The 55,787-nt window shown below is 61.2% G+C and carries 53 protein-coding genes and 1 pseudogene; 29 read left to right on the top strand and 25 right to left on the bottom strand.

Annotation, left to right across the window (positions count from 1 at the left end; translation table 11 throughout):
- Positions 1-85: 85 nt before the first annotated feature.
- From NPS47_RS20780 to NPS47_RS20755, 6 genes are all read right to left on the bottom strand, one after another.
- Positions 86-838, bottom strand: coding sequence for a fimbrial biogenesis chaperone (locus tag NPS47_RS20780; RefSeq protein WP_274296650.1), 753 nt, complete (start codon positions 836-838; stop codon positions 86-88).
- 74 nt (positions 839-912) lie between these two features.
- Positions 913-1,512 (bottom strand): fimbrial protein, encoded by a 600-nt coding sequence (locus tag NPS47_RS20775; protein ID WP_274296649.1) that lies wholly within the window; start codon positions 1,510-1,512, stop codon positions 913-915.
- A gap of 127 nt (positions 1,513-1,639) precedes the next feature.
- The gene (locus tag NPS47_RS20770) at positions 1,640-2,287 is read right to left on the bottom strand and encodes a response regulator (RefSeq protein ID WP_274296648.1); all 648 of its coding nucleotides are present in this window, start codon (positions 2,285-2,287) and stop codon (positions 1,640-1,642) included.
- Positions 2,288-2,352: 65 nt separating this feature from the next.
- A complete protein-coding gene (locus NPS47_RS20765) occupies positions 2,353-5,565 on the bottom strand; it encodes a hybrid sensor histidine kinase/response regulator (protein WP_274296647.1) in 3,213 nt (1,070 codons plus the stop codon).
- A gap of 80 nt (positions 5,566-5,645) precedes the next feature.
- Positions 5,646-6,842: an EAL domain-containing response regulator gene (locus NPS47_RS20760; RefSeq protein WP_274296646.1), complete on the bottom strand. Its 1,197-nt coding sequence runs from the start codon at positions 6,840-6,842 to the stop codon at positions 5,646-5,648.
- Positions 6,839-9,661 (bottom strand): ATP-binding protein, encoded by a 2,823-nt coding sequence (locus tag NPS47_RS20755; protein WP_274296645.1) that lies wholly within the window; start codon positions 9,659-9,661, stop codon positions 6,839-6,841. Before NPS47_RS20755 ends, NPS47_RS20760 begins: the two co-directional genes overlap by 4 nt.
- A 208-nt stretch (positions 9,662-9,869) precedes the next feature.
- On the opposite strand from NPS47_RS20755, the gene NPS47_RS20750 reads away from it, so the two are divergent.
- Positions 9,870-10,247, top strand: coding sequence for a type 1 fimbrial protein (locus tag NPS47_RS20750; RefSeq protein WP_274296644.1), 378 nt, complete (start codon positions 9,870-9,872; stop codon positions 10,245-10,247).
- A gap of 37 nt (positions 10,248-10,284) precedes the next feature.
- Here NPS47_RS20750 and NPS47_RS20745 read toward each other — a convergent pair whose 3' ends face one another.
- Together NPS47_RS20745 and NPS47_RS20740 are read right to left on the bottom strand one after the other, a co-directional pair.
- Entirely contained in the window at positions 10,285-11,430 is a 1,146-nt protein-coding gene (locus tag NPS47_RS20745; protein ID WP_274296643.1) for an acyltransferase family protein, read from the bottom strand.
- A 55-nt stretch (positions 11,431-11,485) separates the two neighbouring features.
- Positions 11,486-12,541 carry an AraC family transcriptional regulator gene (locus tag NPS47_RS20740; protein ID WP_274296642.1) on the bottom strand — a complete coding sequence of 352 codons (1,056 nt, stop codon included), beginning with the start codon at positions 12,539-12,541 and terminating at the stop codon, positions 11,486-11,488.
- A gap of 212 nt (positions 12,542-12,753) precedes the next feature.
- On the opposite strand from NPS47_RS20740, the gene NPS47_RS20735 reads away from it, so the two are divergent.
- From NPS47_RS20735 to NPS47_RS20700, 8 genes are all read left to right on the top strand, one after another.
- Positions 12,754-14,349: an FAD-binding oxidoreductase gene (locus NPS47_RS20735; RefSeq protein ID WP_274296641.1), complete on the top strand. Its 1,596-nt coding sequence runs from the start codon at positions 12,754-12,756 to the stop codon at positions 14,347-14,349.
- A gap of 4 nt (positions 14,350-14,353) precedes the next feature.
- Positions 14,354-15,949 (top strand): glycerol-3-phosphate dehydrogenase/oxidase, encoded by a 1,596-nt coding sequence (locus NPS47_RS20730; protein WP_274296640.1) that lies wholly within the window; start codon positions 14,354-14,356, stop codon positions 15,947-15,949.
- A gap of 21 nt (positions 15,950-15,970) precedes the next feature.
- Positions 15,971-17,539, top strand: coding sequence for an FGGY-family carbohydrate kinase (locus NPS47_RS20725; RefSeq protein WP_274296639.1), 1,569 nt, complete (start codon positions 15,971-15,973; stop codon positions 17,537-17,539).
- A gap of 126 nt (positions 17,540-17,665) precedes the next feature.
- A complete protein-coding gene (locus NPS47_RS20720) occupies positions 17,666-18,982 on the top strand; it encodes a phospholipase (RefSeq protein ID WP_274296638.1) in 1,317 nt (438 codons plus the stop codon).
- A gap of 50 nt (positions 18,983-19,032) precedes the next feature.
- A complete protein-coding gene (locus tag NPS47_RS20715) occupies positions 19,033-20,988 on the top strand; it encodes a DUF1302 domain-containing protein (RefSeq protein ID WP_274296637.1) in 1,956 nt (651 codons plus the stop codon).
- A gap of 38 nt (positions 20,989-21,026) precedes the next feature.
- Positions 21,027-22,400 carry a DUF1329 domain-containing protein gene (locus NPS47_RS20710; protein WP_274296636.1) on the top strand — a complete coding sequence of 458 codons (1,374 nt, stop codon included), beginning with the start codon at positions 21,027-21,029 and terminating at the stop codon, positions 22,398-22,400.
- A 289-nt stretch (positions 22,401-22,689) separates the two neighbouring features.
- Positions 22,690-24,129 carry an alanine/glycine:cation symporter family protein gene (locus tag NPS47_RS20705; protein ID WP_274296635.1) on the top strand — a complete coding sequence of 480 codons (1,440 nt, stop codon included), beginning with the start codon at positions 22,690-22,692 and terminating at the stop codon, positions 24,127-24,129.
- A gap of 122 nt (positions 24,130-24,251) precedes the next feature.
- Positions 24,252-25,148 (top strand): LysR substrate-binding domain-containing protein, encoded by an 897-nt coding sequence (locus NPS47_RS20700; RefSeq protein ID WP_274296634.1) that lies wholly within the window; start codon positions 24,252-24,254, stop codon positions 25,146-25,148.
- A gap of 1 nt (position 25,149) precedes the next feature.
- Here NPS47_RS20700 and NPS47_RS20695 read toward each other — a convergent pair whose 3' ends face one another.
- Positions 25,150-26,550: an amino acid permease gene (locus tag NPS47_RS20695; RefSeq protein WP_274296633.1), complete on the bottom strand. Its 1,401-nt coding sequence runs from the start codon at positions 26,548-26,550 to the stop codon at positions 25,150-25,152.
- A 204-nt stretch (positions 26,551-26,754) separates the two neighbouring features.
- Between NPS47_RS20695 and NPS47_RS20690 the strand changes: the two genes are divergently transcribed.
- On the top strand, positions 26,755-27,558 hold the full coding sequence (locus NPS47_RS20690) for a phytanoyl-CoA dioxygenase family protein (protein ID WP_274296632.1): 804 nt from the start codon (positions 26,755-26,757) through the stop codon (positions 27,556-27,558).
- Between the two features lie 122 nt (positions 27,559-27,680).
- Here the strand turns inward: NPS47_RS20690 and NPS47_RS20685 are convergent, their stop codons facing one another.
- Positions 27,681-27,908 (bottom strand): YdcH family protein, encoded by a 228-nt coding sequence (locus NPS47_RS20685; RefSeq protein WP_274296631.1) that lies wholly within the window; start codon positions 27,906-27,908, stop codon positions 27,681-27,683.
- Positions 27,909-28,025: 117 nt separating this feature from the next.
- Between NPS47_RS20685 and NPS47_RS20680 the strand changes: the two genes are divergently transcribed.
- From NPS47_RS20680 to NPS47_RS20660, 5 genes are all read left to right on the top strand, one after another.
- Entirely contained in the window at positions 28,026-28,391 is a 366-nt protein-coding gene (locus NPS47_RS20680) for a 5-carboxymethyl-2-hydroxymuconate Delta-isomerase (protein ID WP_274296630.1), read from the top strand.
- Positions 28,392-28,554: 163 nt separating this feature from the next.
- Positions 28,555-30,192: a phosphoethanolamine transferase gene (locus tag NPS47_RS20675; RefSeq protein ID WP_274296629.1), complete on the top strand. Its 1,638-nt coding sequence runs from the start codon at positions 28,555-28,557 to the stop codon at positions 30,190-30,192.
- Positions 30,193-30,288: 96 nt separating this feature from the next.
- Entirely contained in the window at positions 30,289-31,422 is a 1,134-nt protein-coding gene (rnd, locus tag NPS47_RS20670) for a ribonuclease D (RefSeq protein ID WP_274296628.1), read from the top strand.
- Positions 31,419-31,712 carry a YcgL domain-containing protein gene (locus tag NPS47_RS20665; protein ID WP_274296627.1) on the top strand — a complete coding sequence of 98 codons (294 nt, stop codon included), beginning with the start codon at positions 31,419-31,421 and terminating at the stop codon, positions 31,710-31,712. The genes rnd and NPS47_RS20665 overlap by 4 nt, the downstream gene beginning before the upstream one ends.
- 77 nt (positions 31,713-31,789) lie before the next feature.
- Positions 31,790-32,722 (top strand): D-2-hydroxyacid dehydrogenase, encoded by a 933-nt coding sequence (locus NPS47_RS20660; RefSeq protein WP_274296626.1) that lies wholly within the window; start codon positions 31,790-31,792, stop codon positions 32,720-32,722.
- Between the two features lie 108 nt (positions 32,723-32,830).
- On the opposite strand, the gene NPS47_RS20655 is transcribed toward NPS47_RS20660, so the two are convergent.
- Positions 32,831-33,424, bottom strand: coding sequence for a nitroreductase family protein (locus NPS47_RS20655; protein WP_274296625.1), 594 nt, complete (start codon positions 33,422-33,424; stop codon positions 32,831-32,833).
- Between the two features lie 157 nt (positions 33,425-33,581).
- Between NPS47_RS20655 and NPS47_RS20650 the strand changes: the two genes are divergently transcribed.
- Both NPS47_RS20650 and NPS47_RS20645 read left to right on the top strand, forming a co-directional pair.
- Positions 33,582-34,031 carry a YcgN family cysteine cluster protein gene (locus NPS47_RS20650; RefSeq protein WP_274296624.1) on the top strand — a complete coding sequence of 150 codons (450 nt, stop codon included), beginning with the start codon at positions 33,582-33,584 and terminating at the stop codon, positions 34,029-34,031.
- 55 nt (positions 34,032-34,086) lie between these two features.
- On the top strand, positions 34,087-35,301 hold the full coding sequence (locus tag NPS47_RS20645) for a hypothetical protein (protein ID WP_274296657.1): 1,215 nt from the start codon (positions 34,087-34,089) through the stop codon (positions 35,299-35,301).
- On the opposite strand, the gene NPS47_RS20640 is transcribed toward NPS47_RS20645, so the two are convergent.
- The 3 genes from NPS47_RS20640 to NPS47_RS20630 all read right to left on the bottom strand — a co-directional run bounded on the left by NPS47_RS20640 (position 35,298) and on the right by NPS47_RS20630 (position 36,638).
- Entirely contained in the window at positions 35,298-35,657 is a 360-nt protein-coding gene (locus tag NPS47_RS20640) for a YgaP family membrane protein (protein WP_274296623.1), read from the bottom strand. The two genes, NPS47_RS20645 and NPS47_RS20640, sit on opposite strands and share 4 nt — an antisense overlap.
- A gap of 66 nt (positions 35,658-35,723) precedes the next feature.
- Positions 35,724-36,194, bottom strand: coding sequence for an RNA methyltransferase (locus NPS47_RS20635; RefSeq protein WP_274296622.1), 471 nt, complete (start codon positions 36,192-36,194; stop codon positions 35,724-35,726).
- A gap of 72 nt (positions 36,195-36,266) precedes the next feature.
- Positions 36,267-36,638, bottom strand: a complete 372-nt coding sequence (locus NPS47_RS20630; protein ID WP_038613732.1) for a YajD family HNH nuclease — start codon at positions 36,636-36,638, stop codon at positions 36,267-36,269.
- A gap of 125 nt (positions 36,639-36,763) precedes the next feature.
- Between NPS47_RS20630 and NPS47_RS20625 the strand changes: the two genes are divergently transcribed.
- Positions 36,764-37,042, top strand: coding sequence for a hypothetical protein (locus NPS47_RS20625; RefSeq protein ID WP_274296621.1), 279 nt, complete (start codon positions 36,764-36,766; stop codon positions 37,040-37,042).
- Here the strand turns inward: NPS47_RS20625 and NPS47_RS20620 are convergent.
- Both NPS47_RS20620 and NPS47_RS20615 read right to left on the bottom strand, forming a co-directional pair.
- The gene (locus NPS47_RS20620; RefSeq protein ID WP_274296620.1) at positions 37,039-37,509 is read right to left on the bottom strand and encodes a Crp/Fnr family transcriptional regulator; all 471 of its coding nucleotides are present in this window, start codon (positions 37,507-37,509) and stop codon (positions 37,039-37,041) included. The genes NPS47_RS20625 and NPS47_RS20620 overlap by 4 nt on opposite strands.
- 129 nt (positions 37,510-37,638) lie before the next feature.
- Positions 37,639-39,690 carry a S9 family peptidase gene (locus tag NPS47_RS20615; RefSeq protein WP_274296619.1) on the bottom strand — a complete coding sequence of 684 codons (2,052 nt, stop codon included), beginning with the start codon at positions 39,688-39,690 and terminating at the stop codon, positions 37,639-37,641.
- An 84-nt stretch (positions 39,691-39,774) separates the two neighbouring features.
- Here NPS47_RS20615 and NPS47_RS20610 point away from each other — a divergent pair, with 84 nt between their 5' ends.
- From NPS47_RS20610 to NPS47_RS20600, 3 genes are read left to right on the top strand one after another with little or no spacing between them, the layout of a single operon-like run.
- On the top strand, positions 39,775-40,263 hold the full coding sequence (locus NPS47_RS20610; RefSeq protein WP_274296618.1) for an MFS transporter: 489 nt from the start codon (positions 39,775-39,777) through the stop codon (positions 40,261-40,263).
- 22 nt (positions 40,264-40,285) lie between these two features.
- On the top strand, positions 40,286-41,059 hold the full coding sequence (locus NPS47_RS20605; protein WP_274296617.1) for a class II glutamine amidotransferase: 774 nt from the start codon (positions 40,286-40,288) through the stop codon (positions 41,057-41,059).
- Positions 41,060-41,069: 10 nt separating this feature from the next.
- The gene (locus tag NPS47_RS20600) at positions 41,070-41,591 is read left to right on the top strand and encodes a DUF2937 family protein (RefSeq protein WP_274296616.1); all 522 of its coding nucleotides are present in this window, start codon (positions 41,070-41,072) and stop codon (positions 41,589-41,591) included.
- On the opposite strand, the gene NPS47_RS20595 is transcribed toward NPS47_RS20600, so the two are convergent.
- Positions 41,588-42,499, bottom strand: coding sequence for a LysR family transcriptional regulator (locus NPS47_RS20595; protein ID WP_274296615.1), 912 nt, complete (start codon positions 42,497-42,499; stop codon positions 41,588-41,590). The two genes, NPS47_RS20600 and NPS47_RS20595, sit on opposite strands and share 4 nt — an antisense overlap.
- A 143-nt stretch (positions 42,500-42,642) precedes the next feature.
- Between NPS47_RS20595 and NPS47_RS20590 the strand changes: the two genes are divergently transcribed.
- The 4 genes from NPS47_RS20590 to NPS47_RS20575 are packed head-to-tail and all read left to right on the top strand — an operon-like array spanning position 42,643 to position 46,325.
- On the top strand, positions 42,643-43,929 hold the full coding sequence (locus NPS47_RS20590) for an MFS transporter (protein WP_274296614.1): 1,287 nt from the start codon (positions 42,643-42,645) through the stop codon (positions 43,927-43,929).
- Positions 43,930-43,954: 25 nt separating this feature from the next.
- On the top strand, positions 43,955-44,707 hold the full coding sequence (locus NPS47_RS20585; RefSeq protein ID WP_274296613.1) for a 5-oxoprolinase subunit PxpA: 753 nt from the start codon (positions 43,955-43,957) through the stop codon (positions 44,705-44,707).
- A complete protein-coding gene (pxpB, locus tag NPS47_RS20580; protein ID WP_274296612.1) occupies positions 44,704-45,408 on the top strand; it encodes a 5-oxoprolinase subunit PxpB in 705 nt (234 codons plus the stop codon). Before NPS47_RS20585 ends, pxpB begins: the two co-directional genes overlap by 4 nt.
- A complete protein-coding gene (locus NPS47_RS20575; protein WP_274296611.1) occupies positions 45,405-46,325 on the top strand; it encodes a biotin-dependent carboxyltransferase family protein in 921 nt (306 codons plus the stop codon). The genes pxpB and NPS47_RS20575 overlap by 4 nt, the downstream gene beginning before the upstream one ends.
- A gap of 93 nt (positions 46,326-46,418) precedes the next feature.
- On the opposite strand, the gene NPS47_RS20570 is transcribed toward NPS47_RS20575, so the two are convergent.
- From NPS47_RS20570 to NPS47_RS20560, 3 genes are all read right to left on the bottom strand, one after another.
- Entirely contained in the window at positions 46,419-47,597 is a 1,179-nt protein-coding gene (locus NPS47_RS20570) for a vWA domain-containing protein (RefSeq protein WP_274296610.1), read from the bottom strand.
- Positions 47,598-47,614: 17 nt separating this feature from the next.
- A complete protein-coding gene (locus tag NPS47_RS20565; RefSeq protein WP_274296609.1) occupies positions 47,615-48,460 on the bottom strand; it encodes an AAA family ATPase in 846 nt (281 codons plus the stop codon).
- 137 nt (positions 48,461-48,597) lie between these two features.
- Positions 48,598-49,671: a DUF748 domain-containing protein gene (locus NPS47_RS20560; RefSeq protein WP_274296608.1), complete on the bottom strand. Its 1,074-nt coding sequence runs from the start codon at positions 49,669-49,671 to the stop codon at positions 48,598-48,600.
- 131 nt (positions 49,672-49,802) lie between these two features.
- Here NPS47_RS20560 and cysK point away from each other — a divergent pair, with 131 nt between their 5' ends.
- From cysK to NPS47_RS20540, 4 genes are all read left to right on the top strand, one after another.
- Positions 49,803-50,777, top strand: coding sequence for a cysteine synthase A (gene cysK / locus NPS47_RS20555; protein ID WP_274296607.1), 975 nt, complete (start codon positions 49,803-49,805; stop codon positions 50,775-50,777).
- A 162-nt stretch (positions 50,778-50,939) separates the two neighbouring features.
- On the top strand, positions 50,940-51,875 hold the full coding sequence (locus NPS47_RS20550) for an aspartyl/asparaginyl beta-hydroxylase domain-containing protein (RefSeq protein ID WP_274296606.1): 936 nt from the start codon (positions 50,940-50,942) through the stop codon (positions 51,873-51,875).
- A 122-nt stretch (positions 51,876-51,997) separates the two neighbouring features.
- The gene (locus NPS47_RS20545) at positions 51,998-52,159 is read left to right on the top strand and encodes a hypothetical protein (protein ID WP_274296605.1); all 162 of its coding nucleotides are present in this window, start codon (positions 51,998-52,000) and stop codon (positions 52,157-52,159) included.
- Positions 52,160-52,266: 107 nt separating this feature from the next.
- Complete coding sequence (locus NPS47_RS20540) at positions 52,267-53,148, top strand: DMT family transporter (RefSeq protein ID WP_274296604.1); 882 nt, start codon at positions 52,267-52,269, stop codon at positions 53,146-53,148.
- A 4-nt stretch (positions 53,149-53,152) separates the two neighbouring features.
- On the opposite strand, the gene NPS47_RS20535 is transcribed toward NPS47_RS20540, so the two are convergent.
- The 5 genes and pseudogenes from NPS47_RS20535 to NPS47_RS20520 form a co-directional block, all read right to left on the bottom strand.
- Complete coding sequence (locus NPS47_RS20535) at positions 53,153-53,623, bottom strand: DUF4265 domain-containing protein (RefSeq protein WP_274296603.1); 471 nt, start codon at positions 53,621-53,623, stop codon at positions 53,153-53,155.
- Between the two features lie 113 nt (positions 53,624-53,736).
- Positions 53,737-54,639 carry a DMT family transporter gene (locus NPS47_RS20530; RefSeq protein ID WP_274296602.1) on the bottom strand — a complete coding sequence of 301 codons (903 nt, stop codon included), beginning with the start codon at positions 54,637-54,639 and terminating at the stop codon, positions 53,737-53,739.
- A gap of 162 nt (positions 54,640-54,801) precedes the next feature.
- Positions 54,802-55,035, bottom strand: a complete 234-nt coding sequence (locus NPS47_RS25820; protein ID WP_425313535.1) for a pyocin S6 family toxin immunity protein — start codon at positions 55,033-55,035, stop codon at positions 54,802-54,804.
- Between the two features lie 45 nt (positions 55,036-55,080).
- Entirely contained in the window at positions 55,081-55,320 is a 240-nt protein-coding gene (locus NPS47_RS20525) for a pyocin S6 family toxin immunity protein (protein WP_274296601.1), read from the bottom strand.
- 192 nt (positions 55,321-55,512) lie between these two features.
- Positions 55,513-55,787: pseudogene (locus tag NPS47_RS20520) on the bottom strand (IS110 family transposase); the annotation flags it as partial.

Raw genomic sequence — 55,787 nt, 5'->3', positions numbered from 1 at the left:
ATGAACCTTTATCATCTCCCGGGATTTAAGCCGGGCACGGCGAAGTCGCGCATGCGCTCGGCATGCGTGAGGTTTTTGATCGCGTTCAGGGTGTAGGAATGAAGTCGACGAGCTTGGCGCTGCTGGACCTGGTGCCGGTCAAGGTGGACCTGTACTGGTTCTGTGCGCCATAGTCATTGATGCTCTTGAACGTCAGCTGTAGCGGTTTAGTTGCCGATACGGCATTGAGCTCAAATGTTCTTACTTCACCCGGTGCAACCATGGTCGAATCGACGGCCAGTTCCTTGCGGGGTCCGTCCTGAACGGTTACATCGGCCATCGATACGTGATAAAGGCTTGGATTGTTCACGCTAAGTTCAGCTTTTCCACCGCGCTGAAATACGCTCCACTGTAGTTGTGACGGTGCCATTAATGCATCGCCGGGCAGCTTGGCCGGACGAAAGAAAATCTTGATGCGCTGGCGTACGGCCAATTGCAACGTGTTGGCATTGGTACTGGCCTGTGGGATTTCCTGGACATTGAGCCAGAGCACCGACTCCTTGTCCGTGGGCAATCCGGTACCCTCGTAGAGAATACGCAGGAGTTGCTGTTCCCTGGCCAGTATCCGGGTCAACGGTGGTGTCACTGCAAAGGGGACCGTGCCTGCTTTTTCGTCGCTATGGTCGACCCAGGATTGAATCAATACATCCTGGTTACCGTTGCGTACGGTGATATTGGCTTCTTTATGAGCACCATCGAATATCACCCGGGTAGTGCTCAATGAAATGCTGGCCGTGGCCTGGGCAGTTGCGAGCAGGCCCATCAAGCCCAGACAGGCGGGGAGAGTACGAAGCAACATGGTATTTACCCTTCGGCTCGATCTTGGAGGGCGAGGCTGGGACGCCTCGCGCGCGTAGAATCCTGACGTTCGAGTTATTCGTATTGCAGGATGAACGGCAGGGTGGCATCACCACGACCGGCAGTAGCTGTGCCAGCTTCACCGGTAGTGACGTAGGCGGCGGAGAAGCTCAGGATGGCGTCGCCACCAGCAGCACCGTCACCGTGCATGTCGCTCTGGATTTTGGCGGAGGCTTTCGAGCTCAGGTCGATCAGCTTGCCATCGCTGTCGAGCAGGGCGATACCGACGTTTTTGGCGGTGCCGGTACCTTTGGTCAGGGCCAGGACTTTCTTGCCGGTCACCAGGCCCGAGCCGCCGCTATTGGCGTCAAAAATCATCGAGACCTTGGTGCCGAGGTTGCAGTTGACGTTGAGGTCAATGCCTTTACCGGTGACACGGCCCGAGGCCGGGCTTTCGGCGGTGCCCATGTCCTTGACCGAAACGTTGCCCATGTCAATGGCGATCACGCGGTCGTTGTTGGCGCCATCAATGGAACAGGCATCGTTGTTGATCAGACCGGTAAAGCTGATCTTGCCGCTGCCACCTTTGACGGGACCGACGGGATCTTCTGCAAAGACGCTACCGGAGGCCGCGATCACGGAAAGGGCGAGGGCCGCCAGGGAAATGTTTTTCATGTTGATGTCCATTAGTGCTGGTTGGAAAAGTACTGCATGGAAATGCCCTGCCACGATAGTCGGCGAGGCAAGGCACGGACATCAGACGATTCTTAATAGAATTAATGAACTCGGTTTGTTTAGACGGTTAGTTGAAAATGCTGCGTTCCAGGCAATAGGCCAGCAGATCCTGGTCACTGGTGACTTCAAGTTTTCGCATGGCCGATATTTTTTGTGCGCTGATGGTTTTTGCACTTCTGTTCTGGCTGCGGGCAATATCGCTAACACTTTTTCCTGAAACAAACAGCCGCAGTATTTCAAATTCTTTCGGCGATAAACTGGCCATCCGTTCGTCCATGGCGGTATTGGAGTCAATCACCGATGTTTTTGCAGGCTCGAGGCTGCGATATATCCCTTGGCGGGCAATGGCATTGAGCGCCAGTTCGATCTCTGTGTGTAATTGGTTCTTCTGTATGACGCCGACAACTCCCAGTTCCTGCAGACGAGTGAGAATCAGTTGATTGGAGATCATGGTCAAGATCAGAATCTGTACATGGGGATAATGACGCTTGAGGTAATCGACCAGCTTGAGCCCGTCACCATAGGGTGAGTCAGCAGGCATGTTGTAGTCGGTGATAACAATGTCGACCGCTTGCTGCTCAAGCAATTCGATCAGACCCTTCGAGCACACGGCATCGCCAACTACACAAAAGCGTGGGTCGCGCTCGACCAGCTCGCGTACGCCGAGAAGGACGATGGGGTGATCGTCAGCGATGATGACCTTGAGTTTTTCCATAAATACGGCCCGTTATACCGGTGCGAAGGGGTGTCCATACGGTTGTACGTAGTGGTGTGTTGATTTTACGCGAGGGCGCTCAGGATTGTCGCAAGACGTTTCAATACCAGCTGTATTTGCTGCGTCAGGACTACATCAAGCCTTGCGATGCGCAACTGCTCTTCCAGATTGATACAGTGGTTGGCCAGGCTGCTAGCCTGGACCGCACCGAGCGCGCCGGCCATGCTGTGCAGGCGTTCAGCAAGGGTACTGGCGTCTTGCTGTTCGAGGGCGCGGCTGATCAGTTCGATGTCCTCTTGCATGGTACTGATGAACAGCGGTCGCATTGCCGGGGACAGTTTTATACTGTCACTGGGCGTTGCGCTGAGCGACGTGCTCAGGGTTTCGCCGTCGATAGGTGGCGGCCCGCTGTGTAGCGTGGGTTCACACAGCTTGATCAGGTGCGCCCTTAAGGATTGCAGGCTCAGGGGTTTGACGATCCAGGCATTCATACCCACTTCCATACAACGTAAGCCTTCTTCGCGCATCGCATTGGCAGTAACACCGATGATCGGCAACTGGCTGTCGTGAGCACGCAGTGCCTTGGTCAGTTCATAGCCGTTCATGACCGGCATGTTGACGTCGGTGAGCACCAGGTCGAAGACCTCCGGTTGCCACAGGTGCAAGGCCTGTTCGCCGTTGCTCACGACTACGGCACTGCACCCCAGTGCCTCGAGCTGCTCCTTGAGGATGGCCTGGTTGATCGGGTTGTCTTCGGCTACCAGGATATGCAATTGCAAGCCCACGCTTTGCGCGGCGCAGTTTTCACTGGCTTGCCTGGAAACACCTTGGCGGGCCAGCGCTACGGCCTGAGCTACCGCACGTACGTCGTGCATGTCGACTTCCCAGTGGTCATCAAGGTGCTCGGCGGGGTTACGTCCACCGCTGATGCAGTAGATCCGTGGCCCGTGCCAAGGCAATTCAGGGGTGTTGGCAAGCACTTCGACCAGCAGCGCCTCTGGGTTGCCAGATGCTTGTGGGGAGACTGTCGGGGTCGCTGCTAGGCCTAGACGCTGCAGCCAGTCGCAATAACTTTGCGCCAGTTCCGGTAGAGGGGCACGCACATACACTGGCGTCGGATTGCGCTCGATGGCGGGGCAGTCGGGCAGTTCGCCGGGCATCACCGACAAGGTCATCTTCAGGGAAAAGCTGCTGCCCAGCCCCGGCTCGCTGACCACTTTCAGCTGCCCGCCCATCAATTCACTAAGCCACCAGCAGATTGGCAAGCCTAACCCCGCACCGCCTTCACTGGACGCATCCTTGACCTGATAGAACAGCTCGAACAGCTTGGCCTGCTGCGCTTCGCTGATACCGATGCCGGTATCGGTGATCTGCCATTCGAGACTGACCTTACCCTGCGCATGCTCCAGCACGCGGGTACGCAACACCACCCGACCGGTGTCGGTGAACTTGATGGCATTGCTCAACAGGTTATTGAGGATCTGGCGAATCCGCATGGGATCGCCGAACACTTTGTTGGGCAGTTGGGCATCCGTGCAGGCGTAAAGCTGCAAACCCTTGTGCTCGGCAAAGGCTGCATAGGTATGCAAAGTGTCTTCGAGCATGTCCAGCAGGCAGAATTCGACTGGCTCGATGGCCATCTGCCCGGACTCGATCTTGGAGACATCCAGCACATCGCTGATCAATTGGAACAGGGTCGCGGAGGAGCGCTGGATGGTGTTCAGGTAGGCTTGCTGGCGTGGTTCCAGAGAAGTCAGGCCAAGCAGCTCCAGGGTCCCCAGCACCCCGTACAGCGGGGTGCGGATTTCATGACTCATGGTAGCCAGGAACAGGGTTTTGGCTTCGTTGGCGGCATCGGCGGCGCGCCGTGCTTGTTCCAGTGCTTGGGCATCTTCGATATGCCGGGTAACGTCATTGAAGGCGTACAGCCGTACGTCCTGGCCCTGATAACGGGTAGCGACGAAGCCGACCTGCAGGTGACGGCCGTCGATCTCCAGGTTGTGCTCCCCGACATTAGTGTTGTCTTGTTGCTGATTCAGGGTTTTGATTAGCGCGGTGGTGCCTCGCCATTGCTGGGCGCGCTGGTTTTCCACCAGTATCTGCTGGTCCGCGCGGCGTACCACGCACAATCCGGTCGGTGCGGTGTCGATCACCACGCGGCTGAACGCCTCGCTCTCGGCGATGCTTTCGTGCGCCTGGCGTGCAGGGAGGACCACCTGTTTCTTGTACCAGCGGCTGGCCAGCCAGCCCAGACCGATGATAGCCAGGAACGAAAGCAGCAAACTGGTCAGTGGCCAGAATGCATAGCGGAAGAAACTCTTGTAACTGATGGTGTAGATGGCTGCCCAGCCGGGACCGTGGTGATTGACCAGCTTGAACACCAGCCCTTCGGGCTTGAGGTTCACGCCCTCGTGCAAGGGCGACTCGGGGCGCACGATGCCAATCAGTGCTTCCCCGGTCGGTGCAATCAATGTGAAACGGTCATACACCAACCAGTCCATGATGCGTTCAAAGTCATTTATCCGGGACAGGTCAAGCAGTGAGGCCACTGTAAGACGGGATTCTTCTCCCTTTTCGTGCGGCTGATCAGGTGTGAGCTGGAGGCTGATATATGCCAGTACGCATGCGGGTGTCGAGCGGTCGGGCGTCTCGACATAACTTTGCCAAACGATCCCGTTGTTCAGTGGGGGCTGGCTGTCTGAAGGTATACGAGCATGGACGGTGCTGAGCACTTCGGTGAAATTTTTCATCGCCTTGCCGCGCCCGCGTCCGGCGGCGGGTACGGTAATGTCGTAGGCGTCGTTTGGACCGAATAGAAACACTTGCGGTGACGGGTAGGGGGAGGCGGCCCAGAATGTGCTGTAGAGGTCGGCCAGGTTAGCGCCTAGCTCAAGGACCTTCGAGGGGGCGGGATCAACAGCTTTGTGCTTATCGAGTTTGACGCTGAAGGGCATCGAGAACGAAAACGCCTGCCCTTGATAAATATTCGGCCCCTCATTCGGTAGAGGGGCAAGCGCATGCACTCGAGGGCCGCCATCATTGAGCAATGGGTTCTGCTCGATCAGCGTTTGCAGAAAAGCTTCCTGCTCCTGGATGTTCTCCAGCAAGCTGGCAAAATGAAAGCGTACGGTGTCATGGTTCTCTTCGATCAGGCGCTGGAACGACCAGAAACTGGTGCCGACCAGCAACAACGCCAGTCCCAGCAGAATCATCACCCCCGTGTTCAGGCGCAATGAACTGCGGGTGAGGTTTTCCAGTGGGGCGTTGTCGTTGTTCATGAACAGTGTCCGCAGAGCCGCAAAATATCGATATCTGACGAATTTTACCCCTGATTGCGGTCGAGGGTTGCTGGGATGGATCAATAAAGGCTTGCCGCCCCATCAAGGTTCAAGAGTTGCTGGAACTGATCCGACGACACCGCATGGGATATCAGGAAGCCCTGGGCTTGATCGCAGTCGATCTTGCGTAAAAGGGCAAGCTCCTGGGAGGTTTCCACGCCTTCGGCCACCACGATCAGGCCGAGCTTGCGGCCCAGGGCGACAATACTCGTCAGGGCCGAGGTCATGTTTTCGTTTTCATGGCAACCCTGAACCAGTGCGCGGTCTATCTTCAGTTCAGTGAACGGCGCTGACACCAGGTTCATGTAAGAGCTGTAACCCTGGCCGAAATCATCCTGAGACAGGCCGAACCCCTTGATGCGCAAGCGACAGGCCCCGGCGTAGAAGTTGCTGATGTCTTCTGGAGTGGAGCACTCCATCAATTCGAAGCAGAGCTTTGCGGGGATCCCCTTATGATGGAGGACAAACTCCAGCAGGCGGTCTGCCAGGTCGTGGCTGTTGAGCAGGTGGGTGGGTAAATTGATCGACACCGGAATGTCATAGCCCTGTTCGCGCCAGCGGGCCTGGGCGTCCATGGCCTGTTTGAGCATCAGCCACAACAAGCGCTCCTCCAAACCAAAAGCTTTCAGCGCAGGCAGGAACGAGCCGGGCAATAACACCCCCTGTTCAGGATGCATCCAGCGCACCAGGGCTTCGGCAGCGACGATACGACCGTTGTGCAACGACTTCTTGGGCTGGAACCAGGCCTGAAAAGCACGGTTGTTAAGGGCCTGCAATACGGTCTGGCGGTCAAACTCGGCGACCGGGGCGGCAGCGGCTTGCGCAGCGACCTGATGCTTGCGCCGCAGTTGCTCGGTCACGCTACGCAAAGCGCCAGGCGAGACTGGCTTGGAGATCAATCCGATCACCTCGACACCGAGGTTTTTCGCGACCAGGCTGGCTGCCATTAGCATACGCCGGGAGGCGGCGCTCATGATCGCCAGATCGGGCTTGCAGCGCAGCCCGGCCAGACGCTGGATGAACTGCACTCCGTCCATGCCGGGCATCAACAGGTCGGTCAGGACAAAGTCGAAGTCACGCTGTTGCAGGCGCTCAAGCGCCTCGTTGCCGTCCCGTGCGCATTCCAGATTGAAGTCACCCAGTTCGCTTAACAGGTGCTGCAGGTACATCCGCTGGAATGGGTGGTCTTCGACAATCAGAATGTTAAAGGGCTTCACGGGTGCTTCCTTTGATAAGGCGCCAGGCAGTTGAGCAGGGTTTGCAACGTAAAAGGTTTGACCAGGCAGCCGTTCATGCCAGCGGCCATGCACAGATCTTCTTCGCCGCGCATGGCATTGGCCGTCGCGCCAATAATTGGCACCGAGCACCCTTGCCGACGCAGTTCTCTGGTTAGCGCATAACCATTCATGCGGGGCATGTTCACATCGCTCAGGATCATGTCGAACTGGCCAGGCTCCCAGTGCTGCAAGGCTTCATCACCATCGCTGGCCAGCACGACGGTACAACCGAGCTCTTCAAGCTGATCCCTGAGAATCAGTTGGTTGATGATGTTGTCTTCAGCGACCAGTACGTGCAGGTCAAGCCGTCGCATCTCCTGCAGCTTTGTGTGCTCATCGCCTGTGGTAACCCTCAGCCCTTGGGCCTGGCTGACGGCCTGGTGAATGGCGTTCAGGTGGTTGAGATTGACGTACCAGATTCCGTCTTCGTGCCGGGGCTCGCTGCAACCATTGCTGCTGATCAGGATCCGTGGTCCTGGCCAGTCCGGCAGCAGGGGTTGCTCGACGCTGCCTGGGTGCAGCTCGAGCAATACCTGAGTACGGGGTGCGCAGGTCTCGGCAGGGCAACCGATCTGCGCTCGGGCACCCCAGCGCCGCAGCCAGCCGGCGATGGCCTCTGCCAGTTCGCGTATCGGTGAAACAACGTAGATGACTTCGGCCAGCAAGCTGTGCGGTACGGTGGTGTCACCTGTATCGCAGGCCACTTCCAGCGGCAGCGTCAAGGTGAAGCTGCTGCCCAGGCCAGGTTCACTGACCATGCGCATATGACCATTCATCAATTGCGTCAGACGTTGGCAGATGGGCAGACCCAATCCGGTCCCGGCGATGACATGGGTATTGCCTTCGGTCTGGTAGAAGGGGTCGAAAATGTACGGTTGATCCTCCTCGGCAATGCCTTTGCCGGTATCCGACACTTGCCACAGCAGCCCTGAGCGTTCGCCTTCGCGATGCAGCAAGCGGACCCTGAGCACCACTCGCCCGCAATCGGTGAACTTCACCGCATTGCTCAGCAGGTTGTTGAGGATCTGGCGGATCCGCGAGACATCGCCGATCAATCGTTCAGGCAGGTGAGGGTCGAGACAGGCATAGAGTTGCAGGCCCTTGCTGGTGGCAGCGGCGCTATAGCTCTGGACGACTTCGTGCACCAACTCCAGTGGTGAGAATTCACTCACCTCCAGCACCAACTGGCCAGCCTCGATCTTCGATACGTCCAGGACGTCGCAGATCAGTTGCAGGAGCGTTGCCGAAGAGCCTTCGATGGCATGCAGGTAGTCTTTCTGCTGGGCGTCGAGGCGGGTACGTGACAGCAGCTCGAGGGTGCCCAGGACACCATAGAGAGGGGTGCGAATTTCGTGGCTCATGGTGGCCAGGAACAGGGTCTTGGCCTCGTTGGCTGCATCGGCTGATTGCCGCGCGTCTTCCAGCGCAGCTTCCACTTGCTTGCGCGCGCTGATGTCGCTGAAGGCACAGAACAATACGTCTTCGCCTTTGTAGCGGGTAGGGACGCTGCTCAGGTACAGATGGCGACCATCGGCCGTCTCAACGTAATCGCTGCAGTCGGCGTCGACCGAGTCGAAGGCGTTGCGGATCCAGCCGGCACACAGCTCATCACGCTCAAGGCCTGCGCCAAGCCATTGTTGGGCTAGATGGTTTTCCAGTACCACCTTGCCGTCACTGCGACGCAGAACGCACAACGCAACCGGGGCGGTCTCGATGACGTCACGGCTGAACGCTTCGCTTTCTATCAAGGCCTCAATACGGTGGACTGCCGGGGCAATCAGGCGCTGTTCGAAACGGCGCATCAACAGCACGATCAGGGTGATGCTGAACAGGCAGAACAGCAGTGAGCCGAGCAGTTGCTTCCACAAACCGCCCAACACCGCCAGCAGGTCGATCGAATACACCAGTTGCCAGTCCGAAGATTTCAGGTGTTTGCGGATCACCAGGTGATCGGGCAACAAGCCGTTGCCGATAAAGCCAAAGAAGTTTTCACCCTGTGGGCTGAGCAGTGTCTGGCTCAGCCTCTCCTGCGGATTGTTGCTGAACACCTGCATGCCGTCGGCATTGAGCATCATGAATGCGCCGGCGCTCTGATCACTCAAGGCTCTGGACACCTCGCGCGTATCCATTTCCAGGCCCAGCCAGCCTGACTCGGGGGCGCGTTCGTCCAGGCGAATGAAGATGTACAGGTGCGAGCGTTGCTCACTGTGGTCGGTCAACCACAACTCGCTCAGTGGCGCGGCTGCACGGTTCTTGAGTACATGCAGTTGTTCAAGCATGGCTGCAGAGAGTTCGGGCACCTGAGCTGTCGCGTTAAAGAGCCGCCTGACCTGGGCCTGCGTACCGGTACCGACGTATAACAGGCTGACCTGCTTTTCTTGCATGTAGCTGCGCATGCGCTGGGTCAGCCAGATACTCCACTGGTTATTCGGGCTGCTACCCAGCTGCAGGTGGACTTCTTCGCTCGAAGGCAGGTAGACCAAGGGCTTGGCCTGTTGCTCCTTGCGCACGGCTGACAGGCTCAGGCTTTCCAGCAAGGCTTCGCGGTTGGTGAAGAATGCATGCGCTTCGGCAATCGCACTGCTCATGTAGCCGCGACGTTGGGAGATGTCGTTGTTGAACGTGAACAGCAGAAAGTTGTAGACGCCACTCAAGATACCGATCGACAAAACGATGGCGAACAGCCGCAGCAACCGCCGGGCTGCCTCGGGGTTGGACAATAAAGGGTTGATATGCAGCAGATAACGTTTTAATCGCATGCGCCGACTTTATGCGGCGCCTTTGCGATCGGGTATCAGACGATCCTTAATCGCTTGTCGAGGAGCGCTAGCAGATCCTGGCGAGCGTGCAGCTAAATTCTTCATTCTGCGACGCACTTGGCATTGCGCGTCATTGGCTATCAGGCCGCCCTGAAACTTCTTCCTCGCGTGTCGATACTCAAGGCAGGGTTTTTTGAGGCGTTTCAGCATGAACGGAAAGCTACAGATAGCCAGTGCCGCCATACTCTTCAGCCTTGGCGCCGTGAGTCAGGCGGCGCCCCCCGTGGCGCAGGGTGAGATCAGGTTTACCGGCAGTATCGTCGAGTCGTCCTGCTCGACATCCTTCGAATCGAGTGGGTGGCGAATGGAGGGTTGCCCCACACTGGCGCGGGGGACAGGTATTCACCTGCGTCAGATAAAGCCACAGGCTTCGCTCAGTGCCCTGGACAATACAGCGGTGCAGGTCAAGCTGGTCGCTGACAGTGGAGACCAGGGCCGCTACTACGATCAGCAGTACGCGCTGGTCGATAAGCTGGGCAGGCCGGTTACTAGCGGTCAATACCTGATTACCCTTACCACGCCGTAGCGCCAAGAGGGTCAGGGGCTTTTGATTGCCGATTGACTCATGTCCGGGTGAAAACCACGGCATTGGTACGTTTGAACTTGATCCGCCGGCTCCAGGCGATGGCGGGGCGTTCGAACAGCACATAGGCGATGGCTGCGGATGCGATACAGATCGTAATGATCAGCACCGTCGCCAGTAGGTCCGAGGCAATGCCGGTCGGCATGAAGTGCCGGTATACGCGCATGAAAGAGCCCGTCACCGGTGAATGGAACAGGTACAGGCTGTAGGAAATCAAGCCAATCTTCTGCACCGGGTAGCTGGACAGAAAACCCAGCGAGGCGGAACGATTGACTAGCAAGCAAAACCCGAGGCCTGTCAGCCCGGCTGCAAGGGTAAACGAGTTATTGCTGATAACGCCGATCAGCAGCACCAATGTGCAGTAGCCAATGGCGATATAGCGACTTTGCCTGGTGCCGGAAAGGGTTTGCGCGCACAGCACGCCGGCCATGAAGCTGAACCAGAACCCGATGAAACCGCCTTGCCAACCTATCGACTGAATCAGCCCGGTGGGCCACAGCAGCGCTAATGCTGCGCTGATCCAGATCGGAATGTTGCGGCTTTTGAACGCTTCGCCGCCGCTGAGGTGATCGGCCAGCCAGATCAACAGGGCAAAGGCGATGTAAAACTGCACCTCGATACACAGTGTCCAGAACACCGAAATGATGTTTTCGATGCCAAGCACGCCTTGAAGAAACGCCAGGTGGCCGAGAACGTCAGTGGCACTGGGAATGTTGATCGTGCTTTGCCCAAGCAGGTGTTTGGTGGCAATCACCAGCAAGCCCAGGGCAACGGCGGCATAGTAGGGCGGGGCCAGACGGACCAGGCGGCGGGCGACAAAGTTTGCGGCGTTCACCGTGCTCATTGGCACGCGAGCGGTGGTCGTCGCCATGACGATGCCGCTCAGAACGAAAAATATCGGTACGCCCAAATGGCCGGCATCGAAGACTGCAACCTTCACCCAGCCCGGAATGGCGGCAAGCAGGGTGGGGATGTGGTTGCCCTCGGACAAGTGAAACAGAACCACCCAGAAGGCTGCGAAACACCGTAGTGCGTCAATCAGGGCAAGGCGATGTTTGTCGTCGGTGGTGATTCCACTCATACCCGCTTCTCCTTTCGCCTGCTCCAGGTGCCACGCTTTGGCCACTGATCGCAAGCTTAGCAGCTGGGGCACGCTGTCAAGGTTTGACGTGGATGCGGGTTTACCCCTGTTTCACTTTCAACAGGTCCGATTCGTTCGTCGACTCCCGGTAAGTCTGGCGAAACTCGCCCGGTGGCATCCCGCGCCGGCTTTTGAAGGTCCGGTGGAACGAACGCGGTTCGGTAAAGCCCAGGTACTGGGCGATGTCCTGGATCGGCAAGGTGCTGTGCAGCAGGTAGTGCTCCGCCAGTTCCTGGCGCAGGTCATCGAGGATTTGCTGGTAGGAGGTGTTGGCCTGGTGCAGCTGGCGTTGCAGGGTGCGCACGGAGACGGCGAACTGCTCGGCCACCTGTTCCTTGCGTGGCAGCCCTTCCTTGAGCAACTGGCGCAGGATGCTCTTCACCCGTTGCTCCAGTGACGCGTCTTCCAGGGTGGCCATCAAGCCCTGGGCGTGATCTTCCAGCGTGCGCAGCAACTGCGCATCGGCCTGGCGCAAGGGCAGTTGCAGGTAGGGCAGCGGGACGATGAGCGCCGAGTAGGGCTGGTCGAACAGCACCGGACAGTCGAAGAACTGTTCGTACTGGGCACGTTCGGTGTCCGCCGGCTGAGGGTGTTCGAGCCACACGGCAGCAGGTGCCAGATGGGTGTCGGCGATCCAACGGGCATATTGCAGCCAGGAGCCAAGGACGTTTTCCACCAGGTGGCGGCGGATGCGTGGGCGTTGGTGGCGGCAGGTCCAGATCAGGTGCACGTGCTCGCCCTGCGCTTCGGCACGGCTGACGCCCATGTCACCCACCAGCTTCTCGAACGGCATGATGCGATTCATCGCGTCGCCCAGGGTGGCGCAGTTCATGGTGATGTAGCCCAGCACGTTCCAGGAGTTGGGCAGCACGAATCGCGCCGAGTTGAGGCCGAACAACGGATCGCCGGAATGCTCGCAAAAGTAGTCGAGCAGGCGCTCATGGGCTTCGCCCGGCACCCGCAGGCTGTTGTCGCTCAGCTGTTGGGCGTGCAATCCGGCTACCGCTAATGCCGGTTCAATGGCCATGCCCAGTTGTTCGGCATGACGCACGTACTTGAGCAGCGGCGGAACCGAGCTGTAGCCGAGGGATTGCATGATCGTGTTCCTTTTGATCGAGGCAGGACAGGCGCAGGTAAACAGCCTGAAAGGTAATTTGAAACCACCGCTAAAGTAAATGGCGGCAGCCGCGTGCGGGTTGGCTCAATCGGCTACTCGAGCTGGCCGGATGTGACCGTGACAGGCTCGGGTGGCTGGCTACTATAGGCGCCTGAACTGTTACCTGATAAGAACCATAAAAGGACACACGCATGCGACGCTGGAACGGCTGGGGAGATGCAACCACGGTGGTCGAACTGCCAGCCCAGGGCGCGGGGTTTCTCGCCGCCCGGGTGGGCAGCGGGTGCGCGCTGCCCGACGCCACGCTGGAGGCAGCACTGGCGCGGGTTCCGGCCTCGCGTCTGGCGGCGCATCCGCTCTACAGCATAGAAGCCCAGGATCGTCTGTTGCATGCGCGTGGCCAGAGCTTGCCCGACTGGCTGGCGTTGCGTGAAGGGACGCTGGGAACCTATCCCGATGCGGTGGCGTTCCCGCAGAGTGTCGAGCAGATCCGCCAGTTGCTGGCGCTCGCCCACGATAAGGACCTGTGCCTGATTCCTTACGGTGGCGGTACTTCGGTGGCCGGACACATCAACCCGCCATCGTCCGCGCGGCCGGTGCTGACTGTGTCGCTGGCGCACATGAACCGCCTGCTCGACCTCGACGAACAGAGCCTGCTGGCCACCTTCGGCCCCGGCGCCACCGGGCCGCAAGTGGAAAGCCAGTTGCGCGCGCGCGGCTATACCCTTGGGCACTTCCCGCAGTCGTGGGAACTGTCGACTCTGGGTGGCTGGGTCGCCAGTCGTTCCAGCGGCCAGCAATCGCTACGCTATGGACGCATCGAGCACCTGTTCGCAGGCGGTACCCTGGAAACCTTCGCCGGTCCTCTGCAGATCGCGACCTTTCCGGCCTCGGCCGCAGGTCCCGATCTGCGTGAAGTGGTGCTGGGCAGTGAAGGGCGCTTCGGGATCATTTCCGAGGTCAAGGTGCGCATCAGTCCGTTGCCGACGGACGAGCGTTTCTATGGGGTGTTCCTGCCCGACTGGAAGCGTGCCCTGCAAGCCATCCGCCAGTTGGCCCAGGCGCGCGTACCGCTGTCGATGCTGCGTCTGTCGAATGCCGTGGAAACCGAAACCCAACTGGCCCTGGCCGGGCACCCGCAGCAGATCGCCTGGCTGGAAAAATACCTGGCCTTGCGCGGTGCGGGCGCCGGCAAATGCATGCTGACCTTCGGCGTGACTGGCAACCGGCAGCAGAACGCGTTGTCGCTGAAGCAGGCCCGGCAACACTTGAAGGCCTTTGGCGGGGTGTTCACCGGCACCCTGCTGGGCAACAAGTGGGCGCAGAACCGCTTCCGTTTTCCCTACCTGCGCGAGAATTTGTGGAACGCCGGTTACGTGGTCGACACCCTGGAAACCGCCACCGACTGGAGCAATGTCGACAACCTGCTCAATCGCATCGAGAACAGCCTGCGCGACGGTTTGGCGGCAGAGGGCGAGCGGGTGCATGTGTTTACCCACCTGTCCCACGTTTATGGCGAAGGGTCGAGCATCTACACCACCTATGTGTTCCGCCCGGCGGCGACTTATGCGGCCACCCTGGCGCGCTGGCAGGCGCTCAAGCAGGCGGCCAGCCAGACCATCGTCGACAACCACGGCACCATCAGTCACCAGCATGGCGTGGGCAAGGATCATGCGCCCTACCTGTTGCGTGAAAAGGGCGCACCGGCGCTGGATGCCTTGCAGGCGCTGAGCCGCCACTTCGATCCGGCCGGGCGCCTCAATCCCGGCACCCTGTTGCAGGAGTGACGGCATGAGCCAGGACTGGAATGCCGCGTGGCGACAGCAGGTGCTGCCGACCCTGGCGGATGAAACCTGGGACCTGATCGTCATCGGTGGCGGCATCAGCGGTGCCGGGATCCTGCGCGAAGCGGCCCGCCGCGGCTGGCGCTGCCTGCTGCTGGAGCAGCGCGACTTTGCCTGGGGCACCTCCAGCCGTTCTTCGAAGATGGTTCATGGCGGCTTGCGCTACATCGCCAAGGGCCAGTGGCGCCTGACCCGCGACTCGGTGCACGAACGCCAGCGCCTGCTCGACGAAGCGCCGGGGCTGGTGGAATCGGCGAGTTTCATGATGCCGCATTACCGTGGCGATTTTCCCGGGCCACGGGTGCTGGGTGGACTGTTGACGGTGTACGACGCCCTGGCCGGGCGGCGCAGTCATCGCTTTCATGACGCGCAACAACTGCAGTACCTGGCGCCGGGTTTAAAGGAGGACAGGCTGCTGGGGGGCACCTGTTTTGTCGATGCGTTGACCGACGACGCACGGCTGGTGCTGCGCGTGCTGGCTGAAGCGCGGGCCGATGGCGCGCTGGCGCTCAATGGCGTGCGGGTCAAGCAATTGCTGCGTGAAAACGGCCAGGTTTGTGGCGTGCAGGTTGAAGACGCCGAGGGTGGCGAGCCGTTGCAGCTGCGCTGCCGAACGTTGGCGGTTGCGACCGGTGCCTGGGCCGAGCGCCTGCGCCCGAGCGATGCGCCCCGGCAACTACGGCCGTTGCGCGGCAGTCATCTGCTGTTGCCCGGCTGGCGTTTGCCGGTGGCTCAGGCGATCACTTTCTTGCACGCTCGCGATTGCCGGCCGGTGTTTGTCTTTCCTTGGGAAGGCGCCACGGTGGTGGGCACCACGGACCTGGATCACGCGGAGGATCTGGACCAGAGTGCGAGCATCAGCAGCGAGGAACTCGACTACCTGCTGGCGGCCTGTGCCCAGCAGTTTCCCCAGGCGCACGTGGTGGCTGAGGATGTCCTCTCGACCTGGTCGGGCGTTCGCCCGGTGGTGGGCAGTGTCCACGGCGGAGCGCAGAACACCCCGTCCAATGAAACCCGTGAGCATGTACTGTGGCTTGAGCCCGGCTGCGTGACCCTGGCCGGTGGCAAGCTGACCACGTTCAGGCCCCAGGCGCTCGAAGTGCTCAAGGCCTGTGCGCAGATGCTCGGGCGTGAAGTCAGCGATGACGGCGCCCCGGTGTTTACCCCACTGCCGGCGCTGCCGGTTTCGGGGCTCAACAGCAGTCAGTGGCGTCGCCTGGCCGGACGCCATGGCCGTGATCTGCCACGTCTGGCGCTGTTGCTGGAACAGCTGGGCTGCGCCAGTGTCGGTGGCAGCGATACCTTGTGGGCGGAGCTGGCGTTTGCCTGCGACACGGAGCTGGTCCTGCACCTTGATGACCTGCTGCTGCGCCGCACCCGGATCGGCCTGTTACTGGCCCGGGGCGCGGAGGACTATCTCCCGGCCATCCGCCAGTTGTGCCAGCCACGGCTGGGCTGGGACGACCTGCGCTGGCAGGCGGAAGAACAGCGTTATCGGGCGTTGTGGCAACGCCACCATGGCTTGCCGGACACCCCGCATTGACTGCCCATTGAAGAGAGCTCCATGGATAACAACAAGAACAAGCGCTACTTGCTGGCGATCGACAATGGCACCCAGAGCGTGCGCGCGTTGCTGTTCGACCTGCAGGGCAATCTGCTGGGCAAGGGCAAGATCGAGCTGCAGGCCTACACCTCGGCCCAACCGGGTTGGGCCGAGCAAGAGCCGGACTATTACTGGGCCAAGCTCGGCGAAGCCTGCCAGCAGTTGTGGCAGCAGACCGGGATTGATCGTACGCAAATCGCCGGTGTGTCACTGACCACCCAGCGCGGTACGGTGATCAACGTCGATGCCCAGGGCAAGGCCTTGCGTCCGGCAATCCTGTGGCTCGATCAGCGCCAGGCCGAGGTCGAGGGTGGAATAAAGGGGCCGTGGGGCTGGCTGTTCAAACTGGTTGGCGCACAGGCCACCGTGGATTATTTCCGTGCCCAGGCCGAAGCCAACTGGATTGCCCAGCAGCAGCCCGAGGTGTGGGCGGCGACCGACAAGTTCCTGCTGCTCTCGGGCTTTCTCACCCATCGCTTGTGCGGGCGTTTCGTCGACTCGGTAGGCTGCTGCGTGGGCTATCTGCCGTTCGACTTCAAACGCCTGCGCTGGGCGGCGCCTGCCGACTGGAAGTGGCAGGCGCTGGCGGTGCGTGCGGAACAATTGCCGACGCTGCTCAAACCCGGCGAAACCCTGGGCCATATCAGCGCCGAGGCGAGCCGGCATACCGGCATTCCCGAAGGCGTGCCACTGATCGCAGCGGGTGCCGACAAGGCCTGTGAAGTGCTGGGTGCCGGGGTTGTCGATGCGTCGACGGTGTGCCTGTCCTATGGCACCACCGCGACCATCACCATGACGCGCTCGCGCTATCTGGAAGTGGTCCCGTTGATTCCGCCGTACCCGGCGGCGGTGCCGGACCAATACAACTGCGAAGTGATGATCTACCGTGGCTACTGGATGGTCAGCTGGTTCAAGAACGAGTTCGGGCTGCGTGAAATGCAGCAGGCCAAGGAGCAGGGGCTGGAGCCGGAGCAACTGTTCGACGCCCTGGTCAACGCGGTGCCGCCCGGGTCCATGGGGCTGATGCTGCAACCCTACTGGTCGCCAGGGATTCGTGAGCCGGGCATGGAAGCCAAGGGTGCGATGATCGGCTTTGGCGATGTGCATACCCGCGCGCATATCTATCGGGCGATCCTCGAAGGGCTGGCCTACGCCTTGCGCCAGGGCAAGGAGAAGCTGGAAAAGCGCTCGAAACAGTCCATTGCGCGCCTGCGCGTTGCCGGTGGCGGGTCGCAGAGCGATGCCGCGATGCAGCTGACGGCGGATATCTTCGGCTTGCCGGCCGAACGCCCGCATGTCTATGAAGCGTCGGGCCTGGGGGCGGCGATCTGCTGCGCGGTGGGGCTTGGCCTGCATGCCGACTTTCCCTCGGCGATCGCGGCCATGACCCGGGTTGGCGAGGTGTTCATGCCGCAGCCCGAGGCGCAGCAGGTCTATGAGCGGTTGTACAAGGAGGTCTACCTGCGCATGTACCGCCAGCTCAAACCGCTGTACCAGAGTATTCGGCAGATCACCGGCTACCCGGCCTAACAGGCCTTCCCCCGGTGGGAGGTCGTGGCGCAATTGGAGAATTTATTTGGCGACATCGGACAGTGTCAGGGGCAGGGTCGGTTGTTAGGCTCAGCCCTCAAGCACTTCCAATAAGAATTAAAAAAAATGAAGCTGAAACTTCTCCTGATGCTGCTCTGTGGCATCGCTCCGGCGGCATGGGGCTGGTCCAACCATACGGTCGGTAGTTACCTGGCATTGCAGGACATGCCGGCCTTGCGCCAGGCACCTCAGGTGGAAGTCGAGCCGCTGGAGCAGTTTCTCGCGCAACAATATGGCGCCATCGCCGCGCTGCTGGACGAGCAGGAGCGCTTCGCCCGTGAACACTTTGCCCAGTACCCGCCGCGTCCCGACAGCCTGAAGCTCCCCGCTGTGCCGGCGGACAATCTGCGCCACGCCTTCCTCACCGCCCTGCGCATCAACCCGCAGATCCACCTGGCCATGGTCATCCAGCCGTTACCGGGACAAGAGCAGCCACAACGCGAACACCTCAAGGCCGAGCTGGTGATGGTCGAGCAGACCCTGTCGCCGTGGAACCGCCAGCGTTTCATCCGCCTGGCCGACGGCGAAAAAGTCGCGCCGCTGGCCGTGTTGGCCAGCGCCGCCGACGAGCCGGATTACGGTCACGACATCAACCTGTTCAGCGACAACGCCGGTGAAGTGGCGGCGCTCTACGGTTTTGGTCCGCAGCCGTTTGGCGATGAACGTTTCCAGTACAGCTCGCAGGCGCCGTTCCATATGGGCTTCTTCCATGAGAACCCGGTGGTGTATGCCGCCGCCGGGTTTCTTGAGCGCAGCTGGCCACACTGGCGTGCTTATCAGTACCTGGGCCTGGCGCGGCTGGCTTTCGCCACAGGCCATCCCTACTGGGGCTACCGCTTTCTCGGCTGGGGCATGCACCACGTGCAGGACCTGACCCAGCCGTATCACGCCAAACCGCTGCCCGGCGTCGGTTTGCTCAGCATGTTGCTGATGGAAGGCAAGGCCCTGGCCGGATACGACAGCGACAAGCACGCCGCCATCGAGCGGGTCGCCACCCGGCATATGGAAGTGGAGAAGTATCAGGCCGCCTGGCTCTCCCGCCTGCTGCGCAGCGGCCAGCAGGTGCATCCGATGCTCCAGGCCTACGCCGACACGGCGCAGGACGCCAGCTATCCGCCGTACTCGGTGGACTACCTGCGCGACGTGGTCAGTGCCCAGTCTGCCGACGCCGGTGCTGCGTTTGACGATGCCATCGGCCAGTGGCTGGCCACGGCACCGGCCACCAGCAGTTTCAGCGCCGGTAACCAGGTGCAGCGCGAGCGTTACGACCATCCGCAACTCAACCAGCAGTTGTTCCAGCTGCTGGGCAATTTTGGCGCGCACAGCCGCAGCTATGCCCGCGCGGGCCTGGCTCCCTCAGAGGCAGCCAGCGTCGCGCCGTAACCGCTGTCAGGACACAAAAACAACAAGATCAGCAAGGGGAGAAGCACACCATGGGGATTCGATTACGCCAGTCTGGCGCAGTGATGTCCGGGGTAGGGTTGGCAGGGCTGTTGCAGCTGTGCGCGCTCGAGGGCGCGCAGGCCGTCGAGTTCAAGGTGCTGGACAATCAGGTCACCGGCTCAATCGACACCACCCTGTCTTACGGCCGCTTGTGGCGGGTCCAGGGGCGCGACAAGAGCAACGATGACATCAACACCAACGACGGTAATCGCAACTTCGATACCGGCCTGGCTTCCGAGGTCTACAAGATCACCTCGGAGCTGGAAGCCAACTACCAGAACTACGGGGTGTTCATGCGCGGTAACGCGTTCTACGACACCCAGTTGATGGACAAGCGCAACGATTACTACGACAACAACAACCCGTCGCAACCGAGCCAGAACTTCCCCAACGACGACCGTTTCACCGACCAGACCCGCGACATCGCCGGCCACCACATCGAGATGCTCGACGCCTATGTCTACGGCAGCTGGGACGTGGCGCAGATGCCAGTGACCGCGCGCCTGGGACGCCAGGTATTCAACTGGGGCGAGGGCATGTTCTATCGCGGCGGGATCAACACCACCAACCCGGTGGATGCGGCCAGGTTTCGCTTGCCGGGCGCTGAGGTGAAGGAAGTGCTGATGCCGGTGGAGGCCGTGAGCTTCAACATCGGTTTGACCGACAGCCTGACCATGGAAAGTTTCTACCAGACCAACTGGAAGGAAACCCGCATCGACCCGGTCGGTACCTTCTACTCCCAGACCGACCTGTTCGCCGACGGCGGCAACACCGCCTACAACGACTTCAGTGGCACGGCGCTGGATAGCCCGGTGCCCGGTTTTGGCAATGTCATCGGGCTGTACGAGGGGCTGGGTAACAACCCGCTGTTCAGGCAGGTTCTGGGCAGCACCGGCCTGTACGCCAACGGCGTGACCCCGGCGTTCGGCAACACGCTGAAAGTGGCGAGCATCGGCAAGGACTTCAACGCCCGCAACGACGGACAGTTCGGCTTTGCTTTTCGCTACATCGCCGAAGCGCTCAACAGCACCGAGTTCGGTCTGTACATGGTCAACTATCACGCCAAGGAGCCGACCATCTCCGCCGACCTGGGTGGCTACCAGGGCATCGACATGAACGCCCTGACCAACCTGCTGTCGGGCCTTGCCGGCAGCCAGGCTCAGGCGCTGGCCGGTGGCCTGGCAACCGCCGACGTGATGGGCAATATCCAGGCGCATCGGCGATACGCCGAAGACATCCGCATGTACGGCTTCAGCTTCAACACCACCCTGGGGCAGGCGTCGGTGTTTGGCGAAGTGGCCTACAGGCCCAACCTGCCCATCGGCATCGCCGCCACCAACGACCTGATCGGCGACCTGGCCAATGGCGCGGCAGCCGCGGCAGCCGGCCAGACCGTCAACATCGGCGGGCAAATGGTTCAGCTCGACAGCCAGATCAACAATGCTGAACGGGTGGAATCGTTCAACACCTCGCTGGGCACCATCTACAACTTCGGCCCGGGGCTGTCGTTCGACTCGATGTTCGGGGTGTTCGAGCTGGCTTCCGAGCACTTGCGCGGCAGCAGCCTGCACTACACCGCCTTTGACGGCAGCACCCGCTACTACGCCGGTAGCGGCAACACCTCTTATGTGTCCGGCGGCGAGCGTGACGACCAGGTCAACCGCAACTCCTACAGCTACACGGCGATGCTCAATGCGACCTGGAACGACGTCTACGCCGGGGTCAACGTCTCGCCCTATGTCGTCTACAAGGACGATTTCGAGGGCAACAGCTATCAGGCAGGCAACACCATCGAGGGGCGCAAGGCCTACACCCTGGGGATCAAGGCCAACTACCAGAACAAGCTGGAAGCCGAGTTGCAGTACACCGAGTTCTATGGCGGTGGCCAGAACAACAGCATTCGCGACCGTGACAACGTCGGTTTCAACCTCAAGTACTTCCTGTGACTGCTCAGACCCCAGGGTCTTCAATGCGGAGAACACTCATGCTGCATACACCACGACTGCTCAAGACCACCCTGGCGCTGGTCCTGAGCCTGGCCGCCGGCGGGGCGCTGGCGGCCATTTCGCCCCAGCAGGCCGAGCAACTGAAAACCACCCTGACCCCCCTGGGCGCCGAGCGCGCGGGTAACGCCGCCGGGACCATTCCGGCCTGGGACGGCGGCATCACCCAGGCGCCGCAGGGCTACAAACCGGGCCAGCACCACCTGGATCCGTACGCGGCAGACAAGCCGTTGTTCACCATTACCAAGGCCAATCTGGAACAGTACAAGGACCAGTTGAGTGCGGGCCAGATCGCCTTGTTCAACAGCTACCCCGACACCTTCCAGATGCCGGTGTACCCCAGCCGCCGCTCTGGCTCGGCGCCGCAGTGGCTGTACGACAACACGTTCAAGAACGCCACCTCGGCCAAGTTGCTCGAAGGCGGCAACGGTTTCAGTGGCGCCTATGGCGGCGTGCCGTTTCCGATTCCCAAGGATGGCCTTGAGGCGCTGTGGAACCACATCACCCGTTATCGCGGCATCTACGTGGTCCGGCGTGCTTCCGAAGCGCCGGTGCAACGCAACGGCAGCTACGCGCTGGTGACCGCGCAACAGGAAGGGATGTTCAACTACTACCGCCCCGGTGGGCAGTTTGCCGATCTGAAAAACATCCTGTTCTACTACCTGGCCTTCGTGAAGAGCCCGGCCCGCCTGGCCGGTGGCGCGACGCTGGTTCACGAAACCCTCGACCAGATCAAGGACCCGCGTCAGGCCTGGATCTACGATGCCGGCCAACGCCGTGTACGGCGAGCGCCGAGCCTGGCGTACGACACGCCGATCGCCTCGTCCGACGGTTTGCGCACGGCGGACGATACCGACCTGTTCAACGGCTCGCCCGACCGTTACGACTGGAAGCTGGTGGGCAAGAAGGAAATCTACATTCCTTACAACAACTACAAAGTCTCAAGCCCCGAGGTGAAGTACGCCGACCTGCTCAAGCCCGGGCACCTCAACCCGCAGTACACCCGTTACGAGCTGCACCGGGTGTGGGTGGTGGAAGGCACGCTCAAGGCCGGTGCGCGGCATCTGTATTCCAAGCGCGTGCTGTTTCTCGACGAAGACAGCTGGGGCGCGGCGCTGGTCGACCAGTATGACGGGCGAGGGCAGTTGTGGCGGGTGTCGATGGGCTACCTGAAGAACTTCTACGACCTGCCGACCACCTGGAGCTCGCTGGACGTGTTCCACGATTTGCAGGCGCGTCGCTACTACGTGCAGAACCTGGATAACGAAGAAGCGCAGACCGTGGACTTTACCCAGCCAGTGCCTGAGGACGCCTACTTCATGCCGTCGGCATTGCGCCAGCGCGGTACGCGCTAAACTCTAGCCATGCTTGCCGCTTAGGGAAGGCAGCAGAGAGATCTGTTAATATGCCCGGCTTCAACATCCGGTCAGCGTATTTGCTCATGCATGCTGGCCCAGCCGAGCCCTCGCGCTCGACATCCTTCATCACCCAAGCGGTGGTGCCGAAGTGATTACTGAAGCAGTGGGCATTGCCCATTGCTCCAGGCCATTCATATAGAAAGGCACGGGTCGTCTTCTGGCGCCGGTTGCTTTACAGACTGAGCAGGGCGCTTTACCGGCCCTGCGCTTTATTTGGGAACAGACAATGACAGCCGTGATCAACGCACTGAATACCTTTTTCTGGGGGTATGTCCTGATCTATGGCCTGCTGGCTGCAGGTATCTACTTCACGGTCCGCCTGGGCTTTATCCAGTTTCGCCATTTGCCCGAGTTCTTCCGCTCGGTGCTGCGCGCACCGGCGAACGATCCGGGTGGCATCACGCCGTTTCAGGCGTTGTGCACCAGCCTGGCCTCGCGGGTCGGCACCGGTAACCTTGCCGGCGTGGCGGTGGCCATTACCCTGGGCGGGCCGGGTGCGGTGTTCTGGATGTGGGTGGTGGCCTCGCTGGGCATGGCCACGGCCTACGCGGAAAGCACCCTGGCGCAGCTGTACAAGGTTCGTAACAGCAATGGTGAGTATCGCGGTGGGCCCGCGTTCTATATTGCCAAGGGGTTGAATGCGCCTTGGGCGGCAGCGATTTTTTCGGTCTGTCTGATTATCGCTTTTGGTCTGGTGTTCGGTGCCGTGCAGGCCAACTCCATTGCCGATGCAACACTGGGCGCCTTCGGTGTACCCAAGCTGACCACCGGTGTGGTGGTGGCCGTGCTGGCCGGCCTGGTGATTTTCGGTGGCATCAAGAAAATCGCGCGCATTGCCGAGTGGATCGTGCCGTTCATGGCCGGTGCCTACCTGCTGGTGGCGGTCTATGTGATCGTGACCAATCTGGAGGAAGTACCGGGCGTGCTGATGCTGATCGTCAAGAGTGCCTTCGGCATCGAGTCGGCGGTCGGCGGCGTGGCCGGGGCCTTGCTCAATGGCGTCAAGCGCGGCCTGTTCTCCAACGAAGCGGGTATGGGCTCGGCGCCGAACATTGCCGCAGTGGCAACCCCCAATCCGCACCATCCCTCTTCGCAAGGCTTTGTCCAGGCCCTGGGCGTGTTCATCGATACGCTGCTGATCTGTACCGCCACCGCCATCATGATCCTGCTGTCCGGTGTGGTGCCTGGCCCTGACATGACCGGTACACCGCTGACCCAGGCGGCGATGAACGAACACATCGGCTGGGCCGGGCAGTACTTCATTGCCATTGCGATCTTCTTCTTTGCCTTCACCTCAATCATCGGTAACTACACCTACGCCGAAAACGCCATGGTGTACCTGAAGCTGAACACCCGTATGGGCCTGACCGTGCTGCGCACCGCGGCGTTGCTGATGGTGGTCTGGGGCGCCTATGAAAGTGTGGCCACGGTGTTCGACGCCGCCGATGCGGCGATGGGCCTGATGGCGACCATCAACCTGATCGCGATCTGCTTGCTGTCGGGGGTAGTGGTCAAGCTGACCCGTGATTACTTTGCTCAGCGAGCCGTGGGTACACCGGAGTTCAACGCCAAGGATTACCCGGAACTGGCGGGCAAGATCGATGCAGAGATCTGGGGTAGTGCTGAGGGTAGCGAGCAGCCACTTGATGCGTTGAAGGAACGGTAATAGATCGCGGGGCAAGCCCGCTCCCACAGGTTGATCCAGCCGGTGGGGGCTTGCCCCGCGATGCATTCGCTGTTTCCCTGCCATAATGCCCCGACCGTCCAACCACCTGTCAGGGCCTTGCGATGATCGGCTTCACCTTGCGCCAGCTGGAATACTTCGTCGCCGCCGCCGAGCAGGGCAGTGTCAGCGCCGCTGCCCGGGCCAAGCATATCTCCCAGCCATCGGTGTCGTTGGCGTTGTCGCAACTGGAGGCGAGCCTGGGTGAAAAGCTCTTTCACCGTCAGGTCAGCCGCGGCCTGGAACTGACGCCGGCAGGCCGCAAACTGCTCGAACAGGCCCGCGACATGCTCAACCTGGCAACCGCGATCAGTGGCAGAGGCGAGGAGCAGACCGCTGTGCGCGGCGCCTTGAGCCTGATCTGTTTCCAGGACCTGGGCCCTTATTACGCACCGCGGTTGTTGAGCGGCTTTCGCCTGCGCCATCCCGAAGTCACCATCACCCTGTTCGAAGCCGACCTGGCCGAAGTCAATCGCCGCCTCAGCGATGGCAAGGCCGAGCTGGCGCTGACCTATGATGTCGGGCTGGATTCGCCGATCGAGAAGCGCGTGCTGGCGCAACTGGCGCCCTACGCCCTGTTGCCCGCCGATCATCCCCTGGCTTTGCAGGACAAGGTCTCGCTGGTCGATCTGGCCGCCGAATGCCTGATCCTCGAAGACATCGCCAGAACCCGCGAGTACTTTCTGTCGTTGTTCTGGGCCCACGATCTGCAGCCGGCGGCAACGCAACTGACCCAGACGTTCGAGATGCAGCGCGGGCTGGTCGCCCATGGTTACGGGGTGGCGTTGTCTTGCACGCGGCCGGTGGGTGATTGCAGCTATGACGGCAAACCACTGGCCTGTCGGCCGTTGCTTGAAAGCGTGAGCCCACAGCCAGTGGTGTTGGCCCAGTCCAGTGCCATGCGCCCGTCAGCGGCGGCGCAAGCGTTCCTGGACTGGGCAAGCGAGCAGTTTCCTGCCTGACTCAGCGCGCAGGATCGGCCACTGCCACCAGGGCTTTGGCCTTGCGCGCCAGGCACAGCCAGTAGCCCAGCGACAGCAGGACCAGCCAGCCGATACCGACATACAGGGCCATGCGGGTGTCCGGGAACCAGGCAAGCACACCGAAGATGAACACCATGAACAGCGCCGCACAGGCCGGGCCAACCGGCCAGAAGGGCACCGGGAAGTGCAGTCTGGCTACTTCTTCGGCGCTCATGCGGCGACGCATGACCATCTGCGACAGCAGGATCATCAACCACACCCAGACAATCGAGAAGGTCACCACGGCGGCGAGGATCAGGAACAGGTTCTCTGGCGCCAGGTAATTGAGCAGCACCCCGAACAGCAGCGCCACCGCCATCACCACCACGGTCATCCACGGTACCCCGAAACGCGACAGGCGCGAGAAGCTGGCGGGCGCCTGGCCGTTCTGGGCCATGCCGTACATCATCCGCCCGGCGCTGAAAATATCGCTGTTGATCGCCGACACTGCCGCTGAGATCACCACGATGTTCAACAAGGTTGCCGCCGACTCGATGCCCAGGCCGCTGAAAATCTGCACGAAGGGGCTGCCTTCGCTGCCGATCCTGGTCCAGGGATAGATCGACATCAGTACGAACAGGGTGAACACGTAGAACAGCAGGATACGCAACGGCACCGAATTGATCGCTTTGGGGATGACCCGCTGCGGGTCGCGGGCTTCACCGGCGGTAATGCCGATCATCTCGACGCCGCCAAAGGCAAACATCACCACGGTGAACGAGGCGATCATGCCGCTCACGCCATTGGGGAAGAAACCACCGTGGCTCCACAGGTTGCTGACCGTGGCCAGTTGTTCACCAGAGCCGCCCAGCTGGATGCCGAACATCAGCACCGCCGCCCCGGCCAGTATCATCGACACAATCGCGGTGACCTTCAGCAGTGACAGCCAGAACTCCAGCTCGCCGAACACCTTGACGCTGCACAGGTTCAGAGCGCCGATGAAAAACACGATGCCGAGTACCCAGATCCAGCGCGGCGTTTCCGGGAACCAGAAGCTCATGTAGACGCCGAAGGCGGTGACGTCCGCCAGGCACACCACCAGCATCGAGAAGGCATAGCTCCAGCCGGTCAGGAAGCCCGGAAAGCGCCCCAGGTACTGGCTCGCATACTGGCCGAACGAACCCGACACCGGGTTGCGCACCGCCATTTCGCCCAGGGCACGCATCATCATGTAAATGGCCGCGCCACCAATCAGGTAAGCCAACAACACAGAAGGACCGGCGAGTTTGATCGCCGAGGCGGAGCCATAGAACAGCCCGGTGCCAATGGCGGAACCGAGCGCCATGAAACGAATATGGCGGGTACTCAGACCCCGCCGCAGGGCGGTGTTGTTATCGTTCATCCCAGGTAACTCCTCATTGTTCTTATTGTTCAGTCGCAAGGCGTTGAAGGAGACACGCAGGGCTATTAACCGGTCAATTGCCGGGGCTGACAATAAGCACGGTCATACAGAATGCTGATAGTGGCGAATAGGCAAAGTGTCGTTTACCGACGGCAAACGGCGGTCCAATACTTTTGCCCATTACAACAAGAGAGGACTGCCCCGATGTATGCCGATATCGAACAGTTTCAACGTGACGGAGCCATCGTGTTACGCGGTGTATTTCGTGACTGGATCGAACGCTTGCGCGAAGGTTTCGAGCAGAACCTGGCGGCTCCCAGCGCCTTTGCCATCGAAAACGTCGGCAGTGGCGAGGGTGGGCGGTTCTTCGAGGACTACTGCAACTGGCAGCGCATCCCGGCGTTCACCGACTTTGTGCGCAACTCACCGGCTGCCGCGATTGCCGGCGAGCTGATGCAATCGCGTGAAGTGCAGGTGTTTCATGAACATATCCTGGTCAAGGAGCCTGGCACTTCCAAGCCGACGCCCTGGCACCAGGACCTGCCGTACTACTGTGTCGACGGGCAGCAGACGGCCAGCTACTGGATTCCGCTCGATCCGGTGACCCGCCAGAACACCCTGAGCGTGGTGCTCGGATCGCATCGCTGGCCCAAGCCGGTGCGGCCGAAAAGCTGGGCCAGCAACAAGGATTTCTACGGTGCAACCGATGCCGACTCCGGCGCAAGCCTGTTCATGGACATGCCGGACGTCGAGAACGGTGAGTATGAGATTCTCTCGCCCGAACTTGAGCCAGGGGATGCGGTGGTCTTTGATTTTCGTACCGTGCATGGCGCTGCGGGCAACACCGGCAGTAATCGGCGTCGGGCGTTTTCAACCCGCTTCATGGGCGATGATGTGCGTTACATCCAGCGGCCGGGCCGTACCTCACCGCCGTTCCCAGGGATCGACCTGAACACCGGTGACCGGATGCGCGAGGACTGGTTTCCGGTGGTCTGGAAAAGGAATTGAGCCCATAGGAAGGGGCCAGCCCCAGGGTGGGAGCGGGCTTGCCCCGCGATAGCAGGCTGTCAGCCACATCGCATCGCGAGGCAAGCTCGCTCCCACCTAAGCAAGTAGCATGGGGCGGGGCGTTACGATTTCACATGGGCGACGATCTCGTCCTTGATTTTCAGACGCTCCTTACGCAGCCGGGTGACGGTGTCATCCGCGCTGCTGCTGTTCTCGGCTTCGACCACTTCGGTATCTTTGCGGTTGTACTCCTCGTGCAACTGGCTCAGCCGCGGGTCGGTTTTTTTCTTCTCGATAAATTGCTCTTTGGTCAGACCGAGGTCTGCGAGTAGATCGTGCTTTACCGGCATTTCTTCACCTCTCCGGGAGTGTGGGGTGGAAGTCATGAACTATGAGGATAGCCGGGTTTGTCGGCTTTCGTGGTTGAGGTAGTCTGTTGCAACATTTCTCAGCCGAGGGCCCCTGCAATGCCGCATCTGCACCTTGAATACAGTGAAAACCTGGGTGAACTGGACGTCGACCGCCTGCTGCTGCGCCTGAACCATGCGCTGGTCGGCAGCGGCCAGTTCGCCGATGAACTGGATATCAAGAGCCGTGCCGTGGCCCTGGCCAGTTTCCGCGTCGGCACTGCCCTGCAGGCGCGCGCGTTCGCCCATATCAAGCTGGCGATTCTCAGCGGCCGCTCGCCGGAGGTGAAGCGGCAATTGTCGGCCAGCCTGCTGGAGGTGCTCAAAGAAGCGATTCCGGGCACGCCAGGCGTGGACATCCAGCTGTGTGTCGAAGTACTTGATATCGATCGTGACGCTTATTCCAAAATGCACTTGCCCGCCTAGGGACATCACTAATGTGAAAAAAATGTAATGATTAAATTGACGTCAAGCGACTAAACGTTGGCGTCTTTTTCACAAAAAATTGATCCTGTGGTAATTAACGTTCGCTAGGTCTAATCGCCGTGCCGCAAGGGCACGCTTACCGATCAACAGCCAAGCGAGCATCATGTTCAAGATAAAACCCCTGCGGGCCGAATGGGTCACCCTGTTTGCCAGCCTGTACCTGCTGGTCGCCTTCAACTCGGTACTCTGGCAGCATTTGTCGAGTGTTGTAGAACCGGGCCTGTCGGGTGTTTTCCTGCGGTTGGCGTTTGCCGTGCTGATTTTCTGTGCGTTCAATCTGGTATTGACCTTGGTTGCCTTTCGCGGGGTATTGAAACCGGTACTTGTTGTGTTATTTGTAGCGGGCGCCGGTGCCGCTTACTTCATGAATCAATACGGTGTGTTGATTGATGTGGGCATGTTGCGCAATACCGCTGAAACTAACGCCACGGAAGTGCGCGACTTACTGTCGCTGAAACTTGGGCTTTATATTGTGCTGTTGGGTGTTGTGCCCTCGTTGTTGCTTTATAAAACGCCCATCAACTACCGGGTCTGGTATCGCGAACTGTTTGGCAAGTTGATTGCCGGTGTTGCCTGTGTCGCCTTGCTGGGCGTCGTGGCGTTGCTCAACTACCAGGGGCTGGCTTCGCTGTTTCGCAACCACCATGAAATCCGCCTGATGTTGGTGCCCAGCAACGTGGTGGGGGCATCCTTCGGTTATGTCGGTGAACAGCTCGGCACGGCGGCCAAGCCTTTTGCCAAGATCGGTGAAGACGCCCAGCGCGATCCGGCCTGGCAGCAGCAACATACGCGCAAGTCGCTGACGGTGCTGGTGGTGGGGGAGAGCGCCCGCGCGCAGAACTTCGGGCTGTTGGGTTACAGCCGTGACACCACACCACAACTGAGCAAGGAGGCAGGGCTGATCGCTTTCAGTGATGTCCATTCCTGTGGAACCGAGACGGCAGTATCGGTGCCTTGCATGTTCTCCGGCCTGACCCGCAATGATTACCAGGCCAGTAAGGCCAAGAACCAGGAAGGTTTGCTTGATGTGCTGCAGCGCGCCGGTTTGAATGTGCTCTGGCGCGACAATCAGTCGGGCTGCAAGGGCACTTGCGACCGGGTCCAGTTTGAAGATGTCAGTAATGCCAAAGACCCGACCCTGTGCACCAACAGCGAGTGCCATGACGAGATACTGCTGCAAGGTCTGGCGTCGATGATCGACAACCTGCAGCAAGATACCGTGCTGGTATTGCATCAGATGGGCAGCCATGGCCCGGAATACTTCAAGCGTTATCCAATGCAGTACGAGCGTTTCACCCCTGTCTGCCCGAGCAACGCGTTGAACCAGTGCAGCGAGCAAAGCATCATCAATGCCTATGACAACACCCTGGTGTACACCGACCATGTCCTGGCGTCGCTGATTGACATCCTGCGCAGCAAGCAGGACAAGGTCGATACGGCCATGCTCTACATTTCCGACCATGGCGAGTCGCTGGGCGAGTACAACCTGTTCCTGCATGGCACGCCTTACATGCTGGCACCAGAGCAACAGAAACACGTGCCGATGCTGGCCTGGTTCTCCGACAGCTACCGCCAGGATTTCGCCGTCGATACCGATTGCCTGAACCAGGCACGCAACGAGCCGCTGAGTCAGGACAACCTGTTCCACTCCATGCTCGGCCTGTTGAAAGTGCGCACCACCCTCTATGATCAGCAACTGGACATGTTCGCCAGTTGCCGGCCGGCACTTGCACAGCATTGACGCAACGCACCGGCCACCCAGGGACAGCGGTCGAGCGGTTTCCCGGCAGTGGCCTGCGACGTATATACTGCGCGCCATTGTTTGTGGGAGAGCCTTGTGGCCATCGAAATACACTGGATTTGCGACGACAGCAGTCTGGCCGAACACTGCCAGCAGTGGCGCCAGCTGCCCTTCGTGGCCGTCGACACCGAGTTCATGCGGGTGGATACCTTTTATCCGATTGCCGGGTTGATCCAGGTTGGCGACGGCGCGCGGGCTTATCTGATCGATCCTTTGCGGATCGGCAACTGGCAGCCGCTGGCCGAACTGCTCGAAGACACCCGGGTGATCAAGGTGCTGCACGCCTGCAGCGAAGACCTTGAAGTGCTGTCGCGTCTGACCGGGAGCCTGCCGACGCCGCTGTTCGACACCCAGTTGGCCGCTGGCTACCTGAACCTGGGGTTCTCCATGGGCTATTCGCGGCTGGTCCAGGAAGTCCTCGGCATCGAGCTGCCCAAGGGCGAAACCCGCTCCGACTGGCTGCAACGCCCGCTGTCGGAGACTCAGGTCAGTTACGCCGCCGAAGACGCGGTACATCTGGCCGAGCTTTACGAGCGTCTGTGCCCGCAACTGTCCGACGAGAAACATGCCTGGGTGCTGGAAGACGGTGCCGAGCTGGTTGCCCAGCTGCGCCGGGAAACCGACCCCAACGAGCTGTACCGCGAGGCCAAACTGGCCTGGAAACTGTCCCGCGCCCAGTTGGCCGTACTGCGTGAGCTGTGCGCCTGGCGCGAGCGTGAAGCCCGTGCCCGCGACCTGCCGCGCAACCGTATCCTGCGCGAAAATTCCTTGTGGCCGATGGCCAAAACCCAGCCGGACTCGCTGTCGGCGCTGGCGAAGATCGAGGACATGCACCCGCGCACCATTCGTCAGGACGGTGAGTTCCTGCTCGACCTGATCAAGCGCGCGGCCAGCGTGCCGCCGTCGGAGTGGCCACCGGCGGTTCCCGAGCCGCTGCCGATCGAAGCCTCGGCGTTGCTCAAGCAGCTGCGCGCCATCGGCCAGGCCGAGGCCGAGCGCCTGAACATCGCCCCGGAGCTGATGTTGCGCAAGAAAATCCTCGAACTGCTGCTCAAGAGCGGCTATCCCGCCGGACCTTATCAACTTCCCGATGCGTTGCGCGGCTGGCGCCGTGAACGCATGGGGCAAGCGCTGCTCGACTGCCTGGCCAGCGCTGGAGAACCGCAATGAAACGCATCTGCTCGATCTACAAGAGCCCACGCAAGAACGAAATGTACCTGTACGTGCTCAAGGCCGAGGGGCTGGAGCGCGTGCCAGAGGCCCTGCTGCCGTTTTTCGGCAAGCCGGTGCATGCCTTTGACCTGGTCCTCACCCCGGAGCGCCAGCTGGCCCGCGAAGATATCGCCAAGGTCCTGGCAAACCTCGAGCAGCAGGGTTACCACCTGCAGATGCCGCCGGTCGAGGACGAGTACATCGAGCACCTGCCCGAAGAACTGTTGCGTCGTAACGACCCGGTCTGAGCCCGGCCTGCCTGCTGAGATACCGCCAGCGCCCAAGGCCTGGCGGCCTTCGTTGTTTCTGCCAAGGTTGTAAAAACATGCGTGTTTTGATCGCTGAACAGGATCATGCCCTCTACGCCCGCCTGCTGCGCGAGGCCGCTCCGGACCTTGAGGTCCTGACCAGTGGCGACTCGGCCGAACTGGCCGATCAGGCTGGCCAATGCCCGGTGTGGTTGGGGCAACCGGATCTGCTGGCGACCCTGCTACGCCAGGGCCACCAGCCGCACTGGCTGCAGTCGACCTGGGCCGGGATCACTCCGCTGCTGGCCGACGGTTTGCAGCGCGACTATCGCCTGACCCGGGCGGTCGGCATCTTTGGTCAGGTCATGGCTGAATACGTTCTGACCTACCTGCTCGGTCACGAGCGGGAAGTGATGGCGCGTCTGGTCAGCCAGGTCGAGCGCAAGTGGGATGATCGCCCCGGACGCAGCCTGGAAGGGCGCCGGGTGCTGATTGTCGGTACCGGCGACATCGGCCAGCGCGTTGCCGAGTTTCTCCTGCCCTTCGGCGTCAAACTTTACGGCATCGCCAGCCAGGCCCGTGAACAGGCGCCGTTTATCGAAGTGGCGGCGATGAGCGAGTTGGGGCGTTTGGTGGGGGAAGTCGATTACGTCGTCAACCTGCTGCCGGACACCCCGGCGACCCATGACCTGTACGACGCCCCGCTGTTTGCCCGTTTCAACCCCGAGGCGTTGTTCATCAACGCCGGGCGCGGAGTCGCGGTGGTTGACGGCGATCTGGTCGAGGCGTTGAAGCTGGGGCATCTGGCCGGGGCGGTAATCGATGTCTGCCGCCAGGAGCCGCTGCCGTCCCGTCACCCGTTCTGGACCGCCTGGGGCCTGCTGTTGACCGGGCACAGCTCGGCGCCGACCTCGCCAGCGGCGATGGTGCGTCTGTTTGTCGAGAATCTGCGGGCGTACCAGGCCGGTGAAGCGTTGCGCGGGGAAGTGGACTTTCAGCGCGGATATTGAGTACAGATGTGGGAGCCGGCGTTGCCGGCGATGGGATCGGCGCGGTGTCAATTGCTGCGCGGTGCCTGCATCGCTGGCAAGGCCAGCTCCCACAAATATCGATCAATCTTACAAGGTGAAATCACCTTCAGCCGCCAGCTCGCTCAGCGAACGGCGCGGGCTAGGCACTTCACGGGCTTGCAGGGCTTCAGCCAGGCTGGCCTTGTCACCCAGTTTGCCGATCGCGATCACCGCGTGCAGGGCATAGCCCTCAGGAATCTTCAGTTCCTTGCGGGTCAGTTCCTGGTCGAAACCGGCCATGCCATGGGTGTGCCAGCCGCTGAGGCTGGCCTGCAGGGCCAGATGACCCCAGGCGGAACCGGTGTCGAAGGTGTGCGACAAGGCCGGTTTTTCTTCGCTGGTGCCTGGCGCGGCGAAGGTGGTTTTCGAGATCACGATCACCAGGGCCGAGGCGTGCTGCGCCCAGCTGCGGTTGAACTCATTGAGCAGGCCCAGGTAGCGCTTCCAGTTCGGCGTGTCGCGGCGTGCATACAAAAACCGCCAGGGCTGCGAGTTGTAGGCCGAAGGGGCCCAGCGGGCGGCTTCAAGGAAACTCAGCAGGGTGGCTTCGCTGATCGGTTCGGCGGTGAAGGCACGTGGCGACCAGCGCTTGATGAACTGATCGTCGATGGCATGTTCGGCAACGCGAGGATTAGCACTCATGGCGAGTTCCTGAACGAGTGGAAAAGCTGGGGAGCAAGCGCCGCTCAAACTACTGTGTCGTGCCAGCCCTGACAAGCGGTCTGGCAATGGCGCAAGACTCGCCCTAGACTGGCGCCGCCGCACTGCGGCGCCTCTATTGAAACAGGACACCCGTTACATGATTGCCAGCGCCGATGCCTTCTGGAAGCGTAAAACCCTCGAACAGCTCGACCGCCAGGAATGGGAGTCGCTGTGTGACGGCTGTGGCCTGTGCTGCCTGCAAAAACTCGAAGACGAAGACGACAACAGCGTTTATTACACGCGCATCGCCTGCAAACTGCTGGATCTCAAGACCTGTCAGTGCAGCGATTACCCGAACCGGCTCAAACTGGTGCCCGATTGCATCCAGCTGACGCCGGGCAAGGCCGACCAGTTCAAGTGGCTGCCGACCACCTGTGGCTATCGTCTGATCAGCGAAGGCAAGGACCTGCCGAGCTGGCACCATCTGGTGTGTGGCGATCGGCAGCAGGTGCACAAGCAGCGTATTTCCCAGTCCGGGCGCATGTTGAGCGAGAACAGCGTGGACGAGGATGACTGGGAAGACTATCTGATTTTTCGCGCTGGCTGAGCCGCTCAGGCTTGCCGGCTATCGCGACCAGGGAACAAGGAGTTTCTGTATGCGTGTGCGTTGCCATTGCCTGCTGGCGCTGGGCCTGTTGGTCAGTTCGCCGGCCTGGGCAAAGAAGGTCAATCTGGATTATCACGTCCGGCTTATCCCGCAAAGCGAGCAGGCCGAGGTGCGTTTGACCCTGGCTGAAGGGGCGGCCGTGCGCAGCCTGGATTTCGACCTGGGCAAGGCCGGCGCCTACAGTGACTTCAAGACCGACGGCCAGTGGCACCTGCAAGGCGAAGGTCTGCGCGGTGTCTGGCAGCCGGCGCCGGGCAAGAGCCAGTTGACCTACCGTGTACGCCTGGCGCAGCGCCAGGCCAATGGCAGCTATGAAACCCGCGTGACACCTGACTGGGCGCTGTTTCGCGGTGACGACCTGGTGCCCGCAGCGCGGCTTGACCAGCAGGATGGCACCGAGCTGGTAGCGCGCTTGAGTTTCGAACTGCCCACTGGCTGGAAGAGCGTCGAAACGCCCTGGCCACGTATCGGCAAGCAGCGCTTTCGCATCGACAACGTTTCACGTCTGTTCGATCGCCCCACTGGCTGGATGATCGCCGGCACCATCGGCACCCGGCGTGCGCGTCTGGGTGAAACCGAAGTCAGCGTTGCCGCACCGCAGGGCCAGGGCATGCGTCGCCTGGATAACCTGACCCTGTTGACCTTCGTCTGGCCACAGTTGCAGGCGGTGTTCCCGCGCAATCCGCCGAAATTGTTGCTGGTTGGCGCCCGCGACCACCTGTGGCGCGGCACCCGGGCCGGGCACAACTCGATCTACCTGCACAGTAGCCGGCCGCTGGTCAGCGAAAATGGTTCAAGCCCGTTGCTGCGCGAGCTGGTGCATGTGTTTGCGCAGATCAACGACCGCGAGGCCAGCGACTGGATCGGTGAAAGCCTCAACGAGTATTACGCCGTCGAGTTGCTGCGCCGAGCGGGCGGTATCACCGAGGACCGTTATCAGGCCTTGCAGGCTGGTCTTGAGCATCGCGGCGCCAAGGTCAGCAGCCTGCGCGGCGAGCAGGTCGACAGCGCCGTGACCGCACGCGGTGTGCTGCTGTTGCAGGCGCTGGATCGGGAAATCCGCCTGCACACCCACAACCAGCGCTCGCTGGACGATGTCACCCGCGCGTTGATGCGCCTGAACAGTGTCAGCACCCAGGAGTTCATCCAGCTCAGTGAAAGTGTGCTGGGCCGCGAATCCGAAGTGCTGTCGAGCAAGCTGTTGCGTTAGCTTTTCGGGTTGTCCAGCGAGTCGTTGGCGGTGACCGTGGCCGTGCGGGTGGCGGCATCGGCGCTGGCCTTGAGGGCTTCGAGTTCAGCGCCCGTGCGCTCGATGTTCGCGCGCAGCTTGTCGAGGTCACTGCGACCGCGCTCCAACAGGCTCTTCACAGAACTGTGGCCGGTGATGCCACGGGCCAGGGCGACGCCGCCAATGGCCACCTGAATCAAGCCGAACAGCCCGCCACGGCGCAGGCCCTTGCCAACCATGATCACCCCGCCGGCCACGGAACCCGCACGTTCCCAGCCCTGCACGTTGTGCTCGGGGTTGTCTTGCACGACTCGGATCAATGTCTTGTTGTCGGACATGGTCATTCTCCAGTGGGGGCGATGATATGCAGCAGACCACTGCAGGCGTCAGGCTGTTCCGTCGGATTACTTGAATTTCGGCCCGGAGCGGGTGTTCAGCCCCTTGGCCAGGCGGTCGTAGAGCACCACGTTGACGGTGGCGGCGAGGTTCATGCAGCCCTGGGTCGGGATGTAGATGGTTTCTTCGCACCAGGCGCGTACGCTCGGGTCGAGGGAGCCGTCTTCGGGGCCGAAGATGTAGAGGGCGCGGTCCGGGTGGGTGTACTCGGGCAGCGGGCGGGCGCCGTCGACCAGCTCCACCGCTACGGGGGTGCAGCCCAGGGGGATGATCTTCTGCAGATCGTCGATGCCGATCAGCGGGATGTCGTAGTGCACACGCTTGGTGTCGGTGACGAAGTCGCGTGCGCGCTCATAACGTTTGCCGGTGTAGAACACCGAGTTGACGCCGTAGCAACCCGCCGCGCGCATCACTGAACCGACGTTCTCCGCTGACTTGGGGTTGAACAGACCAATGCAGCTGTACCGTTTGTTCGCCACGTGCCGGGGCCCTTCGCAAAAAAGAAGGCGATTATACGGGCTTGCCGGTCAACGTGGGGCAGGGGATTGCGCTCAGTCCTTCTTCAGCAGACCGGCCAGCCCGGCGAACGGGTTGTGGGTGGCCTTGGCGATGCTCGGACTGCTGGTGGAGCCTTCGCTGAAGTACTGCTGGTCGGTGTAGCGCGAGTGCTCGTTGTCGTGGCAGTACAGGCACAGCAGCTCCCAGTTGGAACCGTCCTGGGGGTTGTTGTCGTGGTTGTGGTCGCGGTGGTGCACGGTCAGCTCGCTCAGGCGCTTGCCGGAGAATTCCCGGGCGCAACGGCCGCAGACGTGCGGGTACATTTTCAGGGCCTTGTCGCGATAGCCCATCTCCTTGTCGCGCTTGGCGTCGGCGAGGATGCGGTCGAGCCGTGCAGTGGCGGCGGCAGAGGATGACGAACTCATGGGATTACCTTTTCTCGGGCTTGTTACGGTTATACCTGAAGTTTAGCCTGCTGGCGGTCCGTTCGGACAGGCAAACCGCTACGCTTGGGAGTAGGCTGTCGGAAGGAGTCTGAAGGAGTCTGCGCATGCGCTGTCTGACCATTGCCGCCTTGTTCTTTGCCAGCCTGCAAACGGTGCTGGCTGCCGACCTGCAGCCGCGGCCGATCGCTCCGGTGCCGGGCGCACCGGGGACGGCGACCCCGACCCCCTATCCGCAGATCACCCCCAGCAGCATACCGCGCGCCGGTGATGCGCGGCCGGGTTCGCCGCTGCTGCCGTCGATCAAAGTGCCCGTGCCGCCCAGGGATCAGCCCTTGCCGGGGCTGACACCGGATGACAGCAAGGACAAGGGCAAAGCCGACTAGATCTGTGCCAGGCGCTGGCCGTCCTGCATGCGCAGGCGCCGGGAAAGCGCTACGGCCAGGGCACGGATGATCTTGGCGGCGATTTTCGGCGCATCGTTGATCATTTTTTCCAGCGAGTCCTTGCCCAGGCTCAGCAGCTGGCAGTCACTGGCGGCCACGCAACTGGCCGAGCGCCGCTCACCGTCGAGCACGGCCATTTCGCCAAAGGCCCGGCCTTTGCGCAGGGTGGCGATTTCCACCTGGCGTTGTTCGCTGTCGGTTTTGCGTACCGAGACCACGCCGTGGTGGATGATGCACATGAAGGTGCCGGCATCGCCCTCGGCGAAGATTTCTTCGCCGCTGCCGAGGGTGGTGATGCTGAAGTAACCAGCGGCGTGCTGGAAGTCGCCGGGTTGCAGCTGGTCGAACAGGCCGCAGTCCATGAGCATGTCGCGGATTTCATTGTTCAGGTGGGTTGGTTCGGGCATTTGCGATCGTTTCTTGTTGATTTGTGGTGTCTGCTGATCGCGGGGCAAGCCCGCTCCCACAGTACAGTCATACCCTGTGGGAGCGGGCTTGCCCCGCGATGCGCTTGATCAGACAACAAAAATTCTGATTTACACCAAACCCAGCACTTTAAAGACAAAAGCGTATTCCAGCGCCACATCCCGCAGCCCCTGATAACGCCCGCTCATGCCGCCATGCCCGGCATCCATCTCGGTCTTGAGCAGCAGCAGGTTGTCGTCGGTCTTGGTCACCCGCAACCGCGCCACCCACTTGGCCGCTTCCCAGTACTGCACACGGCTGTCGTTGTAGCCGGCCACCACCAGCAGCGCCGGATAGGCCTGGGCTTTGACGTTCTCGTAAGGTGCATAGGCCTTGATCCGCGCATACACCTCAGGGTCTTGCGGGTTGCCCCACTCGTCATACTCGGTGATGGTCAAGGGCAGTTCCGGGTCGAGCATGGTGTTGAGCACATCGACGAACGGCACTTCGGCAATCGCCGCCTTGAACAGCTCGGGGCGCTGGTTGAGCACCGCGCCGATCAGCAGGCCGCCGGCGCTGCCACCGCTGATCGCCAGTTGTTCGGCACGGGTCACGCCTTCGGCAATCAGGTGCTCGGCACAGGCGATGAAGTCGCTGAAGGTGTTGTGTTTGTGTTCCTGTTTGCCCGCCCGGTACCAGGCTTCGCCGAGTTCACCGCCACCGCGCACATGGGCAATGGCGAAGGCGACGCCGCGTTCAAGCAGGCTCAGGCGGGCGTGCGAGAACCACGGGTCGAGGCTTTCGCCATAAGCGCCGTAGCCATACAGGTACAGCGGTACCGGCTTGCCCAGGTCGCTGCGGCGCTGGACCAGGCTGATCGGCACCTGGGTGCCGTCACTGGCCGTGGCCCAGAGACGCTGGCTGACATAGGCGTCGGGGTCGAAGGGGCCAAGCACCGGGGTTTCCTTGAGCACCTGCTGGGCGCCGTTGGCCAGTTCCAGCTGTCGCACCTGGGCCGGGCGGTTCAGGGCCTGGTAACGCAGGCGGATGCGCGGGCTGTCAAATTCCAGGCTGTCCTGCACGTAGAGGCTGTAGGCCGCATCCGGCAATTCGACCCGGTAAGGCGCCAGACCTTGCGGGCGCACTTCGATAATCGGCAAACCGCCTTCACGCAGGCTCAGGGTCAAGGCGCTGGCGTTCAGGCTCAGGCCTTCGAGCATCACCGTGTCGCGGTGGGGCACCAGCAGTTGCCACTGTTCGCGGCGCGGTACCTGGTCACTGGCGGCCTGGTACAGGGCGAAGTTGATGCCATCCTGGTTGGTGCGGATGAACCAGCGCCACTGGTCGTCGAGCTGGCCGTGGTCGGGGAAGTACTCGTGGCCTTCGACGCGGGGCGCCAGGCAGGTGAAGTCGCCATCGGGCTGTTCGGCATCGAGCACCCAGGCTTCGCTGGTGGTCTTGCTGTTGAGCAGCAGGATCAGTTGGCGTTCGGAGCTTGCGCGGTAGCAATGCAGGAAAAAACGCCCGTCGGTTTCTTCGAAAATCACTTCGCAGCCTTCGCGTCCGAGGCGATGGCGCAGCAGTTTGTGCGGGCGGTGGGTGTCGTCCAGTTCGGCGAAGAACAGCGTCTGGTTGTCGTTGGCCCAGGTCATGCTGCCGTCGCAATCCTCAAACGGCAGTTGCTCGATGGCGCCGCTGCTCAGGTCCTTGACGTACAGGGTGTAGATTTCATCGCCCGTCGTATCGAGGCTGTAGGCCAGGCGCTGGTGGTCGGGGCTGATGTTGAAGGCACCGAGGGACAGGAAGCCACCGTTGGCCAGCGGGTTGGGGTCCAGCAGCAGTTCTTCCCGGCTTTCGTCAACGCTATGGGCGTCATCCGCCGGACGCGGGCAGCGGTAATGGCGTGGGTATTCCTCACCTGCCGTGGTGCGGCTGTAGTAGAGGTAAGGGCCCCAGGGCGAGGGCACCGACAGGTCGGTCTCCTGAATCCGGCCCTTGATCTCTTCGAACAGCTGCTCGCGCAATGGCGCCTGATCGGCCAGTTGCGCCGCCTGGAAGGCATTCTCGTCGTTCAGGTAGGCAATGACTTCAGGGCTGTCGCGCTCCTGGAGCCAGGCATAGGGATCAGCGCCTTCGGCTTTGCGGGCAATCGGGGCGCGGGGAGCGGTGGCGTCTGCGGACATGCGGGGATCTCTTGGCTGGGGGGCGCCTGCGCGCTGAAATGTGTTTATCATAAGCGTCTATTTGCTTAGCTTGCCACGGACACCATGACCGAGAACGACTATCTGCTCGCCTGGGGCCTTTACGCCCTGGCCGCCCTGGGTTGCCTGGCGGTGGGCTTTCGCCTGACCCGCTGGATGTGGCGCTGGTTGCGCGAACCGCTGCGGGTGCTGATGGCAGTCTTGCTGCTGACCCCGACCATCATCGATCCGGTCAAGGACAAGTTCGCCCCCGCCATTGCCATTACCGCCCTCGACCTGCTGTTCAAGGTCGGCAACAACGCCTTGCGCGCCGCCGCCGACCTGGCCATGTACGGCATGATCGCCTTTGCCCTGTACGGTGTGTTCGTGGTGCTGCGCTGGCCGCTGGAAAAGCGCGCCAAGGCCCGCCGCGAGCAAGCTGAAGCCGCCGCCAAGCGTGATGCCGAAGAAGCGCTGGTCGAGGAGTCGTTTGCCGCCAACAGCAACGACCGCTACCGCAATCCGCCTGAAGCACCACTGGGCGGCAATCGTTCGCGGGTCGAGCCGCGCTTGTAGGATTTGCCCGGGAGCAGTCAGCATGTGTGAACTACTGGGCATGAGTGCCAATGTACCGACCGACATCGTTTTCAGCTTCACCGGGCTGATGCAGCGCGGCGGGCGCACCGGTCCGCACCGCGATGGCTGGGGCATCGGCTTCTACGAAGGCCGTGGCTTGCGCCTGTTCCAGGACCCGGCGGCGAGCTGCGAGTCGGAAGTGGCCAACCTGGTCCAGCGTTATCCGATCAAGAGCGAGGTGGTCATCGGCCATATTCGCCAGGCCAACGTCGGCAAGGTCTGCCTGTCCAACACCCATCCGTTCGTCCGCGAGCTGTGGGGGCGCAACTGGTGTTTCGCTCATAACGGTCAGCTTGGCGAGTTCCAGGGCCAGGCCAGCTTCTACCGGCCGATTGGCGACACCGACAGCGAAGCGGCCTTCTGCGACCTGCTCAACCGCGTACGCGAGGCGTTCCCGGAACCGGTGCCGGTTGAAGTACTGCTGCCGGTGCTGGTCGAGGCTTGCGCCGAGTACCGCGGCAAGGGCGTGTTCAATTGCCTGCTCAGCGATGGCGACTGGCTGTTCTGTTTCTGCTCGACCAAGCTGGTGCATATCACCCGCCGGGCACCGTTCGGGCCGGCGCGCCTGAAGGACGTCGACATGATCGTCGACTTCCAGGCTGAAACCACCCCCAATGACGTGGTCACGGTGATTGCCACCGAAGCGCTGACCGAGAATGAGACCTGGCAGCGCTACGAGCCCGGCCAGTGGGGCCTGTGGCGCCGTGGTGAATGTATTGCCCAGGGACAACGCTAAGGGATAGCCCATGTTCAGAAGTTACCTGCGGTTGCTGCTGTTCACCTTCGGGTTGTTGATAGGGGTGCAGGTACCTGGCCTGATCAATGACTACAGTCAGCGGGTCGAGGCGCACCTGCTGGAGTCCCGCGAGGGGCTCAAGGGCTTTGAGGCCACCGCCAAGCGCTTCTTCAATGGCGATCTGCAGGCGCTGGTGCGCCACTACCGCAGCAGCGACGATCCGGTGTTCAACAGCGATGCCAACAGCATCGACAGTCTGCTGATCCGCAATCGTCAGTTCGAGCGCGAGTGGCAGATCCTCCAGGGGCCGTGGCTTGAGCGAACCTGGCATGTGCTGGTGAATGCCGATAGCCAGCTGCGTGAAGAAACCCTCAACGGCTACAGCTACCAGATTCTCCTGGCCCCCGAGGCGCTGGCCTGGGGCTTGAGCTGTGCCTTGCTGCTGGCGCTGCTGGTGGAAAGCCTGTTGTTGCTGATCGGCTGGGTAGTGCTGGGCGGGCGGCGCAAACCGGTGGCGGAGAGCTGGCGCTAGACCAGCCTGATCCGCTCGGGCCCGGCATTGGCGGCGTAGCGTTCAAGCACATTGCGACACAGCGCGACCACTTCATCGACCAGCTCGACCCCGGTCTGCCAGGCCACCACCAGCTCCAGGCTCGGTGGCTGTTGCGCCAGCGGCAGCAGGGTCAGTTCCCCCCGGGCCAGCTCTTCGCTGACCAGCGCCGGCGGCAGCGCGCCGATGCCGAAGCCGTCACGCAGCAAGCGGGTGATCGCCGCCACCGAATTCACACAGTTCAGGCGCGGTGTGCTGACGCCTTCGGCCTGCAGCAGGCTGAGCACTTCCTGGTGCGGCCGGGAGTTTTTCGAGAAGGTTACGATGCGCTCACGGGCCAGCTCGGCGAGCGAGGCATAGTTGCGGTTGTAGATCGACTGGCTGGCGACAATCCAGCCCATGGGGTAGCGCGCCAGGTCCAGGCTGCGGATCGACTCCTGGCGCAGCAGGTCGGTTTGCAGGATCACATCGAGAAAGCCTTTTTGCAGCTGTTCGCGCAAATTGAGCGCAGTATCGGCGACCAGTTCGATTTCCACCTGCGGGTAGCGTTCCATCAATTCCGACACCAGCGGGCTCATCCAGGTATGGATCACCGTGTCCATGACCCCCAGGCGCACCCGGCCGACCTTGGCCCGGTCGCTGTCCAGCGATTGCTTGAGGGCCTTGGCGGTGTCGAGCATCTGCTCGGCGTACTCAAGCACCTTGCTGCCCTCGGGCGTCAGGCTGACGCCGCGTGAATCGCGCAGCAGCAGCTTGACCCCAAGGTCGGCCTCAAGCGCGGCGATGCGGCTGGAGATCGACGCCTGGGTGGTGAAGAGCTTTTCCGCAGTCAGGCGAAAGCTCTTGAGCCGGGCCACCCACACAAAGGTTTCGAGGAACTTGAGGTTCATGTTGCGCTCACTGATCAATTTTTTCTTATGCCAGACCGCTGGTTTTTCTCGTTGGACGACAACCCAAGGCCATCGAAAAATGTCGGTCACGGTTGCGACAAAGATCGCCGCCTTTAAAACAATACCAACAAGCTGAGGCAACCATGAACCCATCGGGCGTGCAGCACCAGGCCAAATCCAGTTCAGTGGCCGGTCCCTTCGACTGGTACCGCAACATCAACAAGCAGGAACGACGGACCTTCTGGAGCTGCAAGATCGGCTACGGCCTCGATGGCATGGACACCCAGATGCTCAGCTTCGTCATCCCCACGCTTATCATGCTGTGGGGCATCACCACCGCCGAAGCGGGGTTGATTCATACCAGCACTCTGATTGCTTCGGCGCTGGGCGGCTGGATCGCCGGTATCCTCTCCGATCGTATTGGCCGGGTGCGCACCCTGCAACTGACGGTGCTGTGGTTCGCCTTTTTCACCTTCCTCTGCGGCTTCGCCCAGAACTATGAGCAGCTGTTGATCGCCCGGACCCTGATGGGCTTCGGCTTTGGCGGTGAGTGGACTGCCGGTGCGGTGCTGATCGGCGAAGTCATTCGCGCCAAGGATCGCGGCAAGGCCGTGGGCATGGTGCAGTCCGGCTGGGCCATTGGCTGGGGCCTGACGGCGATTCTCTACGCCGTGCTGTTCACCCTGCTGCCGCCGGAAGACGCCTGGCGCGCGCTGTTCCTGCTGGGTATCGTGCCTGCGGTGTTCGTGATCTTCGTCCGTCGTCTGGTCAAAGACCCGGAAATCTACCGCCAGGCCAAGGCGGCGGAAAAAACCGCAGCGCCGTCGCATTTCTATGAGATTTTTGCCCCTGGCATGCTCTTCACCACCATTCGCGCTTCGCTGCTGACCACCGGTGCGCTGGGCGGTTACTACGCGATCACCTCCTGGTTGCCGACCTTTCTCAAGAACGAGCGCGGCCTCAGTGTGCTCGGCACCGGTGGCTACCTGGCCATGGTGATTTTCGGTTCGTATATCGGCTATGTGATCAGCGCCTATCTCACCGACCTGCTGGGACGCAAAAAGAACTTCATCCTGTTCGCCGTGGGCTCGTTCATCATCGTCCTGCTGTACACCCAGATGCAGGTCAGCGATGGTGTGATGCTCTGGCTGGGCTTCCCGCTGGGCTTCTTCGCCTCGGGTATTTTCAGTGGCATGGGGGCTTTCCTCACTGAACTGTTCCCGACCCGTATCCGGGGTTCGGGGCAGGGGTTCTGCTACAACATCGGGCGTGCCCTGGCGGCGTTCTTCCCGCTGCTGATCGGTATGCTTAGCCAGAAGGTCCCGCTGGGCCTGGGGATCGGCGCATTTGCAGCGGTGTCCTACGGGGTGGTCATCCTGGCGGCGCTGAGCCTGCCGGAAACCCGTGGTAAAGAACTTGAAGCCCAATAAGGTCGAGCCTGAAGGAGTGACAGACGTGAGCCGCCTGCTACTGAATTGCGATATGGGTGAAAGTTTCGGCAGCTGGACCATGGGCCTGGACGCCCAGGTCATGCCCTTTGTGGATTGCGCCAACATCGCCTGCGGTTTCCATGCCGGAGACCCGGGCATCATGCGCAAGACGGTGGCCCTGGCCATCGCCAGTAACGTACGCATCGGCGCCCACCCGGCCTACCAGGACCTGATGGGCTTTGGCCGCCGCTCCATGGCCTGCAGCGCCGAGGAAATCCGCGACCTGCTGCACTATCAAATCGGTGCACTGGATGGCATCTGCCGGACCCAGGGCACCCGGGTTGCCTATGTCAAACCCCATGGTGCGCTGTACAACGACATGATGGCCGATCCGCTCAAACTGCGTGCGGTGCTTGAAGCGCTGGCCAGCTACGACCGGCAGTTGCCGCTGATGCTCATGGCCACGGCCGACAACAGTGCCGCGCAGGCGCTGGGTGACGAGTACGGCGTTACCCTGTGGTTCGAAGCCTTTGCCGACCGCGCCTACGATGCTGCCGGTCACCTGGTGTCGCGGCGCCTGCCCGGCGCGGTGCATCACGACCCGGCGCGGATCGTCGATCAGGCCCTGCGACTGGCCCGCGGCGAACCGTTGATCGCCGTGGACGGCAGCGAACTGCGTCTGCAGGCCCAGACCCTGTGCGTGCATGGCGACAACGAAAGCTCGGTGGCGGCGGTGCAACAGATTCGTAAGGCCCTCGATGCCCTGGTGGTGTCATGAACTACCGCATTGAAACGGTGGCCATCGACTGCCTGATGGTGCGCCTGTTCGACGCCATCGATGAAGCCAACATGCCCTGGATGCTGGCGGCCAGTCAGCGTTTGCGCACGGTGTTCGCCGGGTATCTGCTGGATCTGGTGCCGTCCTACACCACGCTGATGGTGCATTTCGACCTGCTGCAACTGTCGCCGGAGCAGGCCCGCACCTTGATTCGCGAAGCGCTGGAAAACCTGCAGCCGGATAACGGCAGCGGCGGTCACCAGCACGAGATTCCGGTGTGGTACGACCTGAGCGTCGGCCCGGAACTGAGCCTGTTGGCCGAGCGGTGCGCTACCTCGGTGGCCGATATCGTGCGTCGGCACAGTGAACGCGAGTATCAGGTGTTCGCCCTTGGCTTCGCTCCCGGTTTTGCCTTCATGGGCCTGGTCGAAGAAGCCCTCGCCGCGCCACGCCTGGCCACCCCGCGTAAGCGCGTGGCGGCGGGCAGCGTCGGCATCGCCGAGCGCCAGACGGCGGCCTACCCGGCGGTGTCGCCCGGTGGCTGGAACCTGATCGGTCGCACCCCGAGCAAACTCTTTGACCGCGAGCGTGACGGCTACAGCCTGTTGCAACCGGGTGACCGGGTGCGCTTCGTCGCCGTGGATCGCGCTACCTTCATCAACCTGGGCGGCGACGATACCCCGCTGGAGGCCTCGGCATGAGCCGCTTGTCGATCGAGGCCAGCACACCGCTGTGCCTGTTGCAGGATGCCGGACGTTTCGGCGTGCGTCATCTGGGCGTGACCCAGGGCGGAGCGCTGGACTGGGTCTCGATGCGCTGGGCCAACTGGCTGCTCGGCAATCCTGCCGAGGCGGCGGTGGTGGAAATCACCTTGGGCGGATTCAGTCTGGTCGCCGAGCAGGATTGCTGCCTGGCGCTGACGGGAGCTGACCTGGATGCGCGGATCGACGGTGAACCGCTCAAGCCCTGGTCCAGCTTTACCCTCAAACAAGGCCAGCGGCTGCGCCTGAATCAACCATTGCAGGGCGCGCGTGCCTATCTGGCCGCGCCTGGAGGCTTTGTTGCTCCGCAGGTGCTGGGCAGTTGCGCCAGTGTGGTGCGTGAGGAACTGGGTGGGCTTGATGGTTTGGGTTCGGCGTTGGCCAAGGGGCAGCAGCTGGAATATCGCGGTGCGGCGCCAGTCTTGAAGGCCGTGCCCGAGGCGATGCGGCCAGACCTCACCGACAACCGCGCACTCGATCTGGTTTTGGGTGCACAGATCGGCGACTTCAGCGGCATCAGCCTGTTTGAAGCGTTCAACCGTGACTGGACCCTGGACAGCCGCGCCGACCGCATGGGTATGCGTTTGCTGGGCCCGGCCTTGCAGTATCAGGGCGCGCCGATGATTTCCGAGGGGATTCCGCTGGGGGCAGTGCAGGTGCCGCCGGATGGGCAGCCGATCGTGCTGCTCAATGATCGCCAGACCATTGGTGGTTATCCGCGGCTGGGGGCGTTGACGCCGTTGGCGTTGGCACGGCTGGCGCAGTTGTTGCCGGGGAGTGTGGTCAGGTTCAGGCCGGTGGTGCAGGAGACGGCCTGGCAGCAACAGCGGGCATTTGTTCAGCGGTTTGTTGCCTGACAGGGCCTCATCGCCGGCAAGGCCGGCTCCCACAAGGTTGGCAGCAACCTTGGACTCTGTGGGAGCCGGCCTTGCCGGCGATGAGGCTGAGGCTTACTTGGACAAAAACCGCATCCCTTCTTCCAACCCGCGCAAGGTCAACGGATACATCCGATCTTCGATCAACTCGCGCACGATGTTGGTCGAAGCGGTATAGCCCCAGGTGTCCTTGGGATAAGGGTTGATCCAGATAAGCTTCTTGTACTTCTCCATGAAGCGCTGCATCCACACGTAACCGGCTTCTTCGTTCCAGTGCTCGACGCTACCGCCCGGTTGAGTGATCTCGTAGGGCGCCATGGCCGCATCGCCAACGAACACCACTTTGTAGTCGGCACCGTACTTGTGCAGCAGGTCCATGGTCGAAGTGCGCTCGGAGGTGCGGCGCATGTTGTTCTTCCACACCGACTCGTAAACGAAGTTGTGGAAGTAGTAATACTCCAGGTGCTTGAACTCGGTCTTGCAGGCCGAGAACAGCTCTTCGCAGATCTTCACGTGGGCGTCCATCGAGCCGCCAATGTCGAACAGCAGCAGCAATTTGACGGTATTGCGCCGCTCCGGACGCATCTGGATGTTGAGCAGGCCGGCATCGCGGGCGGTGTGGTCGATGGTGCCGTCGATATCCAGTTCTTCGGCCGCACCCTGGCGCGCGAACTTGCGCAAGCGGCGCAGGGCCAGCTTGATGTTGCGCGTGCCCAGTTCGACCTGGTCATCGAGGTTCTTGTACTCGCGCTGGTCCCAGACCTTGACCGCCTTGCCCTGGCGCTTGCCGGCATCGCCGACGCGAATCCCCTCGGGGTTATAGCCCCCCGAGCCGAACGGGCTGGTACCGCCGGTGCCGATCCACTTGTTGCCACCGGCATGGCGTTCCTTCTGTTCTTCCAGACGTTTCTTGAACTCTTCGATCAGCTTGTCCAGGCCACCGAGGGACTGGATCTGCGCACGCTCTTCGTCAGTCAGCGAGCGCTCGAACTCCTTGCGCAGCCAGTCTTCGGGAATCAGTGCTTCCAGGTGCTGGTTGAGGTTTTCCAGGCCTTTGAAGTAGGCGGAAAAGGCCCGGTCGAACTTGTCGAAATGCCGTTCGTCCTTGACCAGGATCGCCCGCGCCAGGAAGTAGAACTCGTCCATGTCGGCGAAGGTCACCCGCTGCTTGAGGGCATTGAGCAGATCAAGCAGCTCGCGCACCGACACCGGCACCTTGGCCGCGCGCATTTCATTGAACAGATTGAGCAGCATGGCAATTGCCCCCGGGCTCAGCGATTACCGCGACGGCTCATGAAGGCCAGACGCTCGAGCAGTTGCACGTCCTGTTCGTTTTTCACCAGGGCACCGGCCAGCGGCGGGATGGCCTTGGTCGGATCACGTTCGCGCAGCACGGCTTCGCCGATGTTGTCGGCCATCAGCAGCTTGAGCCAGTCGACCAGTTCCGAGGTGGACGGCTTTTTCTTCAGGCCCGGCACCTTGCGCACGTCGAAGAACACGTCTAGTGCTTCGCTGACCAGGTCTTTCTTGATGTTCGGGTAGTGCACATCGACGATCCGCTGCAGGGTGTCGCGGTCGGGGAAGGCAATGTAGTGGAAGAAGCAGCGGCGCAGGAAGGCGTCCGGCAGCTCTTTTTCGTTGTTCGAGGTAATGATGATGATCGGGCGCTGCTTGGCCTTGATCGTCTCGTCGATTTCGTAAACGTAGAACTCCATCCGGTCCAGTTCCTGCAACAGGTCGTTGGGGAACTCGATGTCGGCCTTGTCGATTTCGTCGATCAGCAGAATCACCCGCTCTTCGGCTTCGAACGCCTCCCAGAGCTTGCCCTTCTTCAGGTAGTTGCGCACGTCGTGGACCTTGTCCACGCCCAGTTGCGAGTCACGCAGGCGGCTGACCGCATCGTACTCGTAGAGGCCCTGATGAGCCTTGGTGGTCGACTTGATGTGCCAGGTGATCAGCTTGGCGCCAAAGGACTCGGCCAACTGTTCGGCGAGCATGGTCTTGCCGGTGCCGGGTTCGCCCTTGACCAGCAGTGGCCGTTCCAGGGTGATCGCCGCGTTGACTGCCAGTTTCAGGTCGTTGGTGGCGACGTAGGTGCTGGTGCCTTCGAACTTCATGAACCGATCCTCTAACGTAGTGCCGGGGTACATGGCCCCTGGCAGAAAAATTGTCATGCACGACTATAACGCGGGCTCTGGTCGACTGGGAACGCAGACGGCCCATTCAGTCTCTGAATGGCTCGTCACTCGGTGACTTAGTCAGACTTGGGGGGTGGCTGCTCATAGCGTGCATTGAAGGCCTGAATGAAGCCATTACGCAGGATCTGCAAGAACGCTTCGAAGGCGTTGATATCGCGTTGATGCACGCTGCCGTGCAGTTCCACGCGGGTGGCGAACTGGTTCTTGCGCTGATTTTTCAGCACGGTTTCACCACCGCCGACCAGCGCTTCCCAGATCGAGCGGAAAAAGCCCTTGTCCTCGTTCTTCACGTCCTGCTGCCAGTTGAACACGTCCACGTCGCGTAGCAGCGGTTTGATGTAACCGCTGAGTTGGCCTTTTTGCGCGTCGGCCTCAATCACCAGATCGCCATGGCCGGCATTGAAGTCGAACTTGCCGTAGGCGCTGGCGAAGTCATTGAGCCGGCGCAGCTGGATGCCGGTAGCACGCAGACGAAACTGGAAGTCTTCGAAATTGCTGAAGGGGTCGAAGGTGGCGCTGCTTTCAACCGTTGCATCGCCCAGCAGACGGGCCTTGCCGTCGAAGCGGGCATCGCGTCGGCCCTTGAGGTCTTCGACGGTGGTCAGATTACGGATGCTGGCATCCAGCTGCGTAGCCTTGAGATTGACCGCTGGTTTGGAGGTGAAGTTGCGAAAGGTCAGGGTGCCGTTATCGATGCGGACTTCGTTGAGGGTGATGGGCAGCAGTTTCTCCAGCTGCTTGCGCCAGTCGGTACCCTGGCCGGTCTGTGTCGTCTGCTTGCTGGCGCCGTCGACGAAGTTGAGCTCGGGGCGCACAAAGAGTACTTCTGCGACGACTGCATGGTCATACCACAGCGCATGCCAGCTGACCGACAGGTCGATCAACGGTGCCTTGAGAAACGGCACCGGTACCTTACCGCTGGTCTTGACGATGTTCAGGCCGTTGATTTTGTACGCGCCGCGCCACAGCGCCAGATCGACATCTGCCACCTGGCCGCGGTAGTCGCCCATGTCGGCCAGTTTGTCATTGAGGTAGTTGCGCACCAGCATCGGCAAGGCCAGATGCAGGGCCAGCAGCAACAGGGCGATGCTCAGCAGCCCCCACAAGGGCCAGCGGTAGCGACGTTTCATCGGTGGCAGTTTCCGGTGGGGTAGTGATCGGTTGACCGCCGTCAACCGCAGGGGTTCGCCGGATGTGGACGCACCGGCGTTGCAGGCTTACCCTTGAAGTTTTCCGCCCGGTGCATAAAAAGGACCCTGCTATGAGCCGTATCTTTGCTGACAACGCGCATTCCATCGGCAATACGCCGCTGGTGCAGATCAACCGCATCGCCCCGCGCGGCGTGACCATCCTGGCCAAGACCGAAGGGCGCAACCCGGGTTATTCGGTCAAATGCCGGATCGGCGCGAACATGATCTGGGACGCCGAAAGCAGCGGCAAGCTCAAGCCGGGCATGACCATAGTCGAGCCGACCTCGGGCAATACCGGCATCGGCCTGGCCTTTGTCGCTGCTGCGCGCGGCTACAAGCTGCTGCTGACCATGCCGGCATCGATGAGCATCGAGCGGCGCAAGGTGCTCAAGGCCCTGGGCGCCGAGCTGGTGTTGACCGAACCTGCCAAAGGGATGAAAGGGGCGATCGAGAAGGCCGGTGAAATCGTGGCCAGTGACACTGCCCAGTACTTCATGCCGGCCCAGTTCGATAACCCGGCCAACCCGGCGATTCACGAGAAAACCACCGGCCCGGAGATCTGGAACGATACAGACGGCGCGGTCGATGTGCTGGTTGCGGGTGTCGGCACCGGTGGCACCATCACCGGGGTGTCGCGCTACATCAAGCTGACGCAGGGTAAGGCGATCCTTTCCGTGGCCGTCGAACCGCTTACTTCGCCGGTGATTACCCAGACGATGACCGGCCAGGAGGTCAAGCCCAGCCCGCACAAGATTCAGGGCATTGGTGCCGGTTTCGTGCCAAACAACCTCGACCTGAAAATGGTCGATCAGGTCGAGCTGGTCAGTGACGAGGAGTCCAAGGCCATGGCCCTGCGCCTGATGCAGGAGGAGGGGATTCTCTGCGGGATTTCCTCGGGTGCGGCGATGGCAGCGGCGGTGCGCCTGGCTGAAAAACCGGAGATGCAGGGCAAGACCATCGTGGTGATCTTGCCGGATTCCGGCGAGCGTTACCTGTCGAGCATGCTCTTCGCCGACCTGTTCACCGATCAGGAGAACCAGCAGTAAAGCGCTCAGGCGCTGACCAAGAGCAATAATCAGCGCCGGGCACTGTTGCACAATCCTTAACACTGAATGCTGGCACCGGTTATTTTTACCGGCGCCAGATCGGTTTATGATGTTCGATTAATCCGGCAGCGATGGCCTGATCGAAATTCCAAGGAGTGTTGCATGACTGTTTCCTTTGTCGCCAAGGCAGGTGTTTTGCTGTTGTTTTTCGGCAGCACGCTGTATGTGCACCTGCGCGGCAAGGCGCGTTTGCCGATGTTGCGTCAGTTCGTCAATCATTCGGCGCTGTTCGCCCCCTATAACGCCCTGATGTACCTGTTTTCCGGCGTGCCCTCCAAGCCCTACCTGGACCGCCAGCGCTTTCCCGAGCTCGATGTACTCAAGGACAACTGGGAAGTTATCCGCGAAGAGGCCATGCACCTGTTCGACGAGGGTTACATCCGCGCCGCCGAGAAGGACAACGACGCAGGCTTTGGTTCGTTCTTCAAGAAGGGCTGGAAGCGTTTCTACCTGAAGTGGTACGACAAGGCGCTGCCGTCGGCCGAAATGCTGTGCCCCAAGACTGTCGAACTGGTCAACAGCATTCCCAACGTCAAGGGCGCGATGTTTGCCCTGCTGCCCGGTGGCAGCCACCTCAACCCGCACCGTGACCCGTTTGCCGGTTCCCTGCGTTATCACCTGGGCCTGTCGACACCAAACTCCGATAATTGCCGAATCTACGTCGACGGCCAGGCGTATGCGTGGCGCGATGGTGAAGACGTGATGTTCGATGAAACCTACGTGCACTGGGTGAAGAACGAAACCGAGACTACGCGGGTGATCCTGTTCTGCGACGTCGAGCGTCCGCTCAACAGCCCGTTGATGACCCGCATCAACCGCAAGGTCAGTGCCTTCCTGGGCCGCGCCACTGCGCCGCAGAACACCGATGACGAGCGTGTTGGCGGAATCAACCAGGCGTATGCCTGGAGCAAGCGCTTCAGCAATGTGATCAGCGGCCAGGTCAAACAGTTCAAGCGTGCCAACCCGAAGGCTTACCGGGTGTTGCGTCCGGTGCTGGCGGTGGTGGTGGCTTACCTGTTATATCGCTGGTTGTTCTAAGACTTCATCGCGGGGCAAGCCCGCTCCTACCGGGATGAATGCAGGCCCGGTGGGAGCGGGCTTGCCCCGCGATAAACTCACCGCTATAGTCAAACCCACTTCACCTCACCGAAGACCTGCTCATGCCAGCTTCCCCACTCAACACCGAATTCCCTACCGCGCCCGACGCGGTGGTAGTCGTGCGTGGGTGTCAGCAGCCGGCCATGATCAGTCACTACCCACCACCTGTCAGTAGCGTGGTTGTGTGCGTTGTCGCACCACCAGGCGTGGTAGTGCTGGGCTAAGCGGCCAATCGCTGCGCCCTGTCACACCTGCACCCTACTGAATACGGTTGGCTGCCCACAGCGGGCAGCACCGTTCGGCTTATCTGCCCGAATTACAGGTGGCATTCATGTTTGCTCTATCGAAAGATTCCGTGGCCTCGGCGGCCACTACCAGCCTGTTCGTCCTGCTCTGGAGTAGCGGGGCGATCGTCTCCAAGCTGGGCCTGGCGCATGCCAGTCCCTTTGCATTCCTGCTCATGCGTTCGGCCCTGGCCCTGTGTGGTCTGTTGTTGCTCGCACCGCTGCTCAAGTTACGCTGGCCGCGCGGGCGCGCGGCGGTGCTGCAAGCGCTGGCCACCGGTTGCGTGTTGCTCGGTGCCTATCAGATTTTCTACCTGTTGGCGCTCAACACCCAGGTGACACCCGGCGTCATGGCCACGGTCATGGGCGTGCAACCCATCCTCACCGTGGTGTTGATGGAGCGTCAGCGCTCTTGGAGCCGCTTGTTCGGTCTGGGCCTGGGCTTGAGCGGGTTGATCATGGTGGTCTATCAAGGCCTCAACCTGGGCGGGGTTTCCCTGATGGGGATGCTCTTTGCGTTGCTGGCGCTGGCGAGCATGACCGCGGGTTCGATCATGCAAAAACGCATCACCAGCAACCCCATGGGGACCTTGCCGCTGCAGTACAGCGCCGGGCTGCTGATGTGTGCGCTGTTTGCGCCGTTGCAGCCACTGCATGTCGAACTGACGGGCAGCTTCATCGGTGCTTTGCTGTGGATGGGGCTGGTGGTCTCGCTGCTGGCGACCTTGTTGCTGTATCGGCTGATTGCCAAGGGCAACCTGGTCAATGTCACCAGCCTGTTCTACCTGGTGCCTGCGGTGACCGCAGTCATGGACTACCTGATCTTCGATAACCGCCTGGCGGCGCTGAGCCTGTTGGGGATGGGGCTGATCGTGATCGGCCTGCTGTTCGTGTTCCGCAAGCCAGCGGCGCGCCTGGCCGAGGCGTAAGCCTTCAGCGAAATTCTTCGGGGATGGTGTGGCGCAGCACACCCTCCTCGAAGTCCAGGATGCCGGCCTCGCGTTGGCTCAGCAGGTAATAGAGCAGGGTGTCGAGTGATTGCGAGGGCGGGATTTCGACGGCCAGCATCCTTACTGCCTTTTCGACTTCTGCGCGGCAACCGAACTCCTCAAGCGCCGTGCGCACCTGCTCCAGGTCGTCCGCGGCGTTGACCCGTACGCGCAATACCGAAGCGCCACCGCTATGCTGCAAGGCTTCGAACCAGGCTTGCTCGCCCTCCTCGCGGATGCTGATGGTGTCGCCGGGGGCGATGCCGTAGGCATAGAAGGGGATGCTGTCGACCTGATAGCCGGCCGCGCCGGGTTTTGCCCAGAGCCCTTCGACCGAGGCGGGTGGGTAACCCTGAGCGTCCTGTTCCAGGCGCCAGAGCACTATCTTGTAGGCGTGGGGTTGCTCGGGGGGCATGGAGGTTACGTGTCAGGAGGGCGGCCTATCGTAATGCGGTTTGGCAGTGGTGTCAGTACTGGCAGTATCGCCGAGGGCCGCCAACAACTTCGGCAATGATCAGCGAGTCATTTTCAGGCCCGAGCGGGCCGGCCCGCCACCGCCGGCTTGAGTACCAACCACAACGCCACAGCAATCAACACCCCGCCGTACAGATGCGCCATCGACAGCGGCTCATCCAGCAGCCAGGCGCCCCAGAGCACACCGAAGGCGGGGATCATGAAGGTCACGGTGCTGGCCTTTACCGGGCCAATCTCGCTGAGCAGGCGAAAGTACAGAATGTAGGCAAACGCGGTACACACCAGGCCCAGGCCCAGCAGCGACAGCCACACCTCCCAGCCGCCCCAGCTCGCCAGGGGCTGGGTGACCACGCTGTAAGCAAACAGCGGCAACAGCAACAAGGTCGCGCCCATCATGCTGCCCAGGGCCGACAAGCGGCTGTCGAGGCCGCCCTGTTGGTCGAGCCAGCGCCGTGCGAGAAAACCGGCAAAGCCGTAACAGGTGGTCGCCGCCAGGCAGGAAAGGGCTCCTTGCAGCAGTTGCTGGTCAAACGCCACCGGGCCCGCACCGCTGAGAATGCCGACACCGAACAGTCCAAGGAAAATCCCGCTGAGCTTGGCCAGAGTCATCGGCTCACGGAAGAACAGCGCACCAATCAGCACGCCCATCAGCGGCGTGGTGGCATTGAAGATTGCCGAGTAACCGGCCGGCAGCACCTGGGCCGCCACCGAATAAAGGGTGGCCGGGATTCCCGAGTTGATCATGCCCAGCACCAGACAGGCTTTGAGCTTGCCGTTGAAGTCCCAGCGCACCCGCAGCAGGGCGAGAATCACCAGCAGGCCCAGGCAGGCGATCGACACCCGAAAGAACGCGGTGGGCATTGTACCGAGGACCGGCGCGATGATGCGCATGAACAGAAAGCTGGCCCCCCAGACAGCGGCAAGAATCAACAGGCGGGTGATGGCGATGGGGCTCATGGGGCTCTCCGGGTCCTTTGGGGCGGGGCGCGAGTTTACGTTACAATGCCGGGTGTGCTCTCTCTCTTTCTTGCGTTGAAATTCTCGGGCCTCTGAGTTTTGTCGATACCCCATGCCTCCAGGCTTTTTCTGCCCTTTTTCAGCGGCAAACTCCGCAAAGCACTACGCCATAACACTGATGCAGATATCAAATTCTCGCGGTATGGATCTACCAAGAATCGTCTCGATTTGCGTAATTTGTGTCGTTGTAAGGTCTACAACACCCTCTTTTAAACCGGCTTGAAGGGACTCCCAGACAACCACTTCAAGCACGGCCTGATTGAACGCTGGTGCTACGTCTAATTCGAATTGCACGAATTGGTTTTCGTGGCCATCAGGGAAAAACCTGCGATACATAAAAACATAACTGCTCCCTATGCTTATTTTGGTGTTGTTCTGACGCTAGGCCTCGACACCAATGAATATATCCAGCTCGCTCGGGATTTGCTCATTGATCAGCGTGGCAATCTGCAGGACCTGATCGGCGGATAGCAACCATTCCCCGCTTGCCATTTCACTTAGGATTTTATGCCCAAGAAGCTGAACAATCTGATTGTTAAAGGTAGCGTCGATGGCAAGCTCATATTTCAATGAGGTGTCTTCAAAATTATCGGGTAAAAAGCCAGTGATGCATAAATACATAAACGCTCCTCGTTCTATTTCGGAGTTGTTCTTCCCGGTTTTGCTGCTTTGATCTTTTCGACTGAGGGAATCTCGATCAGATACATTAGCCGAGTGACTATCACTTAGTCCGTTATGCCCTGTCTGTAGGGCGATTGTTGCACCAGGCGTTCGACGCCGAGGTGCTGCTGGAGGTGGCGCAGTGGCCGTTGGTCAAAAGCGCCTACATCGGGCTGATCGAAGAAAACCGATACCTTCAATCGCCTGACAGCGTTCGACTTGCTCAAGTAAATCAGCCTCGCGCAGCAGATCTTTGATCCTCTTGCGCAGGAGCAGATCCACCTTGGCCATCTCTTTGAGAACACCGTCGAATGCCTTTCGCATCGATTTCTCGTTGGTCCAGCTCTGCAACATGCTGGTCCGCGAAGCCACCATCACGGCTCGGCGGCGCAACAGGCTCTGAAGCTCGCTGTAGACGGCTGGCGGCG

The organism is Pseudomonas putida (genome assembly GCF_028682475.1).
GTDB lineage: Bacteria > Pseudomonadota > Gammaproteobacteria > Pseudomonadales > Pseudomonadaceae > Aquipseudomonas > Aquipseudomonas putida_AG.
Note: the sequence above shows the minus strand (reverse complement) of the source record. Positions and strands in the feature narration are given on the sequence as shown.

Excerpts from the sequence above, each read along its gene's own strand:
- NPS47_RS20780 (WP_274296650.1), bottom strand. The coding sequence starts at position 838 with ATGTTGCTTCGTACTCTCCCCGCCTGTCTGGGCTTGATGGGCCTGCTC.
- NPS47_RS20775 (WP_274296649.1), bottom strand. The coding sequence starts at position 1,512 with ATGAAAAACATTTCCCTGGCGGCCCTCGCCCTTTCCGTGATCGCGGCC.
- NPS47_RS20770 (WP_274296648.1), bottom strand. The coding sequence starts at position 2,287 with ATGGAAAAACTCAAGGTCATCATCGCTGACGATCACCCCATCGTCCTT.
- NPS47_RS20765 (WP_274296647.1), bottom strand. The coding sequence starts at position 5,565 with ATGAACAACGACAACGCCCCACTGGAAAACCTCACCCGCAGTTCATTG.
- NPS47_RS20755 (WP_274296645.1), bottom strand. The coding sequence starts at position 9,661 with ATGCGATTAAAACGTTATCTGCTGCATATCAACCCTTTATTGTCCAAC.
- NPS47_RS20750 (WP_274296644.1), top strand. The coding sequence starts at position 9,870 with ATGAACGGAAAGCTACAGATAGCCAGTGCCGCCATACTCTTCAGCCTT.
- NPS47_RS20740 (WP_274296642.1), bottom strand. The coding sequence starts at position 12,541 with ATGCAATCCCTCGGCTACAGCTCGGTTCCGCCGCTGCTCAAGTACGTG.
- NPS47_RS20735 (WP_274296641.1), top strand. The coding sequence starts at position 12,754 with ATGCGACGCTGGAACGGCTGGGGAGATGCAACCACGGTGGTCGAACTG.
- NPS47_RS20730 (WP_274296640.1), top strand. The coding sequence starts at position 14,354 with ATGAGCCAGGACTGGAATGCCGCGTGGCGACAGCAGGTGCTGCCGACC.
- NPS47_RS20725 (WP_274296639.1), top strand. The coding sequence starts at position 15,971 with ATGGATAACAACAAGAACAAGCGCTACTTGCTGGCGATCGACAATGGC.
- NPS47_RS20720 (WP_274296638.1), top strand. The coding sequence starts at position 17,666 with ATGAAGCTGAAACTTCTCCTGATGCTGCTCTGTGGCATCGCTCCGGCG.
- NPS47_RS20715 (WP_274296637.1), top strand. The coding sequence starts at position 19,033 with ATGGGGATTCGATTACGCCAGTCTGGCGCAGTGATGTCCGGGGTAGGG.
- NPS47_RS20710 (WP_274296636.1), top strand. The coding sequence starts at position 21,027 with ATGCTGCATACACCACGACTGCTCAAGACCACCCTGGCGCTGGTCCTG.
- NPS47_RS20705 (WP_274296635.1), top strand. The coding sequence starts at position 22,690 with ATGACAGCCGTGATCAACGCACTGAATACCTTTTTCTGGGGGTATGTC.
- NPS47_RS20700 (WP_274296634.1), top strand. The coding sequence starts at position 24,252 with ATGATCGGCTTCACCTTGCGCCAGCTGGAATACTTCGTCGCCGCCGCC.
- NPS47_RS20695 (WP_274296633.1), bottom strand. The coding sequence starts at position 26,550 with ATGAACGATAACAACACCGCCCTGCGGCGGGGTCTGAGTACCCGCCAT.
- NPS47_RS20690 (WP_274296632.1), top strand. The coding sequence starts at position 26,755 with ATGTATGCCGATATCGAACAGTTTCAACGTGACGGAGCCATCGTGTTA.
- NPS47_RS20685 (WP_274296631.1), bottom strand. The coding sequence starts at position 27,908 with ATGCCGGTAAAGCACGATCTACTCGCAGACCTCGGTCTGACCAAAGAG.
- NPS47_RS20680 (WP_274296630.1), top strand. The coding sequence starts at position 28,026 with ATGCCGCATCTGCACCTTGAATACAGTGAAAACCTGGGTGAACTGGAC.
- NPS47_RS20675 (WP_274296629.1), top strand. The coding sequence starts at position 28,555 with ATGTTCAAGATAAAACCCCTGCGGGCCGAATGGGTCACCCTGTTTGCC.
- NPS47_RS20665 (WP_274296627.1), top strand. The coding sequence starts at position 31,419 with ATGAAACGCATCTGCTCGATCTACAAGAGCCCACGCAAGAACGAAATG.
- NPS47_RS20660 (WP_274296626.1), top strand. The coding sequence starts at position 31,790 with ATGCGTGTTTTGATCGCTGAACAGGATCATGCCCTCTACGCCCGCCTG.
- NPS47_RS20655 (WP_274296625.1), bottom strand. The coding sequence starts at position 33,424 with ATGAGTGCTAATCCTCGCGTTGCCGAACATGCCATCGACGATCAGTTC.
- NPS47_RS20650 (WP_274296624.1), top strand. The coding sequence starts at position 33,582 with ATGATTGCCAGCGCCGATGCCTTCTGGAAGCGTAAAACCCTCGAACAG.
- NPS47_RS20640 (WP_274296623.1), bottom strand. The coding sequence starts at position 35,657 with ATGTCCGACAACAAGACATTGATCCGAGTCGTGCAAGACAACCCCGAG.
- NPS47_RS20630 (WP_038613732.1), bottom strand. The coding sequence starts at position 36,638 with ATGAGTTCGTCATCCTCTGCCGCCGCCACTGCACGGCTCGACCGCATC.
- NPS47_RS20625 (WP_274296621.1), top strand. The coding sequence starts at position 36,764 with ATGCGCTGTCTGACCATTGCCGCCTTGTTCTTTGCCAGCCTGCAAACG.
- NPS47_RS20620 (WP_274296620.1), bottom strand. The coding sequence starts at position 37,509 with ATGCCCGAACCAACCCACCTGAACAATGAAATCCGCGACATGCTCATG.
- NPS47_RS20615 (WP_274296619.1), bottom strand. The coding sequence starts at position 39,690 with ATGTCCGCAGACGCCACCGCTCCCCGCGCCCCGATTGCCCGCAAAGCC.
- NPS47_RS20610 (WP_274296618.1), top strand. The coding sequence starts at position 39,775 with ATGACCGAGAACGACTATCTGCTCGCCTGGGGCCTTTACGCCCTGGCC.
- NPS47_RS20605 (WP_274296617.1), top strand. The coding sequence starts at position 40,286 with ATGTGTGAACTACTGGGCATGAGTGCCAATGTACCGACCGACATCGTT.
- NPS47_RS20600 (WP_274296616.1), top strand. The coding sequence starts at position 41,070 with ATGTTCAGAAGTTACCTGCGGTTGCTGCTGTTCACCTTCGGGTTGTTG.
- NPS47_RS20595 (WP_274296615.1), bottom strand. The coding sequence starts at position 42,499 with ATGAACCTCAAGTTCCTCGAAACCTTTGTGTGGGTGGCCCGGCTCAAG.
- NPS47_RS20590 (WP_274296614.1), top strand. The coding sequence starts at position 42,643 with ATGAACCCATCGGGCGTGCAGCACCAGGCCAAATCCAGTTCAGTGGCC.
- pxpB (WP_274296612.1), top strand. The coding sequence starts at position 44,704 with ATGAACTACCGCATTGAAACGGTGGCCATCGACTGCCTGATGGTGCGC.
- NPS47_RS20575 (WP_274296611.1), top strand. The coding sequence starts at position 45,405 with ATGAGCCGCTTGTCGATCGAGGCCAGCACACCGCTGTGCCTGTTGCAG.
- NPS47_RS20570 (WP_274296610.1), bottom strand. The coding sequence starts at position 47,597 with ATGCTGCTCAATCTGTTCAATGAAATGCGCGCGGCCAAGGTGCCGGTG.
- NPS47_RS20565 (WP_274296609.1), bottom strand. The coding sequence starts at position 48,460 with ATGAAGTTCGAAGGCACCAGCACCTACGTCGCCACCAACGACCTGAAA.
- NPS47_RS20560 (WP_274296608.1), bottom strand. The coding sequence starts at position 49,671 with ATGAAACGTCGCTACCGCTGGCCCTTGTGGGGGCTGCTGAGCATCGCC.
- cysK (WP_274296607.1), top strand. The coding sequence starts at position 49,803 with ATGAGCCGTATCTTTGCTGACAACGCGCATTCCATCGGCAATACGCCG.
- NPS47_RS20550 (WP_274296606.1), top strand. The coding sequence starts at position 50,940 with ATGACTGTTTCCTTTGTCGCCAAGGCAGGTGTTTTGCTGTTGTTTTTC.
- NPS47_RS20545 (WP_274296605.1), top strand. The coding sequence starts at position 51,998 with ATGCCAGCTTCCCCACTCAACACCGAATTCCCTACCGCGCCCGACGCG.
- NPS47_RS20540 (WP_274296604.1), top strand. The coding sequence starts at position 52,267 with ATGTTTGCTCTATCGAAAGATTCCGTGGCCTCGGCGGCCACTACCAGC.
- NPS47_RS20535 (WP_274296603.1), bottom strand. The coding sequence starts at position 53,623 with ATGCCCCCCGAGCAACCCCACGCCTACAAGATAGTGCTCTGGCGCCTG.
- NPS47_RS20530 (WP_274296602.1), bottom strand. The coding sequence starts at position 54,639 with ATGAGCCCCATCGCCATCACCCGCCTGTTGATTCTTGCCGCTGTCTGG.
- NPS47_RS25820 (WP_425313535.1), bottom strand. The coding sequence starts at position 55,035 with ATGTATCGCAGGTTTTTCCCTGATGGCCACGAAAACCAATTCGTGCAA.
- NPS47_RS20525 (WP_274296601.1), bottom strand. The coding sequence starts at position 55,320 with ATGTATTTATGCATCACTGGCTTTTTACCCGATAATTTTGAAGACACC.